At 68.1% G+C, this 57,671-nt stretch carries 47 protein-coding genes (2 of these 47 running past the window's edge); 22 read left to right on the top strand and 25 right to left on the bottom strand.

The genetic code is table 11. From position 1 onward, the window contains the following. From TF1_RS03715 to TF1_RS03680, 8 genes are all read left to right on the top strand, one after another. On the top strand, positions 1 to 653 hold the end of the coding sequence (locus tag TF1_RS03715) for a ribonuclease J (protein WP_011291239.1). Its footprint begins 1,033 nt before the window's first position; 653 of the gene's 1,686 nt are visible here — the last part of the coding sequence; the start codon falls outside the window, past its left edge; it ends in the stop codon at positions 651 to 653. Positions 654 to 727: 74 nt separating this feature from the next. Beyond that, the gene (locus TF1_RS03710) at positions 728 to 3,229 is read left to right on the top strand and encodes a DNA translocase FtsK (RefSeq protein WP_061783631.1); all 2,502 of its coding nucleotides are present in this window, start codon (positions 728 to 730) and stop codon (positions 3,227 to 3,229) included. A gap of 114 nt (positions 3,230 to 3,343) precedes the next feature. Further along, on the top strand, positions 3,344 to 4,084 hold the full coding sequence (locus tag TF1_RS03705; RefSeq protein ID WP_061783630.1) for a helix-turn-helix domain-containing protein: 741 nt from the start codon (positions 3,344 to 3,346) through the stop codon (positions 4,082 to 4,084). 86 nt (positions 4,085 to 4,170) lie between these two features. Beyond that, positions 4,171 to 5,622: a 30S ribosomal protein S12 methylthiotransferase RimO gene (gene rimO, locus TF1_RS03700; protein ID WP_011291242.1), complete on the top strand. Its 1,452-nt coding sequence runs from the start codon at positions 4,171 to 4,173 to the stop codon at positions 5,620 to 5,622. Further along, positions 5,619 to 6,233 carry a CDP-diacylglycerol--glycerol-3-phosphate 3-phosphatidyltransferase gene (gene pgsA / locus TF1_RS03695; RefSeq protein WP_011291243.1) on the top strand — a complete coding sequence of 205 codons (615 nt, stop codon included), beginning with the start codon at positions 5,619 to 5,621 and terminating at the stop codon, positions 6,231 to 6,233. The genes rimO and pgsA overlap by 4 nt, the downstream gene beginning before the upstream one ends. Positions 6,234 to 6,236: 3 nt before the next feature. Further along, entirely contained in the window at positions 6,237 to 6,743 is a 507-nt protein-coding gene (locus TF1_RS03690; RefSeq protein ID WP_011291244.1) for a CinA family protein, read from the top strand. A gap of 158 nt (positions 6,744 to 6,901) precedes the next feature. Then, the gene (locus tag TF1_RS03685) at positions 6,902 to 7,261 is read left to right on the top strand and encodes a helix-turn-helix domain-containing protein (RefSeq protein WP_011291245.1); all 360 of its coding nucleotides are present in this window, start codon (positions 6,902 to 6,904) and stop codon (positions 7,259 to 7,261) included. A gap of 153 nt (positions 7,262 to 7,414) precedes the next feature. Then, positions 7,415 to 7,882, top strand: a complete 468-nt coding sequence (locus tag TF1_RS03680; protein WP_011291246.1) for a Dps family protein — start codon at positions 7,415 to 7,417, stop codon at positions 7,880 to 7,882. Between the two features lie 64 nt (positions 7,883 to 7,946). Here TF1_RS03680 and TF1_RS03675 read toward each other — a convergent pair whose 3' ends face one another. Both TF1_RS03675 and TF1_RS03670 read right to left on the bottom strand, forming a co-directional pair. Then, a complete protein-coding gene (locus TF1_RS03675) occupies positions 7,947 to 8,399 on the bottom strand; it encodes an RrF2 family transcriptional regulator (RefSeq protein WP_011291247.1) in 453 nt (150 codons plus the stop codon). A gap of 186 nt (positions 8,400 to 8,585) precedes the next feature. After that, positions 8,586 to 9,101, bottom strand: a complete 516-nt coding sequence (locus TF1_RS03670) for a GNAT family N-acetyltransferase (RefSeq protein ID WP_011291248.1) — start codon at positions 9,099 to 9,101, stop codon at positions 8,586 to 8,588. A gap of 357 nt (positions 9,102 to 9,458) precedes the next feature. Between TF1_RS03670 and TF1_RS03665 the strand changes: the two genes are divergently transcribed. The 4 genes from TF1_RS03665 to rny all read left to right on the top strand — a co-directional run bounded on the left by TF1_RS03665 (position 9,459) and on the right by rny (position 15,592). Beyond that, complete coding sequence (locus TF1_RS03665; RefSeq protein ID WP_016188351.1) at positions 9,459 to 9,653, top strand: DUF3046 domain-containing protein; 195 nt, start codon at positions 9,459 to 9,461, stop codon at positions 9,651 to 9,653. Between the two features lie 155 nt (positions 9,654 to 9,808). Continuing rightward, on the top strand, positions 9,809 to 13,342 hold the full coding sequence (recA, locus tag TF1_RS03660) for an intein-containing recombinase RecA (protein ID WP_016188352.1): 3,534 nt from the start codon (positions 9,809 to 9,811) through the stop codon (positions 13,340 to 13,342). After that, positions 13,335 to 13,892, top strand: coding sequence for a recombination regulator RecX (gene recX / locus TF1_RS03655; protein WP_011291251.1), 558 nt, complete (start codon positions 13,335 to 13,337; stop codon positions 13,890 to 13,892). The genes recA and recX overlap by 8 nt, the downstream gene beginning before the upstream one ends. 194 nt (positions 13,893 to 14,086) lie before the next feature. Then, positions 14,087 to 15,592 carry a ribonuclease Y gene (rny, locus tag TF1_RS03650; protein ID WP_011291252.1) on the top strand — a complete coding sequence of 502 codons (1,506 nt, stop codon included), beginning with the start codon at positions 14,087 to 14,089 and terminating at the stop codon, positions 15,590 to 15,592. 42 nt (positions 15,593 to 15,634) lie between these two features. On the opposite strand, the gene TF1_RS03645 is transcribed toward rny, so the two are convergent. From TF1_RS03645 to TF1_RS03625, 5 genes are all read right to left on the bottom strand, one after another. Next, on the bottom strand, positions 15,635 to 17,620 hold the full coding sequence (locus TF1_RS03645) for a S9 family peptidase (protein ID WP_016188354.1): 1,986 nt from the start codon (positions 17,618 to 17,620) through the stop codon (positions 15,635 to 15,637). A gap of 133 nt (positions 17,621 to 17,753) precedes the next feature. After that, entirely contained in the window at positions 17,754 to 18,737 is a 984-nt protein-coding gene (locus tag TF1_RS03640) for an amino acid ABC transporter permease (RefSeq protein ID WP_011291254.1), read from the bottom strand. Beyond that, positions 18,734 to 19,408, bottom strand: a complete 675-nt coding sequence (locus tag TF1_RS03635; RefSeq protein WP_011291255.1) for an amino acid ABC transporter permease — start codon at positions 19,406 to 19,408, stop codon at positions 18,734 to 18,736. Before TF1_RS03635 ends, TF1_RS03640 begins: the two co-directional genes overlap by 4 nt. Positions 19,409 to 19,474: 66 nt before the next feature. After that, entirely contained in the window at positions 19,475 to 20,332 is an 858-nt protein-coding gene (locus TF1_RS03630) for a glutamate ABC transporter substrate-binding protein (RefSeq protein ID WP_011291256.1), read from the bottom strand. Positions 20,333 to 20,382: 50 nt separating this feature from the next. Beyond that, on the bottom strand, positions 20,383 to 21,126 hold the full coding sequence (locus TF1_RS03625) for an amino acid ABC transporter ATP-binding protein (RefSeq protein WP_011291257.1): 744 nt from the start codon (positions 21,124 to 21,126) through the stop codon (positions 20,383 to 20,385). 255 nt (positions 21,127 to 21,381) lie between these two features. Between TF1_RS03625 and miaB the strand changes: the two genes are divergently transcribed. After that, positions 21,382 to 22,842, top strand: a complete 1,461-nt coding sequence (gene miaB / locus TF1_RS03620; protein ID WP_016188355.1) for a tRNA (N6-isopentenyl adenosine(37)-C2)-methylthiotransferase MiaB — start codon at positions 21,382 to 21,384, stop codon at positions 22,840 to 22,842. Positions 22,843 to 22,904: 62 nt separating this feature from the next. Here miaB and TF1_RS03615 read toward each other — a convergent pair whose 3' ends face one another. The 4 genes from TF1_RS03615 to miaA form a co-directional block, all read right to left on the bottom strand. Next, entirely contained in the window at positions 22,905 to 23,534 is a 630-nt protein-coding gene (locus TF1_RS03615; RefSeq protein ID WP_011291259.1) for an ATP-binding cassette domain-containing protein, read from the bottom strand. A gap of 15 nt (positions 23,535 to 23,549) precedes the next feature. Next, positions 23,550 to 25,640: a bacteriocin-associated integral membrane family protein gene (locus TF1_RS03610; RefSeq protein ID WP_011291260.1), complete on the bottom strand. Its 2,091-nt coding sequence runs from the start codon at positions 25,638 to 25,640 to the stop codon at positions 23,550 to 23,552. An 83-nt stretch (positions 25,641 to 25,723) separates the two neighbouring features. Continuing rightward, a complete protein-coding gene (locus TF1_RS03605) occupies positions 25,724 to 26,014 on the bottom strand; it encodes a lactococcin 972 family bacteriocin (protein WP_011291261.1) in 291 nt (96 codons plus the stop codon). Positions 26,015 to 26,964: 950 nt separating this feature from the next. Beyond that, positions 26,965 to 27,924 carry a tRNA (adenosine(37)-N6)-dimethylallyltransferase MiaA gene (gene miaA, locus TF1_RS03600; protein WP_011291262.1) on the bottom strand — a complete coding sequence of 320 codons (960 nt, stop codon included), beginning with the start codon at positions 27,922 to 27,924 and terminating at the stop codon, positions 26,965 to 26,967. Positions 27,925 to 28,014: 90 nt separating this feature from the next. Between miaA and dapF the strand changes: the two genes are divergently transcribed. The 3 genes from dapF to TF1_RS03585 all read left to right on the top strand — a co-directional run bounded on the left by dapF (position 28,015) and on the right by TF1_RS03585 (position 31,716). Continuing rightward, positions 28,015 to 28,839: a diaminopimelate epimerase gene (gene dapF / locus TF1_RS03595; protein WP_011291263.1), complete on the top strand. Its 825-nt coding sequence runs from the start codon at positions 28,015 to 28,017 to the stop codon at positions 28,837 to 28,839. Further along, complete coding sequence (locus tag TF1_RS03590) at positions 28,836 to 29,846, top strand: ABC transporter permease (protein WP_061783629.1); 1,011 nt, start codon at positions 28,836 to 28,838, stop codon at positions 29,844 to 29,846. The genes dapF and TF1_RS03590 overlap by 4 nt, the downstream gene beginning before the upstream one ends. A 205-nt stretch (positions 29,847 to 30,051) precedes the next feature. Continuing rightward, positions 30,052 to 31,716: an ABC transporter family substrate-binding protein gene (locus tag TF1_RS03585; protein WP_255266134.1), complete on the top strand. Its 1,665-nt coding sequence runs from the start codon at positions 30,052 to 30,054 to the stop codon at positions 31,714 to 31,716. Positions 31,717 to 31,776: 60 nt separating this feature from the next. On the opposite strand, the gene aceB is transcribed toward TF1_RS03585, so the two are convergent. Further along, the gene (gene aceB / locus TF1_RS03580) at positions 31,777 to 33,375 is read right to left on the bottom strand and encodes a malate synthase A (protein ID WP_011291266.1); all 1,599 of its coding nucleotides are present in this window, start codon (positions 33,373 to 33,375) and stop codon (positions 31,777 to 31,779) included. Between the two features lie 303 nt (positions 33,376 to 33,678). On the opposite strand from aceB, the gene hflX reads away from it, so the two are divergent. Further along, a complete protein-coding gene (gene hflX, locus TF1_RS03575) occupies positions 33,679 to 35,154 on the top strand; it encodes a GTPase HflX (RefSeq protein WP_016188359.1) in 1,476 nt (491 codons plus the stop codon). A 274-nt stretch (positions 35,155 to 35,428) separates the two neighbouring features. Then, on the top strand, positions 35,429 to 36,634 hold the full coding sequence (locus TF1_RS03570; protein ID WP_011291268.1) for an imidazolonepropionase: 1,206 nt from the start codon (positions 35,429 to 35,431) through the stop codon (positions 36,632 to 36,634). 45 nt (positions 36,635 to 36,679) lie between these two features. Here TF1_RS03570 and TF1_RS03565 read toward each other — a convergent pair whose 3' ends face one another. From TF1_RS03565 to TF1_RS03535, 7 genes are all read right to left on the bottom strand, one after another. Then, positions 36,680 to 37,225, bottom strand: a complete 546-nt coding sequence (locus TF1_RS03565; protein ID WP_199850770.1) for a phosphotransferase — start codon at positions 37,223 to 37,225, stop codon at positions 36,680 to 36,682. A gap of 272 nt (positions 37,226 to 37,497) precedes the next feature. Then, positions 37,498 to 38,466, bottom strand: a complete 969-nt coding sequence (gene holA, locus TF1_RS03560; RefSeq protein WP_038043404.1) for a DNA polymerase III subunit delta — start codon at positions 38,464 to 38,466, stop codon at positions 37,498 to 37,500. Positions 38,467 to 38,534: 68 nt separating this feature from the next. Next, on the bottom strand, positions 38,535 to 39,380 hold the full coding sequence (locus tag TF1_RS03555; RefSeq protein ID WP_011291271.1) for an oxygenase MpaB family protein: 846 nt from the start codon (positions 39,378 to 39,380) through the stop codon (positions 38,535 to 38,537). A 54-nt stretch (positions 39,381 to 39,434) separates the two neighbouring features. Beyond that, complete coding sequence (locus TF1_RS03550) at positions 39,435 to 41,789, bottom strand: ComEC/Rec2 family competence protein (RefSeq protein ID WP_016188362.1); 2,355 nt, start codon at positions 41,787 to 41,789, stop codon at positions 39,435 to 39,437. Next, positions 41,786 to 42,853, bottom strand: a complete 1,068-nt coding sequence (locus TF1_RS15715; RefSeq protein ID WP_081638424.1) for a ComEA family DNA-binding protein — start codon at positions 42,851 to 42,853, stop codon at positions 41,786 to 41,788. The genes TF1_RS03550 and TF1_RS15715 overlap by 4 nt, the downstream gene beginning before the upstream one ends. A 187-nt stretch (positions 42,854 to 43,040) precedes the next feature. Next, entirely contained in the window at positions 43,041 to 43,319 is a 279-nt protein-coding gene (gene rpsT / locus TF1_RS03540) for a 30S ribosomal protein S20 (RefSeq protein ID WP_011291274.1), read from the bottom strand. 197 nt (positions 43,320 to 43,516) lie between these two features. After that, positions 43,517 to 44,488, bottom strand: a complete 972-nt coding sequence (locus TF1_RS03535; protein ID WP_061783628.1) for a hypothetical protein — start codon at positions 44,486 to 44,488, stop codon at positions 43,517 to 43,519. 179 nt (positions 44,489 to 44,667) lie between these two features. Between TF1_RS03535 and lepA the strand changes: the two genes are divergently transcribed. Further along, positions 44,668 to 46,512, top strand: coding sequence for a translation elongation factor 4 (lepA, locus tag TF1_RS03530; RefSeq protein ID WP_011291276.1), 1,845 nt, complete (start codon positions 44,668 to 44,670; stop codon positions 46,510 to 46,512). Between the two features lie 86 nt (positions 46,513 to 46,598). Here the strand turns inward: lepA and TF1_RS03525 are convergent, their stop codons facing one another. From TF1_RS03525 to TF1_RS03510, 4 genes are all read right to left on the bottom strand, one after another. Then, entirely contained in the window at positions 46,599 to 47,474 is an 876-nt protein-coding gene (locus tag TF1_RS03525) for a sugar ABC transporter permease (RefSeq protein WP_011291277.1), read from the bottom strand. Further along, a complete protein-coding gene (locus TF1_RS03520; RefSeq protein WP_011291278.1) occupies positions 47,471 to 49,081 on the bottom strand; it encodes an ABC transporter permease subunit in 1,611 nt (536 codons plus the stop codon). The genes TF1_RS03525 and TF1_RS03520 overlap by 4 nt, the downstream gene beginning before the upstream one ends. A 6-nt stretch (positions 49,082 to 49,087) precedes the next feature. Continuing rightward, positions 49,088 to 50,338, bottom strand: a complete 1,251-nt coding sequence (locus TF1_RS03515) for a sugar ABC transporter substrate-binding protein (RefSeq protein WP_061783627.1) — start codon at positions 50,336 to 50,338, stop codon at positions 49,088 to 49,090. Between the two features lie 229 nt (positions 50,339 to 50,567). After that, a complete protein-coding gene (locus tag TF1_RS03510; RefSeq protein WP_011291280.1) occupies positions 50,568 to 52,202 on the bottom strand; it encodes a glycoside hydrolase family 13 protein in 1,635 nt (544 codons plus the stop codon). Between the two features lie 104 nt (positions 52,203 to 52,306). Here TF1_RS03510 and TF1_RS03505 point away from each other — a divergent pair, with 104 nt between their 5' ends. After that, the gene (locus TF1_RS03505) at positions 52,307 to 53,350 is read left to right on the top strand and encodes a LacI family DNA-binding transcriptional regulator (protein ID WP_011291281.1); all 1,044 of its coding nucleotides are present in this window, start codon (positions 52,307 to 52,309) and stop codon (positions 53,348 to 53,350) included. Positions 53,351 to 53,492: 142 nt separating this feature from the next. Further along, a complete protein-coding gene (gene hemW, locus TF1_RS03500; protein WP_011291282.1) occupies positions 53,493 to 54,725 on the top strand; it encodes a radical SAM family heme chaperone HemW in 1,233 nt (410 codons plus the stop codon). Between the two features lie 60 nt (positions 54,726 to 54,785). Here the strand turns inward: hemW and TF1_RS03495 are convergent, their stop codons facing one another. After that, positions 54,786 to 55,304: a DUF4870 domain-containing protein gene (locus TF1_RS03495; protein ID WP_011291283.1), complete on the bottom strand. Its 519-nt coding sequence runs from the start codon at positions 55,302 to 55,304 to the stop codon at positions 54,786 to 54,788. A 181-nt stretch (positions 55,305 to 55,485) separates the two neighbouring features. Further along, positions 55,486 to 56,112: a DUF4870 domain-containing protein gene (locus TF1_RS16435; RefSeq protein WP_255266133.1), complete on the bottom strand. Its 627-nt coding sequence runs from the start codon at positions 56,110 to 56,112 to the stop codon at positions 55,486 to 55,488. Between the two features lie 557 nt (positions 56,113 to 56,669). On the opposite strand from TF1_RS16435, the gene hrcA reads away from it, so the two are divergent. Beyond that, positions 56,670 to 57,671, top strand: the 5' portion of a protein-coding gene (gene hrcA, locus TF1_RS03485; RefSeq protein WP_016188371.1) for a heat-inducible transcriptional repressor HrcA. 12 nt of this gene lie beyond the right edge of the window; the window shows 1,002 of its 1,014 coding nt (coding positions 1-1,002); the start codon lies at positions 56,670 to 56,672; the stop codon falls past the right edge of the window.

Genomic DNA, 57,671 nt, shown 5'->3' with positions numbered 1-57,671 from the left:
GAAACGAGAACTCCGTCAACCGGGTCATCAACGGCCTGACCCGCTGGGGCGCCAAAGTCGTCCACAAGGGCAACGCCCTGGTCCACGTCTCCGGGCACGCACCCGCGGGAGAGCTGCTGTACGTGCTCAACATGGTGCGGCCGCGGAACTTCATGCCGATCCACGGGGAATGGCGTCACCTGCGCGCCCATGCCCAGCTCGCCATGCTCAGCGGGATCCCCGAGGACCGGGTCGTCATCGCCGAGGACGGCGTCGTCGTCGACCTCCACGACGGCAAGGCCCGCATCAGCGGCGTGGTCCAGGCCGGCTACGTGTACGTGGACGGCACCTCGGTCGGCGACGTCACCGAGGCCGCGCTCAAGGACCGCCGCATCCTCGGGGAGGAAGGCTTCATCTCCGTGGTCATCGTGGTGGAGTCCACCACCGGCAAACTCATCGGGGAACCGCAGATCCACACCCGGGGCGCGGGGATCGACCTGGAAGCCTACGACGACGTCATCCCCAAGATCCAAGAAGTCTTGGAGCAGGCCGCAGCCGAGGGTGTCAACGACCCGGCGCAACTCCGGCAACTGGTCCGGCGCAGCATCGGCCGGTGGGTCAACGAAAGCTACCGGCGACGGCCCATGCTGGTCCCCGTCGTCATCGAGATCTGACCGCACAGGCACCGACCGCGACACACCCGGCCGGTGCCTGAAACCGTTCCGCCACCCTTAGTAGGCTGCTGGGCATGGCCACCCGTGCGCCCAAGTCCTCCCAGCGTTCGGGCGGTGGAACCGGCAGGAAGTCCCCGGCCCGCCGTCCTACCTCTGCGCAGTCTCGCCCCCGCCGCCCCACCGCGAAGCGGAGTCCTCGGCCGCACACTGCTTCCGAAGGGCCGATCGCACTGCTGTTCGTGTGGCTCGGACGCGCGCTGCTGCTGGTGTGGCGGCTGCTCGCGCACACGGTAGGGTTCCTGGTTCGCGCGGCCGGCCGCAGCGCACGCGACCTCGACCCGGACCTGCGCCGCGACGGGTTGGGCATGATCCTGCTCGCCGTGGGCCTCCTCATCGCCGCGGCCGTGTGGTGGGACAGTGAAGGCCCGCTGCTGGACCTCACCCGTACCGTCGTCGTCGGCGCTGTGGGCACCTTCTCCCCGGTCATCCCCCTGCTGTGCCTACCGTTCGCGTGGCGGCTCATGCGTACTCCCGCGGACCGGCCCACCGACAACGGCCGGATCGTCATCGGTTCGGCCGCGCTGCTGACCGGGCTTCTCGGCCTTATCCACATCAGCCACGGCATCCCCTGGCCGGCCGAGGGGATGGAGAAGGTCCAGAAAGCCGGCGGACTCGTCGGGTTCGCCGCTTCCGGTCCGCTCAGCCTGCTCATCACCCCCTGGCTCACCGGGGTCCTGCTGTTCCTCCTCATGGTGTTCGGCCTGCTCGTTGTCACCGCGACCCCGATCAGCCGCATCCCCGACCGGCTCCGGCAGCTCTGGGACAACGTCGTGGTCTCCGAGAACAGCCCGTCGGTCGGCCTCGACATCCTCGACCAGGCCGAGGAGAAGACCCCCCGCCCCAAGCGGCGCACCACCAAGCCCAAACCCAAGCCTGCCCCCGAACCCGAGCCCAAGACCACCCACGCAGGAGACCACGGACGCCCCTACGACACGCCGGTCGTGGACGCTGCGCCGCCGCCCGCAGCAGTCGAACCGGAGCCGGAGCCCGCTCCCGAGCCGGCCCCCACCCTCACCGTGGAGCAGTTGTCCATCCCCACTCGCGTGGTCGACGGCGACTACGAGCTGCCGCCTCCCACCCTCCTCAAACCCGGCACCCCGCCCAAGCAGCGCACCAAAGCCAACGAGGAAGTGGTGCAGGCGCTCACCGGCGTCCTCGACCAGTTCTCCGTGGACGCCCGGGTCACCGGGTTCACCCGCGGGCCCACAGTCACCCGCTACGAGATCGAACTCGGCCCTGCCGTCAAAGTGGAGAAGGTCACCGCACTGACCAAGAACATCTCCCTGGCCGTGAAAAGCGCCGACGTGCGCATCCTTTCGCCGATCCCCGGCAAGTCCGCGATCGGCGTGGAGATCCCTAACACGGACAAAGACCTGGTCAGCCTCGGTGACGTGCTGCGCTCCCCGGCCGCCACCTCAGACGACCACCCCATGCTGGTCGGCCTCGGCAAGGATGTGGAGGGGAACGACGTCGTCGCCAACCTCGCCCGCATGCCGCACGTCCTCATCGCCGGAGCCACCGGCGCGGGCAAGTCCACCTGCATCAACGGGCTCATCACGTCGATCATGATGCGGGCCCTGCCCGACGAGGTCCGCCTCATCCTCATCGACCCGAAACGGGTCGAGCTCACCATGTACGAGGGCATCCCGCACCTCATCACCCCCATCATCACCGACCCCAAGAAGGCCGCGGACGCCCTGCAGTGGGTCGTGGGGGAGATGGACCGCCGGTACGACGACCTGGCCGCCTCCGGGTTCCGGCACATTGACGACTTCAACGCTGCAGTGCGGTCCGGGGAGCTCACCGCGCCCCCGGGCAGCGACCGCAGCTACGAGCCCTACCCCTACCTGCTCGTCGTCGTCGACGAGCTCGCCGACCTCATGATGGTCGCTCCCCGCGACGTGGAGGACGCTATCGTCCGCATCACCCAACTGGCCCGCGCCGCCGGGATCCACCTGGTGCTGGCGACCCAGCGTCCCAGCGTGGACGTGGTCACCGGCCTCATCAAAGCCAACGTGCCCTCCCGGCTCGCTTTCGCCACGTCCAGCCTCTCCGACAGCCGGGTCATCCTCGACCAGCCCGGGGCGGAGAAACTGGTCGGCAAAGGGGACGCCCTGTTCCTGCCCATGGGCTCTTCCAAGCCCATCCGCCTGCAGAACGCGTGGGTGTCGGAGAAGGAGATCCGCGCCGTCGTCGACCACTGCAAGAAGCAGGCCAAGCCCGCCTACCGGGACGACGTGGGGGTGGCGGAAACCAAGAAGAAGCAGATCGACGAGGAGATCGGCGACGACCTCGACCTGCTCCTGCAAGCCGTCGAGCTCGTGGTCACCACCCAGTTCGGCTCCACGTCCATGCTGCAACGCAAGCTCCGCGTCGGCTTCGCTAAGGCGGGGCGTCTCATGGACCTCATGGAAAGTCGCGGCATCGTCGGGCCCAGCGAAGGCTCGAAAGCCCGCGAAGTCCTTGTCAAACCCGACGAGCTGCCCGAGGTCCTTGCCGCGCTGCGTGCCGCGTGAACCATGCCGGACACCCCCTTAAGGGGGCGAGCCACCGTTTTCTGACCTTTTCTTGACACCGGCACAGGCGCGTCTCCGCCCGGTGCGGGGCGCGGCAAGGTCACAGTAGGCAGAGTGCGACAGGAATGCTCCAACGAGGAACAGGACCAGTCGGCGGCCCCCGTCGGGCGGGAGCTCGCGGCCGCCCGGGCCCGCCGCGGTTACACCCTGCGCCAGCTCAGCGAGCTCACCCGCATCCCCGAAAGCGTGCTGCATGCCTGGGAGCACGGCGACACCGCGTGCGGACCTGCCGAGCGGTACCGGGCCCAGGTGCGGACCCTCTGCGCGGTGCTGGACCTCGACCCGGCCGCTCTGCTGTGCCGTGGAGACCCCGGTCAGGCCCCTGTACGGAGGAGAACCGCCCCCAGCCGTGGGGGACAGTGGGGGTGGGCGGCCGTGGTGATCGCTGCCGCCCTCACCCTGGCCGTCCTCGCGTGGCCGGGACGCCCGTTCACCCCCGACCATCCGGAAGCATTTCCCGCCGCCGGGCAGAGCCCTGCTGGCTCACCGAGTGCGCCCGACCCCGCCTCGTCCGCCGCCCCGGCCGTCCCGCCCACGGCCGGGCAGGTCACGCTCCGCGTCACCGCGCACCGCCCCACCTGGGTGAGTGTGACCGACGGCACGGACATGCTCTTCACCGGGGTCCTCGCCGCGGGCCAGACCCGTGATTGGACCGCTGACGAGGTGATCCACCTGCGGCTCGCCGACGCCGGCGGCGTCCACCTGTGGGTCAACGGCCACGCGTACGGCGTCCCCGGAGCAGACGGAGAAGTGACTCATCTCACCTACACTGCGCAGAGCGGTTCTCCGCACTGACCCGATGCCCGGGCCACCCCGGAGACGACCTACTCTGGGAGCGGACGAAACCACCGCACTCACAAATTCCCCTAACCTTGGAAGCTATGTCACCGCGCCGTACTGTCTCGCTGATCACCCTCGGGTGTGCGCGTAACGAGGTCGACTCCGAAGAGCTCGCCGGACGGCTCGCCGCCGACGGCTGGACCCTCGTCGACGCAGACGACGGAGAGAAAGCCGACGTCGTCATCGTCAACACGTGCGGCTTCATCCAAGCAGCCAAAGAGGACTCCATCGAGACCCTGCTGAACGCGGCCGAGGGCGGCGCCAGAGTGGTCGCTGCGGGCTGCCTCGCGGAACGGTACGGGGCGGAACTGGCCGAGGCTATGCCGGAAGCCCAGGTCATCAGCTTCGACGACTATGCGCACATCAGCGAGCGTCTCGAGGATGTTCTCGCGGGACGCCCCCTCACCCCGCACACCCCGCGGGACCGTCGCACCCTGCTGCCCATCACCCCGGTCGACCGCTCCCAAGCGGCCAAGAACCACGTGCCCGGACACCTCACCTTCGGGGAGGAGATCACCCCGCTGCCGGACGGGGTCGCCCCCGCTTCCGGGCCCACGATTCCGCGCCTGCGGCTCACCGGCGGTCCCGTCGCCAACCTCAAAATCGCCTCGGGGTGCGACCGCCGCTGCTCGTTCTGCGCCATCCCCTCCTTCCGGGGCGCCTACCTCTCCCGCAAGCCTGAGGACGTCCTCCGCGAAGCCGAATGGCTCGCTGGACAGGGCGTCCGCGAACTCTTCCTGGTCAGCGAAAACTCCACCTCCTACGGCAAGGACCTGGGTGATGTGCGGGCATTGGAGAAGCTCCTGCCCCGGCTCGCCGCAATCCCCGGGATCGAACGGGTCCGTGTCAGCTACCTGCAGCCCGCGGAAGTCCGCCCCGGACTCATCGACGTCCTCACCGGCACCCCCGGCGTGGTGCCCTACTTCGACTTGTCCTTCCAGCACGCCAGCGGCCCCCTGCTGCGCCGCATGCGCCGCTTCGGCGACCGCGAACGCTTCCTGGAGCTCGTGGCACGCATCCGCGCCAAAGCCCCCGAAGCGGGCATCCGTTCGAACTTCATCGTGGGATTCCCCGGCGAGACCGACGAGGACTTCGCGGAACTCGTCGCCTTCCTCGAACAGGCCCGCCTGGATGCCATCGGGATCTTCGGCTACTCCGACGAGGACGGCACCGAAGCCGCCGGATTCGATGGCAAACTCCCTGAAGAGACCATCAAGGAGCGGGTTGACCAGCTCAACCAGCTCGCCGAGGAGCTGATGGCCCAGCGGGCCGAAGAGCGCATCGGATCCACGATCGACGTCCTCGTCGAAGACGTGCTGGACGACGGCGCCTACGAAGGACGCGCCGCACACCAGGCTCCCGAAGTGGACGGCAGCACCATCCTCTACGCCGACACCGCGCTGCACGTGGGCGACATTGTGCCCGCTACGGTGCTGACTGCCATGGGAGTCGACCTCGTCGCCGAACACCAGGAAGACGCTGATACCACGTGAGCACCCCGGATCCTGCCGCACCCACCGGTTCCGTTCCGGTGCTGAACATCGCCAACATCCTGACGGTCAGCCGGATCGTCATGGTGCCCCTCTTCATCGTCCTGCTCCTCCAGGACGGCTTCTGGTGGCGCCTGGCGGCCTTCGCGGTCTTTGTCGGCGCCGCAATCACCGACCGGGTCGACGGGGAGCTGGCCCGCCGCCACAACCTCGTCACCGACTTCGGTAAGATCGCGGACCCTATCGCCGACAAGGCCCTGACCGGTGCTGCCCTCATTCTGCTGTCGTGGATCGGGGAACTGTGGTGGTGGGTCACCGCAGTCATCCTCATCCGCGAATGGGGGGTCACCGCGCTGCGGTTCGCCGTCATCAAGTACGGCGTGATCCCCGCCAGCCCGGGCGGCAAACTCAAAACCGCGTTGCAGATCGTGGCCATCTGCGTCTACCTGTTCCCGCTGCCGAGCGAGTGGTATCTGCAACTGCCCGCGCACACCATCATGGCGGCCGCGGTCGCCGTCACCCTGTGGACCGGGGTCGACTACGTGTTCAAAGCGTTCCGGCTCTACCAGCGGGCCCGGCACAAGCAGCCCAGCCGCGAAGGGGGGAGGGACTAGCGCGTGCCCAGTACTGCTGAGCTGGTAGCCCGCGTCCACGCGCTGCTCGCGGAGCGCGGTGCGACGCTCGCTGTGGCCGAGTCCCTCACCGGCGGCATGATCGGTGCTGCTTTCACCGCGCTGCCCGGGGCTTCCGCGGTTTTCCGCGGGGGAGCTGTCGCCTACGCCACAGAGACCAAAAACACGGTTCTGGGCGTTCCCCAGTCCCTGCTCGCCGAGCACGGGGCCGTCCATCCGGAAGTCGCCGTGGCGATGGCCCGCGGCGCCCGCCGGATTTTTGCGGCCACTTTCGGTCTCGCGGTCACCGGGGTCGCCGGACCCCGGCCGCAGGACGGACAGCCCGTCGGAACCGTCTACGCCGCTGTGTCCTGCCCGGAAAACCGTGATAACCTGCGAAAACTTCAGCTCGCGGGGGATCGGGCAGCGATTAGGGAGCAGACTGTCGCCGCGGCGGCGGCCCTCCTGCGCGATACCCTCGTAGACGACGTGGCACAAAACACCGTGAAATAACGTCCGAGGACCCGTTCAAGACCCCGGAGTCGGGGAACAAAACCTCACCAAGATCGTGTTATCCCTCCAGCGAACAAGGAAGCTATGAGGTGCGACGATCGGGCTTCGGGCGGGTACGGTGTTTTTATGAAGGTCGCTACCGGTAGGAGGGAGCGCGAATGATGGTCCTGCTTCGTCACCTGCTCGGTGACGTGCTACGGCAGCTTCGTCAGCGGCAGGGCCGCACTCTCCGCGAGGTGTCGGCCGATGCCCGAGTGTCGTTGGGGTACCTGTCAGAGGTCGAACGCGGACAGAAGGAGGCTTCCTCTGAACTGCTCGCCTCGATCTGTGGCGCGCTGGGAGTCCCCCTCTCCCAGGTTCTTCGAGAGGTTTCCGACCAGCTCGCTCTCGCTGAACTCCAGGAGGCGGCGCTCAGCGGTTCGGTCCCGGCGGATTCCGCTGCCGGTCCCGACAGGCTCGGCATCGACTCCACCATCCCCGATCGCGTTCCGGAGGTTGTCGACATGGTGGGGGTGTAGGCCCGCCCCCGCGAAGCCGAACGGGTCGACCGCGGTGCACACGGTCGACCCGTTCGCGCTCCCTCCCCGGAGTGCTTTTCCTGGGTTTTCCTCGGCAGATCTGGGGCAGTGGACTCCCCGTTGTCACTGCTATCGCACATCGGGGGTTGAACCATGGCCAAGATCCACAGCGCGCTGAGCGAAGAAGCCCGCAAGTCTGTCGGACAGACGCTCCAAGCCGCGATCGTCGATCTGATCGACCTCACGCTGCTGGGCAAGCAGGCGCACTGGAACGTGATCGGCCGCAACTTCCGTTCCATCCACCTGCAGCTCGACGAGCTCGTGGAAGCGGCACGCAAGCACACGGACACTCTCGCGGAGCGCGCCATCGCGCTCGGGGTGAACCCGGACGGGCGGGTGAGCCGGATCGCCCAGGACACCCGTCTTCCCCAGCTCGACCCCGGCTACATCCAGGACGACAAGGTGGTCGCGTTCGTGGTGGAAGCGCTCAGCGGCGCAGTCGACCGCTTCCGGGAGCACGTCAAAGCCACGGAGGAAACCGACCCGATCACGCAGGACCTGCTCATCGCGGCAGCCCAGGACCTTGAACAGCAGCACTGGATGTTCCAGGCCATGAGCTAGCCCTGGTCGGGCGGCGCTGACTTCCTGTGCTGCAGGGGCCGCAGCGCGGCCGGGGGATGAGGGGTCAGCTCGTCCAGGCCTCGGGGTTCTCGGCCAGTGAGCGGACGGATTCCGGAAGCTGCGAGGTGGCCACGTGCTCGAGGGTCACCGATTCGAGGATGGCCCGCTCACTGGCCCGCAGGGCGATCCACACCTGTTGCAGGCTGCGCGCCGCACCGTCGTATTCGAGGTGCTCGGGGCGTTCTCCACGCACGTTTGCCAGCGGGCCGTCCACGGCGCGGATGATGTCGGCCAGCGAGATCTCCGAGGCCGGGCGTGCCAGCCAGTATCCGCCGACCGGCCCACGCTGACTGCGCACCAGGCCGGCACGGCGCAGTTGCGTCAGGATGTTCTCCAGGAACTTGCCAGGAATGGCTTGGGCACGTGCGAGCTGCTCGGCCGTGACGGGACCGCCACCGACGGCCGCAAGTTCGGCAGCGGCACGGAGTGCGTAATCAACCCGGGCGGAAAGGCGCATGCTGCGATTATGCCTTGGAATCCGAAGAGGTCCGGCCAGTGGGGCGGCCGAGGAGCAGTCGAGGAATGCTGCCGTAGTGTCTCATCCGCTGGTTCTCCTCCAGGGACTGTCCGGTGGGCGCGCCTGCTCCCCGCTGCCGGGAAGTCCCGGCGGGCAAGGCCGCACGTCACACTTGTCCCTTCCAGGCTACCTACCGGTCGCGGTGGTGCGGTCCGGAGTGAGACGGCGCCGCATCACGACGCGGGGGAGGACCGCGATTCCGGCTGCAATCTCTTCGCGCCACTGCCGGGCTAACTGCGGTCCCCACTCCGGTTCCGGGAGCACCGTGAAACCGTGCCGTGCGTACCAGGGCGCGTTCCAGGGCAGGTCGCGGAAGGTCGTCAGGGTAATCCACGGGGAGCCGTGCTCTTGCGCGTACGCGCAGGCTGCCGTGAGCAGGGCGGTTCCGATGCCGCGGCGCCCGTAGTCGGGGTGGACGGAGAGCTGCTCCAGATGGGCGGCGCCGTCGAGGACGGTCAGCGCGGCGAAGCCTACGGGCGGCCTGCCGGCCACGAGCACGGCAGCAGCCTGGTCGAAGAGGTCGTCCGGGTCGTCGTCCGGCAGGTGCACTCCGGCGCGGGCGAACAGTGTGTCGGCGGCCCGGCTCACTTCGACGAGTCGCGGCCGGTCCGCTGCGGTCATGGGGCGTATCGTGTGGTCCATTGCTGTGGATGGGCGCGGTTCTCAGACGGGACGCCGGATGCGGCAGGTGTTCCGGGGCCGTGCGCCAACCTATCCGTTTCAGAAGCGTCGGTGTGCCCGGGGCAGTATCGGCTGGACGGTCTGGAGGATTGTGCAGCGCACCCGTCAGCATTGAATGTGATCTAGTTCATAGAAGCCGGGTGGTGGGGTGGATTCTTCCGGTACCGGGCGGGCGCCCCTGCCAGCACACTCCGCGGCCGTGCGGGGAGCGTTCGCCAGCGGGGCGCGCAGACCGCCCCGCGCCTCCCCGGAGCGCTGGGGGACATGCCGCGGCATGCCGGAGTGGCAGAGCGGAACGGGGCCGATACTGGAGGAGAGATGAGACTGTCCCACTTCTGGCAACGCATGGAAGAACACTTCGGCGCCGCCTACGCCGAAAGCCTCTCCCGCGACTACGTGTTCGAAGAACTCGGCTCCCGGACCATCCGCCAGGCCCTCGACGACGGGTTCGACGCCAAAGAGGTCTGGCACGCCGTCTGTCAGGCTTTCGACCTGCCCGCACACGTCTACTGAGGCGGGCCGCGAGCACCAGTCAATCGAACAAAGGTTCGGGTAGGATGGGGCGCGCCTGAGCCTAGAGTGGCTTCAGAGTGGCCCGCCTTTGGGCGCCGCAGCCGACCGGGGGACGGCCCGGAGGTTGTCCACAGCGGGGGAGCACACGTCGCGGGATGTCACTGGCGCGGCGTAGCGTCACCCCCATCATGAAGAAGAAGGCATCGACCCAACAGGGGTTTCCCGTGGCAGCTTCTGATCGAGACAAGGCTCTTGAAACCGCACTCGCGCAGATCGAGCGCCAGTTCGGCAAGGGCACCATCATGCGCCTCGGCGACGACAACCGCCCGCCCATCGAGTCGATCCCCACCGGGTCTATCTCCCTGGACGTGGCGTTGGGAATCGGGGGCATCCCACGCGGCCGGATCGTCGAGATCTACGGTCCGGAGTCGTCAGGGAAGTGCCTTACCGCAGACACCTACGTCTGGACCGACCGCGGTCTGGAGACGGTGGCCGAGGTCTTCGGCCGAGCCGGGCTGCCGCTCTCCAGCACCAGCCGTGTCACCGACGTCCGGGACCGGGACATCCGGGTCGTCAACGAGAAAGGCGAGCTCGAACAGGTCGCCGCGCTCACCCACAACGGCCGCCAGCCGGTGGTGCGGATCACGGTTGCTTCGGGACGCCAGGTCACGGTCACCCGCAACCACCCGCTGCGCGTCATGAACGACGACGGGTTCATCGTCTGGCGCGAAGCGGGACAGCTCCGCGAAGGAGACGTGCTCGTCTCTGCGGCGTTCGGCGCGGTGCAGGCCGCCAGTGGTGGGGGCCTCAGCGAGGATGAGGCCGTCCTCCTCGGCTACCTGACTGCGGCGGGCTCCCTCGACCCTGCGGGGCACGTCCGCTTCACCACCACCGACATCGAGACCGGTGCGGAGTTCGCTGCTCTCGCCGAATGGCTGCTCGACACCACGGTCACCGCTGTCCCCGGCGACGGCCAGGTTGCCTACGTGCTGTCCGACCCGGCGGCCCGGCACACCCTCGCCGAACGGTACGGCGTCGACTACGCCGCTGCCGCCCGGATCCCGCAGTGCGTGCGGACCGCGGGCGACAAGATGCAGCGTGCATTCCTCGCCGCCCTCTACACGGCCGCTGGCTGGACCGACACCTCGGCGGCTGTCGGACTGCGCACTGCCTCCGCGCCACTGGCCCGTGAAGTCCAGTACCTGCTCTACGGTTTGGGAATCCCCGCCGATCTCGACCGCAGCCACGGGAATGGGCAGCACCCGTGGGCCGTCACCATCAGCCCTGCCGCAGCACCCCGCTTCCACACCGAGGTCGGTTTCCGCACCGCCCAGCAGAGCCCCCAGACTGGGCTGCACGAGCCCACCCCGCAGGTGGAAGCCATCCCGAACCTCACCGGGCTGATCCACGCGCTGCGGGACAGCATCGGCGACCGCGCGGAGAGCACCGACGACCCGTTCCCCGCGGCCAGCGGCGGAGCCTACGACCGGGACCAGGTGCGCCGCGTCATCGACTGGGCGAAGCGCCGCACAGACGAGGCCCCGGCGACTGCCAACGCGATCCTCGGCTACCTCACACAACTGACGGACGCCCGCTACACCTACGAGCCGATCACCGCCGTCGAGGACGCGGGGCAGCAGCCCACCTTCGACCTCATGGTGCCGCGCACCCACAGCTTCCTCGCCAACGGCATCCTGTCGCACAACACCACGGTCGCCCTGCACGCCGTCGCCAACGCGCAGCGGGCCGGCGGGATCGCCGCCTTCATCGACGCCGAACACGCGCTCGACCCCTCGTATGCGGAGAAGATCGGCGTCAACATCGACGACTTGCTGCTGTCCCAGCCGGACACGGGAGAACAGGCGCTGGAGATCGTCGACATGCTCGTCCGCTCCGGCGCGATCTCCATCATCGTCATCGACTCGGTGGCCGCCCTCGTGCCGCGCGCCGAGATCGAAGGCGAGATGGGCGACAGCCACGTCGGCCTGCAGGCCCGCCTCATGTCCCAGGCCCTGCGCAAGATCGCCGGAGCCCTCAACCAGACGAAGACCACCGCGATCTTCATCAACCAGCTCCGCGAGAAGGTCGGCGTGATGTTCGGCTGCATGCACTACGACACCCTGGTCACACTGGCCGACGGTACACAGGAGAAGATCGGCACTATCGTCGACCGCAAACTGGACGTCGAAGTCCTCTCCTACGACCCGGAGACGGACCGGATCGTCCCCCGGCGGGTCGTCAACTGGTTCGACAACGGGGCCGCCGACCACTTCCTGCAGTTCACGGTCGGCCGATCCGGCAAGCCCGGCGGGGCGCAGTTCACGGCCACCCCCAACCACCTGATCCGCACCCCGGGAGGCTGGCGGGAAGCCGGTGAGCTGATCGCCGGGGACCGGGTCCTCGTGCACGAACCGCACTACCTGAACGAGCAGCAGCGCCAGGTGGTCTACGGCTCCCTGATGGGTCGCGGCACCCTCGTGCCGGACCGGCACGGCGGCCCTGGCGTGCACTTCTGCATGGCGCACACCGCCGAGCAGGCGGCCTACCTCGACTGGAAGGTCTCCCTGCTGGGGAACATCGCCCACTCCCGGACCGCCGAGGCGTCGGCCACGGTGGGCGTCGAGTTCACCCCGATGCCGGAACTGAGCGAACTGCACCGGGTCGTCGACTTCGGCGACGGGCACACCCACCTCACCTGGGAGTTCCTCAAGCAGCTCACCCCGCTGGCGCTGGCCGTGTGGTACCTGGACGCCGGCACTCTCACCATCCCGCAGTCCGGGACGGACGACGACGCCCGGGTCCAGATCGACGTTGAGACGCTCAGCCCCGGCTCCCGGCAGCGGCTGGTGGAGTACCTGCGCGACACCCACGAACTGGACGCTGCGGTGGTCCAGCAGGGCGCGGACGCGCGGAGCCTCCTCGAGTTCACGCCTGCGGCCACGGTGCGATTCCTGGAATTGGTCGCCCCCTACGTGCCCGAGTCCATGAGCAGCATGCTGCTCGCCCAGTTCCGCGGACGCTGCTCCGTCACCCCGGAGTACAGCGACCCGGTGCAGCGTCTCGTGGCCGCCCCGGTGCTGGACATCCAGGTCAAGCCCGGAAGCACGCGCAAGTTCGACATCGAAGTCGAGGGGAACCACAACTACTTTGTGGACGGGGTCATGGTGCACAACAGCCCGGAGACTACGTCGGGTGGCCGGGCGTTGAAGTTCTACGCCTCCGTCCGCATGGACGTGCGCCGGATCGAGACCTTGAAGGACGGCACGGAAGCCGTCGGAAACCGGACCCGGGTCAAGGTCGTCAAGAACAAGCTGGCTCCGCCGTTCAAGCAGGCCGAGTTCGACATCCTCTACGGGGTCGGCATCTCTCGGGAAGGCGGCCTGCTCGACCTCGGCGTGGAGCACGGGATCGTGCGCAAGTCGGGAGCCTGGTACACCTACGAAGGCACCCAGCTCGGCCAAGGCAAGGAGAACGCCCGGAACTTCCTGCGGGCCAACCCGGACATGGCCGACGAGATCGAAAAGCGCATCAAGCAGAAGCTGGGCATCCCCACGGGCGACGACAGCGCCCCCGCCGAGGAGGCTGCCAAGGACGAGGCGAAGGCCGCGTCCACGACCAAGCGCACCACCCGCAAGACCACGGCGTCGACCTCCGCGTCGAAGTCGGCGGCGCCGAGCACGGATGCCTGACCGCGCCGCAGACGGCAGGGACGGTCCTCCGGGCGGCTCCGCCGCCCCGGAGGACCTCTACGCCCGGGCCCGTGCCATCTGCTTGCGGCTGCTCACCCGTGCCCCGCGCACCCGGGCGCAGCTCACCGACGCGCTGCGGCGGCGGGAGATCCCCGACGAGGTCATCGAAGCGGTGCTGGACCGGTTCGGGGAAGTCGGGATCGTCGACGACGCGGTTTTCGCTGAAGCGTGGGTGGACTCCCGGCACGCGGGACGCGGGCTGGCGCGTCGGGCGCTCGCCGCGGAGCTCCGGCAGCGCGGCGTGGACGAGGACACGGTGCGCGCGGCGGTCGATGGGCTCAGCCCGGCACAGGAGGAGGCCACGGCACGCCAGTTGGTGCGCCGCAGACTCGCCGCGACCCGGGGGAAACCCACTGAGGTGCGGGTGCGGCGGCTCATGGGCATGCTGGCGCGCCGCGGATACTCCGCTGGTCTGGCCTATCGGCTCGTCCGCGAAGAGCTGGAAGCGGAAGGCGTCGAAGTGGACTTCCCGTCCCCTGAGGAGGGATGAGCCCGCTGCGACGCGTATCGGTGTGATGTCCCCAGGGTCACTGTTCTCTTTAATCTCGTTTGAGCAAGCATTAACCCGAGAGTCCGCGGGGTAACCCCTATCCCGACAGAGGACGCGCACGAGCGCGCGGCAGAACCGTCCAGCCAGCCACGCACAGTGGTCGGACCAGGGCGGAGTGCGGTGGGGGGAGCTCCATGGACGGAGTGGCCGACCTTGTGGTCATCGCACTTCTCGGAGCGTTGACGCTGCTGACCGCGGGTCATGTGCTTGCGCTCCGCTCGCGCAGCCGAGCCGTCGCCGCGCAGGCGCAGCAGTGGGCCGACCGCATCCGGGCCGACGCGGAGAACGCCGCCCGCAGCCACCAGGACCGCCTGCTCGCGGAAGCCGCCGCATACCGGGCAGAACTCGACCGGCGGGAGCAGCGGATCGCCGCCCAGGAGCAGCGCATCGAGAGGGAGCTGCGCCGGTTGGATGCGGCGCGCCGCCAGCTTGACGAGCGGACCGCCCAGCTCGACCAGCGCGCAGCCGAACTGGCCCGCCTAGCAGAAGAACGGCGGGCTGTTTTAGAGCAGGCTGCGGCGCTCACCGCGGAGGAGGCGAAAGCCGCGCTCGTTGCAGACATCGTGGACCAGGCGAAACGGGAAGCCGCTGTCCTCGTCCGCGCGATCGAGCGGGACGCCCGCACGAACGGGGAGGCCCGGGCCCGCAGAATCATCTCCCTGGCGATCCAGCGGCTGGCGGGCGAGCAGACCAGTGAATCGGTGGTCCGCGCCGTGCCCCTGCCCGAGGAGGCGATGAAGGGGCGAATCATCGGCAGGGAAGGGCGGAATATCCGGGCGTTCGAAACAGTGACGGGGGTCGATCTCATCGTCGACGACACCCCGGGGGTGGTGCTGCTGTCGTGCTTTCACCCGCTGCGGCGGGAAACAGCGCGGCTCACCTTGGAGAAACTCGTGGCCGACGGCCGGATCAACCCCCACCGGATCGAAGAAGCCTACGAAGCCAGCCGGCGCGAAGTGGAGCAGCAGTGCGTGCGCGCCGGAGAAGACGCCCTCCTTGAAGTGGGGATCTCCGACATGCACCCGGAGTTGGTGGCGCTGCTCGGACAGTTGCGGTACCGCACCTCGTATGGGCAGAACGTGCTCGCCCACCTTGTGGAAAGCGCCCACTTGGCGGGGATGATGGCCGCTGAACTGGGCGCGGACGTGCCTCTCGCGAAACGGTGCGCGCTCCTCCACGACATCGGCAAGGCGCTCACCCACGAAGTGGAGGGCAGCCACGCGGTGATCGGCGCGCAGCTCGCCCGCCGCTACGGGGAGTGCGAGGAAGTGGCGCACGCGATCGAAGCCCACCACAACGAGGTGGAAGCGCGCACGGTCGAAGCGGTGCTGACCCAGGCCGCGGACGCAATCAGCGGGGGACGGCCGGGGGCGCGGCGCGCCTCCATGGAGTCGTATGTGAAACGGCTGCAGCGGATGGAGGAGATCGCCTACGCCGTCAGTGACGGGGTGGAGAAGGTGTTCGTGATGCAGGCGGGGCGGGAGATCCGGGTGATGGTTCAACCGGAGGCGGTGGACGACGTGCAGGCCCAGGTGATCGCCCGGGACATCGCGAAACGGGTGGAGGAGGAGCTCACCTATCCGGGACAGGTCCGGGTGACGGTGATTCGGGAGTCCCGCGCGGTGGAAACCGCCCGCTGAACGAGGGCGGCCCCGGCCGTCGACCGGCCGGGGCCCGAGAGGCTATTCGGTGGGGGCGGACAGGTCGAGGTCGATCGGGGGCACCCCCGGCGGTGTGAACCCGAAGAACACTTTGCAGTAGAAGGCAAGCTCCTTCTCCAACGCGGTGGCGACAGTGTCGGGCTTGCGGAAACCGTGGCTTTCGTTCTCGAACTCCACGAGGACGTGGGGGACACCGCGTTCCTTGAGGACAGCGGCGAATTCCCGGGCCTGCTCCGGTGGGACGACAGGGTCGTCCGCGCCTTGCAGGAGCAGCACGGGAACGTTGATCTCCGCGACCCGGTTGATCGGGGAGCGCTCCTGGTAGGTGGCGCTGTAACCGGAGAGGACACCGATGAGGGTGTCGAGGTAGCGGGATTCGAAGTCGTGGGTTTCCTGCACGAGCCGAAGCAGGTCGGTGACGCCGTAGTAGGAGACGCCGCAGGCGAACACGTCTTGGGTGAGTGCGAGCAGAGTGGTGAACCCTCCTGCGCTTCCCCCGCGGATCGCCAGCCGGTCGGGGTCGGCGAGGCCCTGGTCGACGAGGCTCTGGGCTGCGGCGACCACGTCTTCCACGTCGACGACCCCCCACTGGCCGTCGAGGCGTTCCCGGTAGGCGCGGCCGTACCCGGTGGATCCGCCGTAGTTGACGTCGATGATGCCGATCCCGCGGCTGGTGAAGTAGGCCTTGTGCAGGTCGAGCCCGGTGGTGGCAGCTCCGGTGGGGCCGCCGTGCACCCAGACGACGTAGGGGGCGGGCCCTTCCCCTTCCATTTCGGGGTTGGTGGGCGGGTAGACGTTGGCGTGCACGGTGGTGCCGTAGCGGCCGGACAGGGACGTGGTACGGGGTTTGGGCAGGTACCCGATGGTGGGGGTTTCGGTGAGCGAGCGGCGGAGCACGGTCGTCGCCCCGTTCTCCGGGTTGAGCCGCACGAGACTGGTCGGCTCGGTGGGGGAGGCGGCGATACCGACCACGGTTTTCCCGTCACTGGCCAGGGTGTGCCAGCTTGTGAACGACGAAGCGAGCGGGGTGAGGTCGGCGGTGTGGGGATCGTAGCGGCCGACCCCCAGGTCCGCGTGGCCGTAGAGCGTGATGAGCTGCCCGTCGTCGAGCACGCAGTAGGGGGTGATCCCCAACTGCCATGGCGGCGGCGTGAACTCGGCTTCGTCCGGGAAGAGCGCCATCGCCTGCCCGTAGAGCCGCGTCTCGTACAGGTTCCACCAGCCGGACCAGTCGGACACGAAGTAGAGGGTCTCGTTGTCCCGCCACTGCGGGTGCAGCACGGACTCTTTCAACCCGCCGCGCAGCGGATGCGAAGTAGTGATCGGCCCGGTCTCCGGAATGTCGGCGACCCGCAACTGGGTGCCCTGCCACGGCATGCGTGGGTGGCTCCAGGAGATCCAGGCGAGTTTGGTCCCGTCCGGTGACGGCACCGGGGAGGCGAAGAAGTCGGCCCCGGTCACCAGGACGCGGACCGCCGACGGGTTGGTGGCGGCCCGCCCCGACAGGGGCACGGAGACGATGGCGCGGGTGACGGTGGTGCCGTCGTGGCTTTCCCGCACACAGATGAGGTGCTTGCGGTCGGGGGAGAGCACGAAGTCGGCGTAGCGGAGCGCACCCGGGCTCTCCGGTTCCGGGGTGAGCGGGCGGGGCTCGCGGGAGCCTTTCTCCAACAGGTAGAGGCGCTGGTCGGAGAAGTTGGCGAAGACGATGCCCCAGCGGGTGATCGCCTTGTCGTCGCGGCGGGGCACAGGCAGGTAGGAGCGGCCTCCATACTCGTGGACCCGGGTCCGCGCATTCCACGGGGCGGGCAGGAGTTCGGTAACGGTGCCGTCAGCAGCGCGGTGCATGACGGTGGTGCGGCCGCCTTCCTCGGGTCGGGATTCCTCCCACCACATCTCATCGGCGACGACAGAGGGGAAACCGAGACGGAGAGCACCTTTGGCGATGTCGGCCGCGGTGATGGGTGAGGACCAGCTCCCGTAGGGCAGGATCACGCGTTCGTTCATAATGCGCTTTCCCTGGCATTGAGTGGGGTGGTGAGGATCAAGAGAGACATTAGCCGCTGGTGAGACGGAATGGGGGAGCCTCACCGCCTGTGCCGGAAGGTGAGGCTCCCCCAGGGGAGTCATGCCAGGTGGGTTACGTGGTTGATCCGGGTGCCCCGAACGTGCCGGAGGCGGCCGTGGTGGGAAGGGCCGTGCCTTTGGTGCCGCCCTTGCTGCTGCGGGCGTTGCGCTTCTCCAGCCAGATCGCCAGACGGCTCAGGGAGATGTTGATGGCGATGTAGATGACCGCGCAGATGAGGGCCGCGGGAATGACGTTGCCGTAGCGGGTGCCGATCAGGGAGAAGCTGCGGAGCAGCTCGGGGAAGGCGATGATGTAGCCGAGCGCGGTGTCCTTGAGCAGGATCACGAGCTGGGCGACGATCGCGGGCATCATGGACCGGACCGCCTGGGGGATGAGGATCCACCACATGACCTGGACCTTGTTCATACCCAGCGAGTAGGCGGCTTCGGACTGGCCTTTGGGTACGGCGTTGATCCCGGCACGGAACACTTCAGCCAGCACCGAGCCGTTGTAGAGGGTGAGCCCGATGACAACGGCGGCGAGCGCGGAGACTTGGAAAGTGCCGGGCTGCAGCGGGGGCAGGCCGAGGAGCGGGCGCACCTGGTTGACGGCCAGCGGCAGCGCCATCGCGAAGAAGATCAGCATGAGCAGCGGGATGCCGCGGAAGAACTCGACGACTGCTCCCGCCGGGATGCGGATCCACGCGTGGTCGGAGAGCCGGGCGATCCCGAACACCAGGCCGAACACGAGGGCGAGCACGGCAGCCCACAGCGCTGCGGTCAGCGTGTTGAGCAGACCCGGGATGACGTAGTCGGTCCACGTGGCCGGGTCGATGAACGGCTGCCAGCGGACTGCCGCCCACTGGCCGTTGGGGTTGACCGCCCACGCCTCAGCGCTGAACAGGGGCGGCGCGCCCTCGCCGAGCGACCGGTTGAACCCCAGGTAGATGATGGCCAGGACGACGAAGAAGCCCACGAGGGTGAGCACAGTGTAGACGGCGTGGCGGATCCGGGCTTTGGGCCCGGGAATGTCGAAGAGAACCTGCTGTGCGCTCACCGGACCACCGCCATTCGCTTGCTCAGCCAGCTAAAGAAGTACCCCACCGGCAGGGTCAGGACGAGGAAACCGATCGCGAAGCCGACGAAGGTCGGCAGGACGGGAGCGATCCCCTGGTCGAACATGAGCTTCATCTGCCGGGATGCTTCTTGGACGCCGAGCCCGGCGACCGACGCGACCGTGGTGTTCTTGATCAGGGCGATGAGGACGCTGCCGAGCGGGCCGATGACGGTGCGCAGTGCCTGCGGGATGATGATGAGGCGCAGGATCTGGGTGAAGGTGAGTCCTAGGGAGCGGGCCGCTTCGGCCTGGCCGACGGGGATGGTGTTGATCCCGGAGCGCAGGGTTTCGGAGACGAAGCACGCCGTGTAGGCGGACAGGCCGATCACCGCCCACCAGAACACGTCCCAGGCCACGCTGTCCGCAAGGCTCAACCCGAGGGCGCTGTTGAGGCCCAGGCCGCAGAAGAGCAGTACCAGGGTGAGGGGGGAGTTGCGGACCGTCTCCACGTAGACGGTGGACACGCCGCGTAGCAGGCCGATGGGGGAGACCCGCATCGCGGTGAGGATGACGCCCAGGATGAAGGAGAACAGGGCGCTGAACAAGGCGAGCCGGACGGTCCAGGAGAAACCGTCGATGACCTTGTCGATGTTGGTGAAGAAGGCTTCCATCAGTCCCAGTCGATAGGAGTGGCCGACGGGGCGGGGCGCCCCGCCGGCCTTGGACGGGTAGCGGGGCTACGCGCAGCCTTCGAGCGGCGGCTGCTCCGTGGCGTACTCAAATCCGGTCTCACCGAAGGCCGCTTCGAGGAATTCGAGGGCCTTGCCCTCCTCCCACATCTTTGTGATGGCCTCGTTGACCTTCTCGCACATCTCCGTGGAGCCCTTCGGCAGGCCGACGCCGTACTTCTCTTCCCCGAAGGGGTTGTTCACCATCCGGTAGGCGTCGGGGTTCTGTGCGGCGAACCCGGCGAGGATGGTGTTGTCGGTGGTGACAGCGTCCACCGTGCCGTTGGCGAGCAGCTCCATGCATTCGGAGTAGTTGCCGGCTTCCCGGAGCTCCGCGCCGATGCCCAGGCCGCCGTTTTCTTCGCTGTCGACGATGTTGTTGGCGGAACGCGACCCGGAAGCAGAGCAGAGCACCTTGCCTTCGAGGTCTTCCGGACCTTGGATGTCCGTGTTGTCGGCGGAGACGATGATGTCCTGCTGGGCGATGTAGTAGGGGCCGGCGAAGTCGACGACGTTCTTGCGTTCGTCGGTGATGGAGTAGGTGGCGACGATCATGTCGACGGTGCCCTGCTGGAGGAACGTCTCCCGGTTGGCGGAGGCGGCTTCCGTCCACTCGATCTGGTCAGGCGAGTAGCCGAGTTCGCCGGCGATGTAGGTGGCGACGTCCACGTCGAAGCCGACCGGCTTGTTGCCTTCGAGGAGGCCGAGGCCGGGCTGGTCGTATTTGACCCCGATGGTGATGGTGTCACCGTTGCCGCTGTCCCCTCCGTTGCCTCCGCCGCCGACTTCGGCGGTACCGCAGGAGGCGAGAGTCAGGGCGAGTGCGGACGCCCCGGCCAGGGCGGCGCTGGTACGGCGGATGCGCATAGTAGTCAACCTTGTCCTCTCTCGTGGTGCGGAGAATCTGGGATGGTGGGTTAGTGGGTGAGGATCTTGGAGAGGAAGTCGCGGGCGCGGTCGGTGCGGGGGTTGGTGAAGAACTCGTTCGGGGTGTTCTCCTCGACGATCTGGCCGTCAGCCATGAACACGACCCTGTCGGCGGCGCGCCGCGCGAAGCCCATCTCGTGGGTGACCACGATCATGGTCATTCCCTCGCGCGCCAGGTCGGTCATGACGTCGAGGACTTCCTGCACCATCTCGGGGTCGAGGGCAGAGGTGGGCTCGTCGAAGAGGAGGACTTTGGGGTTCATCGCCAGGGCACGGGCGATGGCAACCCGCTGCTGCTGACCGCCGGAAAGCTGGGCCGGGTACTTGTGGGCCTGGTCGGCGATGCGGACGCGTTCCAGGAGTTCCAGGCCGCGCAGGGTGGCTTGGGCCCGCGGGATTTTGAGGACTTTGGTGGGCCCGAGCGTGATGTTCTCCAGCACGGTCATGTGGGAGAACAGGTTGAACGACTGGAACACCATGCCGACGTCGCTCCGCAGCCGGGCCAGGGCACGCCCTTCCGCGGGCAAGGGCTGGCCGTTGACCAGGATGCGGCCGCTGTCGATGGTCTCCAGCCGGTTGATCGTGCGGCACAGGGTGGATTTTCCTGATCCCGAGGGGCCGATGATGACGACCACCTCGCCGGCGTTGACGGAGAGGTTGATGTCGCGGAGGACGTGAAGCTCCCCGAAGTGCTTGTTGACGTTCTCCAGGACGACGAGTGGAGTGGCGGTCATGGGATCGGAAACTAGCTTGTGCCGGGGCGTTTGTCACCAGGGGTAGTGCCGTGAATCAGGCAAAGTGGCAGACTTGTTATTCCTAGATTTGTAGAATTGTTAAGTTTGAACCGGAAAAACTAGTCGCTCTGTCTCGTTGAGCGGGGGGTCGACCACCGAAGATGGCCGATTCTGGCCGTTGAGGGGAGAACCGCGGTTCAGAAGGGTAAGAGAAACGTTTAGCCTGGATGGGTGAGCCAGAGTCGTACCTACCAAGTGCGGACCTACGGCTGCCAGATGAACGTCCACGACTCCGAACGGCTCTCCGGACTGCTGGAGGCCGCGGGGTACCAGCGGGCAGCCGAAGGCACCACGCCGGATGTCGTTGTTTTCAACACCTGTGCGGTGCGTGAGAACGCGGATAACCGCCTCTACGGCAACCTAGGCCAGTTGCGGCCGGTCAAGGATGCCAACCCGGACATGCAGATCGCGGTGGGCGGGTGCCTGGCGCAGAAGGACCGCGGGGAGATCATTCGCCGCGCCCCCTGGGTCGACGTGGTCTTCGGGACGCACAACATCGGCTCGCTGCCCGCATTGCTGGAACGCGCCCGCGTGCAGCGGGAAGCCCAAGTGGAGATCGTCGAGTCGTTGGAGCGGTTCCCCTCCACGCTGCCCACCCGGCGCGAGTCGGTGTACGCGGCGTGGGTGGCGATCTCGGTGGGCTGCAACAACACGTGCACGTTCTGTATCGTTCCGGCGCTGCGCGGCAAGGAGAAGGACCGCCGCCCCGGCGACATTTTGGCGGAGATCCGCGCGGTCGTGGCCGAAGGGGCGATCGAGGTCACCCTGCTGGGGCAGAACGTCAACGCCTACGGTTCGGAGTTCGGCGACCGGCAGGCGTTCTCCAAACTGCTGCGGGCCTGCGGTGAGATCGAAGGATTGGAGCGGGTGCGGTTCACCTCCCCCCACCCGCGTGATTTCACCGACGACGTGATTGCAGCGATGGCGGAGACCCCCAATGTGATGCCGCAGTTGCACATGCCGCTGCAGTCGGGTTCTGACCGGATTCTGCGGGCGATGCGCCGCTCCTACCGGGCCGAGCGGTTCCTGCGGATCGTGGAGAAGGTGCGGGAAGCGATCCCGGACGCGGCGATCACCACCGACGTGATCGTCGGGTTCCCCGGGGAGACCGAGGAGGACTTCGCCGAGACCTTGCGGGTGATGGAGGAGGTGCGGTTCGCGCACGCCTTCACCTTCCAGTACTCCAAGCGCCCGGGCACTCCGGCGGCGTCGATGGACAACCAGGTGCCCCGAGAAGTGGTGAAAGAGCGCTACCAGCGGCTCTTGGAGCTGCAGGAGCGTATCTCCGAGGAGGAGAACGCCAAGTTCGTGGGCCGCGAAGTGGAGGTTCTGGTCGCCGAGGGCGAGGGCCGCAAGGACGATGTGCACCGTCGCATGTCGGGCCGGGCCCGTGACAACCGCCTCGTGCATTTCGCGGTGGACGAGGGTGTGACGGTACGCCCCGGCGACATGGTCACGGTGGAGGTGACGTACGCGGCGCCCCACCACCTGGTGGCGGATTCGGGGATTCGGAACCTGCGGCGCACCCGCGCCGGCGACGCGTGGGAGGCGCGCAACGCCCCAGAGCGGCGGCCTACCGGGGTGCTGCTGGGCATGCCGAAGGTGGGGGCGCCGGAGCCGCAGCCGAGCGTGGTGGGCGGCTGCTGCGATTCTTGACGCGGATTCGTTGTGTTGCGGGGACGGGCCCGGTGACGCCGGACCGTCCCCGTCTGCTTCGGTCACAGTTCCCGCTGTTCGTGGACGTCGAAGACGAGGTCGCAGGCGTCGCGCACACCGTCGTTGTGGGTGGCGATGACGACCGCGCAGCCTTGTTCGCTCATCTCACGGAGCACGTTCACCACCATTGCGCTGTTGGCGCTGTCTAGGGCCCCGGTGGGTTCGTCGGCTAGCACCAGGGTGGGCTGTTTGACCATGAGTCGGGCGAGAGCGACGCGCTGCTGTTCTCCACCGGATAGGTAGTGCACTTTCTCGTTTTCGCGTCCTGCGAGGCCGACGCGTTCGAGGATGCGCGCGTAGTCGGGGCGGGTGCCGCGTCTGCGAGCAACATCAAGGTTGGCTTTGACGGTGGCGTTGTCGATGAGCGCGTAGTCCTGGAAGAGGTAGCCGAGTTTGTCGCGGCGGAATCGGCGTCGTCCGCCGGGGCCGAGCCGGGTCAGGTCGGTGTTGTCGAACAGGATGTGGCCGCTGCTCGGCCGTTCGAGGAGGCCGATGCAGTTGAGCAGCGTGGTTTTTCCTGACCCGCTGGCGCCGACGAGGGCGAGCATCCGTCCTGCGGGGACGGTGAGGTTGAGGTTGCGCCAGAGGGTGCGTGTGCCGAAGGACTTGGTGAGGTTTTTGACGGTGATCATGGGCTTTCTGGGTGGTTAGGCCTGTGAGGCGCCTTCGCGGACGATTCGGCGGTGGAAAAGGGCCAGCGCTGCGACGGTGATGGCCAGGGAGGCGGCGGCGATCCCGAGAGCGTAGAACGGTTCGATGCCGCTGACCTCTGTTCTTCCCAGGGTTCCGAGAAGAGGATCGTTTTGGGCAGCCAATTGCATCTGCAAGGTGTCAAGGGTGTCCCAGGTGATCCAGCCGACGAACCCTGCGGCGATGGCGAGTTCGGCGGCGAGGAGGCGCCGGTGGGTGGCGAGGAAGGTCCAGCCGCTGATGTGGCGGGCGAAGATGGTTTGGGCCCGGGCTCGCGCATAGACCACGCAGGCGGCCACCGCGGTCAGTAGGAGCACAGCGCTCACACCGGCAAGGTTGAAGAGCTGACTGCGGAGAGCGATCAAGGTAGTTGCGTGGTCCTGTGCGGCATTCGCGGTAAGGGTTTCGACCATGGAGATATACCGCGCAGCTTCTGGATTGGTCTCGCGGAACGCGGTGACGACGTCCGGGTCAGGGAAGATCGTCGACCCTCTGGTCATGTAGGTGACATAGGCCCTTTCCGACAGGACTTTCCCGTTGGGGAGCACAACGACGATCGGCTCATACACCAAGGGGAGGTAGGAGGGGGCCGCAGAGTTCTGGACGCCGTAGGTGAACAGGGTCTGGCCATTGGCAGCAGGAAGCACTTCGACCGTCCCCTCCGCCTCGGGCGTCTGATGGGGTGCGAGCCACCGCTCCAATCCCGCGACGAGCCGGTCGGTGGAGATGCCGGAGGATTCCGGAACGATCACGCGAATGGTTTCATTCGGACCGTAGCGTTCCCCGCTGGGGGAGAGGAGTTCCTGCTCAGCGAGATAGGTGTCGTTGACGAGCAGGACGGAAGCGTCCTCAGCGGGCTGATCAGTGCCGGTGGACGGGTCGAAGAGGAGTTGGGAGAGAGGGATGTGGATTGTCAGCACCATGGAGCCTTCGGCATCCATCTGCTGCAGCCATGGACCGAGGAGGCTGTCGACGGCCTGTTCGTCTTCCTCTGTTGCCCAGCCGTAGTCGGAGCTCAACGAGATCAGTGAGGTATCGCCCTGCTGTTCGTACAACTGCAGGCCTACCTGCTGGTCCCGGGCCTCCTGGGCGTGGAGCACCACCGCGCTAAGGATCACGAAGGCCATCGCTAGGACGGGGATACGCACCAGGTAGATAGCGACAGTGGTGCTGCGCACCGGCAGCCGGCCTTTGAGTGCGGGCAGGATCTCGGTGGTGTGGACGAGGCCGAGGACCGCGGCGTGGGCGATGAGGCAGGAAAGCGCGAGGACCGCCAGGAATGTCAGTGCGAAGAGCGTGTAGTGGCCGAGCTGGTTCCACCCGTTGTAGAAGCCGAGGAACGCCAGGGTGACGCCAGCCACCGAGGGGAGGGCAATAGCCCAAAGCCGGACGACTTTGCCGAGGTCGCTGAGGAGGATGCGGGTATAGGAGTGCCCTTGCAGGCGCATGACGGCGTAGTCACGCGCGGACAGCAGGACCCCGGCACCGACCGCGGTGACGGTGGCGAGCAGGGAAACAGCGAGGAGATTGAAGAGGTGGCCACCCAGGAAGTAGTGCCAGATCTGAGAAACCTGCATCCCGGAGGATTCGTGCAGGCCGTGGTCGGCGAGCGCCTCGAGGAGAGCAGGACGGGCTTCCGGGGCGCCGAAGATGTGGTAAGAGCCGTTGGGGCCGACATCCCGGAATTCGGTGATGGGATGGGTTTCCAGGGTGTAATTGCGGCTGAAGGCAGGGTACCCGTCGGCTAACCAGCGGGCGTAGCGGGAATCTGGGTCAGAGACCGCCAGGTACATGTGGGCCCGTGTCCCGGGCTCGTGCACGTCGGGGACGGTGTAGCCGATCGCGGCATCGTAGTCGTCGGCAACCTGCTGCACCGTACGCGCGACTTCGTCAATGTCATGGATCCCCTCATTCTCGGTGATCCATACCAGTTCGAAGCTTTCGAGGGTGATAAAAGTCCGTTCGGCTGTGACCGCGAGGAGAAAAGCGATGAGCGCGGCAAGAGCAGCGCACGCGGTGTAGGCGAAGGAGAGTGTTCGGTTCGGCACCTGGTGGTCCTGTCAACAATGGCTGCGGCGGGCCCGCCGATGCAGGGTGTTCCGGCGGGCCCGCACGATGAAGAGAAGAGAGGTCAGCAGGTGGTCCGCCAGTACGCCTGGTTGTTGGCGATGGCGCGCGGAGCGTCCGCCAGAGACCAGTAGCCGGCAGGGGCGGAAGCGCGGACCGTCTTCGTGCCGACGGCGGTGGAGCCGTGGCAGACGGAGCCGTGGTAGTAGTCCGAGTAGACGATGCTGCTGGTGAGACCGTGGTCCCAGATGCCGCCCCCGACGTACTCCACTGCCGCCGCAGCGACGCCGACGGCTCCTGCGGTGAGACCAGCGGAGATGAGGAGGGTGGCGCAGGTGCGCTTGAGTGCGTTCATGGAAACTCCTCGTGACCGGAAATTGCGCGGTAGTGAATGGAAAGTCCATGGACCATGAGGTCCGTTCGGCGGCTATTTCCCTGATGCTCTGTACTAGGGATGCGGCATTTCGGGGAGATGCCGATGGTGCACGTGTCCCCAGGGGTGAAACCGTGGTGGAGGTTGTGCGGCTGCCGTCCGAGTGGCCGCGGACACTCGGAATCCCTCGATTCCGCCGGCCGCCGATCGTTCGATCACAACGGAAACGGTTTCTGCGGTCCGAATGTGAAACCAGAGGTGATCATTGAGGGAGTTTTAGTGTGGTTTCCCTATCCGATAATCCGTCCTCCTTGAAGGGGTTTTGGAAAGATTTCTTTGGATTGTGCGGCCACACAGTAGGCGAGACTAACAGCCCAGGTTTGGGGATTTCAATGGTTTTCTCTTGGTGATTTTTCGAATCTCATCCCCCTTGTGGATGGTTCCTGAGCTGGGGTTTCCCTGTGTGTGTCCGCGGTGTCGGTAAAAGTGTGCAGCTCAGAGCCGTGGATGCGCAATAAAGAAGGAATAGAGTGTGATGGATGACACATTTCGTGTGATGGGATAGTTCCTGTAGGGGAGAGTGTGAAGACTGAAACTGTGCTCATATTTTTAATTGACTGAAAGGTTGGCAATGTGTGGATTTGTCCCTAAAGTGGCAAATGGATGAAAGTTGAATTTTGTCGAAATAATGTGAAGGATAATTCTCTGTATTTCAGAAAAGAAGGCGTCCTGCTGTAGCGTCCGGGGCAGCGGTTCTCCGCCGATGCGGGAAGCAGGCGCCGCAGCTCAAGTCGCGGAGTGCAAGCGGCGGGTCGCGGGAATCCACGCCAGGCGTGCCCCGCGGGCCTGGTACGGGATCGCCTAGCCGCCGCCCGCCGAGGCCCGGCCACACTTGCGAGCGTGGAGAAAACGCGGGTGCCGGGAAGCTCGTCTCAGGACTGCTCGTCGCGCGTGGCTGACCGGAAGCAGAGGTCAGAGTGCTCGCAGACCAGCGCGAACGCCCGATCCACCAGGTCGGGGGCGTCGTAGGGCAGCCAGTGCACCCGCGGATCACGGCGGAACCACGATTCCTGGCGGCGGGCGAACCGCCGGGTAGCCCGTACGGTCTCCTCCTTGGCCTCCTCTTCCGTGCACTCCCCGGCCAGGAAGCGGAGAATCTGGGCGTAGCCCAGGGCCCGGGAGGCGGTGAACCCGTCGCGCAGCCCCGCCTTCTCCAGGGCACGCACCTCGTCCACCAGGCCCGCCTCCCACATGCGGTCCACGCGGAGTGCGATCCGCTCGTCCAGTTCCGGGCGGGGCGCAGTCAACCCGATCTGCACGCACGGGTAGCGGGAGACGTGGTCGGGCAAGGTCGCGGTGAACGGTCCCCCGGTGATCTCGATGACTTCCAGGGCGCGCACGATACGCCGTCCGTTGGTGGGCAGGATCGCCCGGGCCGCCTCAGGGTCGAGGCGCGCCAGCCGGGCATGCAGGGCGAGCGGCCCCTGTTCGGCGAGTTCAGCCTCCAAACGGGCCCGGACCTTCGGGTCGGTGCCGGGGAAGTCGAGTTCGTCCAAGGCGGCCCGCACGTACAGTCCAGAGCCGCCCACGAGGACGGGCACCCGGCCTGCGGCGTGGAGGTCGTCGATGACCGCGCGGGCCATGCGCTGGTAGTCGGCCACGTTCGCGGTCTGGGTCACCTCCCAGACGTCGAGCAAGTGGTGGGGGACGCCGCGCCGTTCCTCCGGGGTGAGCTTGGCCGTGCCGATGTCCATGCCCTGGTAGAGCTGCATGGAGTCGGCGTTGATGATTTCGGCGGGGAGGCCGTGCTCGGTCAGGCGCAGCGCCAGGGCGACGCTGAGGTCAGACTTGCCCACTGCGGTCGGTCCGACGACCGCGATCACTGTGCTCATGCCTTAAGTGTGGCAGTGGACGGCGTGTGGCGGGCGGGTTCGCAGCGGGAAACGCGGACGCGGCGTGAGCCAGGAATCTAGGATGAACCCATGCGTTTCGCCAAGGGCCACGGCACAGAGAACGATTTCGTCATTCTTCCCGACCCGGACGGGGAGCTCGACCTCGATGCAGCGACGGTTGCCGCACTGTGCGACCGGCGCGCCGGTCTGGGAGCGGACGGGGTGCTGCGAGTGGTCCGGACCAAAGCATTGGACGAGCCGTTGACGGGGGAGGCGGCGACCGCGCAGCGCTGCGAGTGGTTCATGGACTACCGCAACGCTGACGGCAGTGTGGCGGAGATGTGCGGCAACGGGGTGCGGGTGTTCGCCCGCTATCTTCAGGAGGCCGGCCTGGTCGGCGCCGCAGCCTTCGAAGTGGGCACGCGGGCCGGGGCACGCCACGTGGTGCTGGAGCCCGACGGGAACATCACCGTCGACATGGGGCCGGTGCGGATCCTGGGGCCGGGGAGTGCCCGGTTGGCCGACGGCCCGGTGCACGGGACGCGGATCTCGGTGGGGAACCCGCATTTGGCGTGCCGGGTGGCGCGGCCTGTCGCCGAAGTCGACTTGAGCGCTCCTCCGCTGCTGCGGGCTGAGGAGTTCCCGCAGGGCGCCAACGTGGAAGTGTTCCGCGAAGTCGCCTCGGGCGTATTGGAGATGCGCGTCTACGAGCGCGGGGCCGCTGAGACCCGGTCCTGCGGTACGGGGATTGTGGCTGCCGCGGCCGCCGCGACTCCCCCGGGCGAGGATGCCCGGTGGACGGTGCGGGTGCCGGGCGGGGAGTGCACGGTGGTGCTCGAGTCTGGAGCAGCTCGGCTGAGCGGCCCCGCGGTGATCGTCGCCGAGGGGGACGTCCGGCTGTCTGCGCTCCGGTGAGCGGTAGCGCGGTGGGCCGCCGGGTCGTGGTCCCGCTGCTGCGGCGGGTGCTGCGGCGGGCGGTGCTGCTGTTCACCGCGGTGAGCTGTGTCTACTTTCTGGCGGCCGCCACGCTGCATCCCCGGGAGAACTTCGAGGCGCAGCGGCCGCCCCCGCCTCCTGCCGCGGTGGATGCCGCTTTGGACGCCGCTAATCTCAACGACCGCACGCCCCTGTTCCAGCGGTATGCGGTGTGGATTTCGGGGATAGCGGTCGGCGACTTCGGACGCACGTGGGACGGGGCTTCGGTCAACGAGGAGCTGTCCCGGCGGATCGGGGTGAGTGTGCGGCTGCTGGCGGCCGGGGCCGTGCTCGGCTGTATCGGCGGGGTGGCGCTGGGCACGTGGACGGGCAGCCGGGTGCGGGGGAGCGCAGACCGGGCCGTGACTGCGCTGTCGCTGCTGGTGATCTCCGTGCCGGTAGTGGTGCTCGCCGTGGCGCTCCAGCACGTGGGGGTGTGGGCCAACCAGGTGGCGGGGATGGATCTGGTGCGGGTCACCGGGGAGGCTACGCCCGGGTTCTCCGGCGGGGTGGGGGAGCAGGCGCTCGACCGGCTGCGCCACCTGGTACTGCCGACACTGGCGGTGGCGCTCCCGCAGATCGCCTTGTACAGCCGGTACCAGCGTTCGCTGATCGCCGATCAGGTGGGCGCCGAGTATCTGCGCACGGCGCGGGCTAAGGGGATGACCCGGTCGCAGGCGGTGGTGCGGCACGCGCTGCGGGTCACGCTGATTCCGGCGGCCGCGTATTTCAGCTATTCCCTGGCTGTGCTGCTGACCAGTACGGTTTTCACCGAGCAAGTGTTCGGATGGCACGGGGTCGGCGAGTACCTGTTCGAAGCGGTAGGGCAGGGGGATGTGAACGCGGTTGCGGCGGTCTGCTGTTTCGGGGCGGTGTGCGTGACCGCGGCAGGAGTGGTCTCTGATCTGGTGCGTGCGGTGGTGGATCCGCGGAGCCAGGCGGGATAACGCCTGGGAAATACCGGGTTCCCCGTTCCCAAGCGGAGTACTATTTTCCCCAATTGTTCCATTGGTGCCTTTTGTCAAGGCGATCATGGCGCGTCGGCCCGGCGGAGCACCGGAGTCTGCCCCGGACTCCGCAGCGGAACGGCCCAGGGCATTTGGGGGACAAGTGCGAACAGGGAAACGGCGTGCGATTTCGGTGGGAGCATTCGTGCTCACCCTGACCGCCGCGCTGGCAGGCTGCCAGGCGGAAGTGGACCACAGGCAGGCAGCCCCGGAACCCGCAACAGCCGCAATCAACGCCGTAGACCGCGCGCTCGTAGCCGACGGCGGCACCTTGACCTGGGGGATCAACGAGTTCCCCACCCAGTGGAACCCCCACCATCAGGCCGGAAACCTCGCCGCCGTGCACACGGTCCTCGAAGCGCTGCTGCCCATCCCGTTCCGGGTCGATGAACGGGGTGAAGCCCACCCCAACCCCGACTATGTGATCGACGTGTCGGTCACCACCGAACCCGAACAGGTCGTCACCCTCACCCTCAACCCGGAGGCTGCCTGGTCCACCGGGGACCCCATCACCTGGCGCGACTACGCGGCCATGGCCGAAGCCTTGTCGGGAAGCAACCCGGAGTATCAGGCGCTCGGCACTGTCGGCTACGACCGGATCGCTGAAGTACGCAAGGGGAAGAACAAGTACCAGGTCGTCATCGTCTTCGAACAGCCGTTCTCCGAGTATCCGGCGCTGTTCTCGCCCCTGCTCCCCGAGGAGTACACCGCGGACCCGGAATCCTTCAACACCGGATACCTCGAGCAGATCCCGGTCACCGCGGGACCGTTCGACGTGGCGGAGCTCGACCTCGTCGCCCAGACCATCACCCTGGAGCGCAACGCGGACTGGTGGGGTGACCCGGCCCGGCTCGAGGCGATCATCTTCCGCACGCTGGCCCCCGACGCGCTGGACGCGGCCTTCCTCGACGGCAGCATCGACCTGTACGCGCTCTCCCTCGACTCCGGGTCCTATGAGCGGATCCGCTCCGCACCGGGCACGGAGATCCGGGCTGCACTGGGCGCCGACTACCGGCACATCACCCTCAACGGGCAGACCCCGATCCTCAAGGACGTGGACGTCCGCCACGCGATCTTCCTGGGGATCAACCGCGAAGTGCTCGCCACAGCGGCGCTGGGCACCCTGGGATGGGAGCCGCGGGTGCTCAACAACCGGTTCCTCATGCCCGAACAGCCCGGCTATGCCGACAACAGCGGCGAGTGGGGGAAGTACGACCCCGACCGGGCCGCGCAACTGCTGGAGGAAGCAGGCTGGACCGCGGCCCAGCCCGGCGAGGTGCGCACTCGTGACGGCAAGCCGCTGACGCTGCGGTTCATCGTCCCGCAGGGGTATGCGCCGGCGTGGGAGGAAGCCGAACTGGTGCAGTCGATGCTCGCCGAGATCGGGGTGGACATCAAGATCACGAGTGTGCCGGGCAACCAGTTGTTCAGCAAATACGTCCAGCCCGGCAACTACGACCTGGTCGCTTTCGTCAACAGCGGCAGGGGGTTCCCGGTCTTCGACTCGCTGCACCAGTGGCTCGACGCGGTCGACGACGCCGACGGGAAGCCGCAGTGGCGGACCAATGTCGGCCGGATCGGCTCCCCCGAGGTGGACCAGGCCCTGTACGGCGCGCTCGAGGCCCTCGACCGCGGCACCGCAATCGAACAGCTCAACAAAGCCGACCGGCTGCTGTGGGAGCTCGGCCACACCCTGCCCCTCTACCAGCGGCCGCAGATCTACGCGGTCCGCGACACCCTGGCCAATGTGGGGGCTCCCGGGCTGGGCACGCTGGACTACGCCGACATCGGCTACGTGGTGCAGGAATGAGCAGGCGCCCCTGCACCGCGGCCGAGCCGGGTGGGGGCGCCGAGGCGATGCGGCCGAGTGTTACGGCATCCGCTCGTAGGCCGGAAGCGTGAGGAACTCCGCGTAGTCCTCGGCCAGGGCGACCTCCTTGAACAGCGCAGTGGCGCGGTCCAGCAGGTCGGCGTCGAGGGACGTGGTCTCGCGGATCGTCGCCAGCTCCTCGGAGATGAGGCGCTCCACGAGCTCGGTGGTGACCTTGGCGCCGTCGTCCAAGGTGACGTCGTTGTGGAGCCACTGCCAGATCTGGGAGCGGGAGATCTCCGCGGTCGCGGCGTCCTCCATCAGGTTGTGGATGGCCACCGCGCCGCTGCCGCCCAGCCACGCGGCCAGGTACTGGATGGCGACGTTGATGTTGTTGCGCAGGCCCGCCTCGGTGATGCCGCCTTCGGCGCTGGAGATGTCCAGCAGGTCAGCGGCGGTCACCGACACGTCGTCGCGCTGCCGGTCGATCTGGTTGGGGCGGTCGCCCAGCACACCGTCGAAGACCTCCATAGCGACGGGGACCAGGTCGGGGTGGGCCACCCACGAGCCGTCGAAGCCGTCGTTGGCTTCGCGGGTCTTGTCGTCACGGACCTTGGCCAACGCCACCTTGTTGATCTCGGGGTCGCGCCGGTTGGGGATGAACGCGGACATGCCGCCGATAGCATGCGCGCCGCGCTTGTGGCAGGTCTTGACCAGCAGCTCGGTGTAGGCGCGCATGAACGGCGCGGTCATGGTCACCGCGTTGCGCTCAGGCATGAGGAACTGGCGGCCGCGCGTGCGGTGCGTCTTGATGATGCTGAACAGGTAGTCCCACCGGCCGGCATTGAGCCCTGCGGAGTGCTCCCGCAGCTCGTAGAGGATCTCCTCCATTTCGAAGGCGGCGGGGATGGTCTCGATGAGCACGGTGGCGCGGATGGTGCCCCGTTCGATGCCCAGCGCCTCCTGGGCCCGGATGAAGATGTCGTTCCACAGCCGGGCTTCCAGGTGGCTCTGCATCTTCGGCAGGTAGAAGTAGGGGCCTTTGCCCTTGGCGATCTGGCGGCGGGCGCAGTGGAAGAAGTACAGCGCGAAGTCGACGATGCCGCCGGAGGTGCGCTGTCCGTCGACGAGGATGTGCTTCTCGTCCAGGTGCCAGCCGCGCGGGCGGACCACGATGGTGGCCAGCTCGGAGTCGTCCTTGAGCGCGTAGCGCTTGCCTTCCGGGCTGGTGAAGTCGATGGTGCGGTCGAGGGCGTCCCGCAGGTTGAGCTGGCCTTCGATCATGTTCTCCCATAGGGGGGTGTTGGCGTCTTCAAAGTCGGCCAGCCACACTTTCGCACCCGAGTTGAGCGCGTTGATGGTCATCTTGCGGTCGGTGGGGCCAGTGATCTCGACACGGCGGTCGACCAGCCCCGGGGCAGGCGGGGCGACGCGCCAGTCCGGATCTTCGCGGATGGCCTTGGTCTCCGGCAGGAAGTCCAGGTTGGCGCCCGCGGAGATCTCTTCCTGACGGCGCTTGCGTGCGGCGAGGAGCTCCTGACGGCGCGGCTCGAACCGGCGGTGCAGGTCAGCGAGGAATTCGAGCGCTTCCGTGGTCAGGATCTCGTCGTACCTGTCCTTCATCGGACCGGTGATCTCGACTCCGTGGGGAGTACCCATGGCACCAAACCTTCCGCATGGCGAAACTTGCTTTTGTTATGTGGAATTGACGCTACTCTGCCCGTCCTGGCAGGTCAACGCAGTCTCCGTGCTACGAGGCGCAAATTTTTCGCTCATGCGGAAATATTGAAGTTTTTTCTGGGTTAAACATGGGTAAAGAACACCTGTTCTTTGCTTAAGGGGGATGTTCTGGGGCTGCTGGGACGGCGGAGCGCCTCAAAAACCACCTGACTTCTGGCGGTACCCGTGGGACGATCGGGGGAGGAACCACGGTGACGCCGTGTTAGCACTCACCAGATGGATATGACGCGTACTTCTCTCAACCTCAACGACCACACACTCCGCACCGGATCAAGCGTCGACACGGAAGACTCTGTGCCAGCCCATTTCGACGGAATCGACACGACCACCCCGGGAGAGGCCGAGCTGCAGGACCGCCTCGCGCTGCGCCGGGTCAACGGACTGTCCACCGAACTCCACGACATCACCGAAGTCGAGTACCGGTCGCTGCGGTTGGAGCGCGTGGTACTCATCGGCGTGTGGACCAGCGGCACTCAGGAGGATGCCGACAACTCCCTGTTCGAACTCAAACAGCTTGCGGAAACCGCGGGCGCCGTGGTTCTCGCCGGACTCACCCAGCGCCGGTCCAAACCGGACCCGGCTACCTACATCGGCAGCGGCAAGGCCGCTGAACTCCGCGACATCGTGGAGGCCACCGGAGCTGACACCGTCATCTGCGACGGGGAGCTCACCCCCGGCCAGCTGCGCCAACTGGAAGAAGCGGTCAAGGTCAAGGTGATCGACCGGACCGCGCTCATCCTCGACATCTTCGCCCAGCACGCCCGCAGCCGCGAAGGTAAAGCCCAAGTGGAACTGGCGCAGCTCACCTACCTGCTGCCGCGGCTCCGCGGATGGGGTGAGGCCCTGTCCCGCCAGACGGGCACGTCCGGCGGCGGCAACGGCGGAGTGGGGCTGCGCGGTCCCGGTGAGACCAAGCTGGAAACCGACCGGCGCCGCATCCACCGGCGGATGGCCAAGCTCCGTCGCGAACTGGCGCACATGGCGGTGGCCCGCGAAGTGAAACGCGACCGGCGCCGCAGCCGCAAAGTGCCTGCCGTCGCCATCGCCGGGTACACCAACGCGGGCAAGTCCAGCCTGCTCAACCGGATCACCGGTGCCGGGGTCCTCGTGGAGGACGCGCTGTTCGCCACCCTGGACCCGACCGTGCGCCGGGCACGCACCCCGGACGGTCGCCTCTTCACCCTGAGCGACACCGTCGGATTCGTGCGGCACCTGCCGCACCAGCTCGTGGAAGCGTTCCGCTCCACCTTGGAGGAGGTCACCGAAGCCGACCTCATCCTCCACGTCGTGGACGGCTCCCACCCTGACCCCGAGCAGCAGATCGCCTCGGTACGGCAGGTTTTCGCGGAGATCGACGCCACGGACATCCCCGAGCTGATCGTCATCAACAAGATCGACGCCGCCGACGAGACACAGCTCAGGCAGTTGCGCACCAAGTACCCCGGCATGGTCGAAGTCTCCGCACGCACCGGGGAAGGCATCGGCGAGCTGCTCCAAGCGATCGCCGAAGCCCTGCCCGAATCGGAGCACGAGGTCACCGTGCTGCTGCCCTACGAGCGGGGCGACCTGGTCTCCCGCATCCACCAGGAAGGCCGGATCCTTAGCGAGGAGCACACCGCCTCCGGCACGGTCCTCCACGCCTGGGTGTCCCCGGAACTCGCCGGTCAACTGGACCGATACGCCACCGTGGCCTCATAGCTAGAGCCTAACCGAACAAAAACGGCGGAACCTCTTGTGAGGTTCCGCCGTTTACTGTTCAGCCGCAAAGGTGTACATCTCAGCGCTCTATGAACTACGGTTGCCTTCACCCGAAGTTGACGGATGCTGCTGCCCGGCCTCGTTCCGGCCGCGTTGACCCCCCAGCTACGGCAAGGCATCGATATGAAGTCGTGTGAAGACTGTTCGTGTGACGTGGTCGTCTTCCGGGTCCGGGGGACGGCCGTGGCAGCGCGGACGGGCGAGCGGTGAAACAATGACGGTACGGCTGTTGACGAACATCGGACGACTATGGACCGGCGTCGAACTGATCAGCAACGCCGCCATCGTCATGCGCGATGGGATCATTGCCTGGGTTGGCCCAGCCGCCAGCCTGCCCCAGAGCATTCCCGGAGTGATTGACCACATCGCCGACGCCCAGATCGACAACGCGGGCGGCGCGCTCGTCACCCCCGGGCTCATCGACGCCCACGCCCACCCCGTCTACGCGGGGAACCGGTACGCCGAAATCTCCGCGCGCAGCGAGGGAGCCTCCCAGAGCGACATCGTCGCCGCGGGCGGCGGTGTCTCCTCCACCGTCACCGTGACCCGGGGCACCGACCCGTGGACCCTCTGCAACGACGTGCGAGACCGGCTCCGCCACTGGCTGCTGTGGGGCACCACCACCGTAGAAGCGAAAACCGGCTACCACCTGACCCGCGACGGGGAGCTCGCCGATGTGCGCCTGCTGCGCTCCCTCGAAGAAGAACCCGGAATGCCGCGGCTGCACGTCACCTTCTTCGCTGCGCACGCGATACCGCCCGAATACTTCGGCCGCCACCGCGACTACGTGCAGGCGGTCGGCTCCTGGCTGGGGGACGCCGCCCAGGCCGGGGCGGACGGGGTCGACGTCTACTGCGACAACCGCCAGTTCACCACAGAAGACGCGCGCTGGATCCTCACCCTAGGGCGCGCTGCCGGCCTCAAAACACGGATCCACGCCTGCTCCAAACCCCGGCACGGCGCGGTGCGCATGGCCGCGGAAATGCAGTGCAACTCGGTGGACCTGCTCCACGAGACCGACGAGGAAGACCTGGTGGCGCTCGCCCGGACGAAGACACCGGTCGTGGTCTGCCCCACCGCGTCCCTCAACGAGTGCCGCACCCCGCCGGTCCGCGCCCTCCTCGACCACGGAGTCCCTGTAGCACTGGGCACCGACCACAACCCGGCGCACTGCGGTACCACCATGATGTCGCTGGTCGTGTGCATGGCGATCGGGCTGTACGGGCTCAGCGTGCAAGAAGCCCTGCGCGCCGCCACCGTCGGCGGGGCCCAGGCACTGGGCACGCTGGACCGCGGCGTGATCGCCGTGGGGAAGGTCGCGGACGTCGTCCAGTGGGACGCCGAGCACGAAGGCGCTTTCGCCTGGTCCTACGGGCTCAAAGCGATGCGGGTGTGGCGCGGCGGAGAGCCCCTCCGCTGACCCTGCGGCACACGCCACGGTGCGGGCCGGAGCCGATGCCCACGATCAGCCCCGAAGCGCCGCGGCATGGGCGCGCAGGTAGGCGAGGTCCGTGCGGTAGATGGCGTCGTGCCCCTCGGCACAATGCCGGGCGAACGCTGCATCCCCTGCCGCTGCCCGCTCCCTCATGAACTCCACCAAGGCCACCAAGCGTTCCTGAGCGACTGCGAGGAGCATCGCACGGTCCGCCGCGCTCGTGAGCCCGTAGGCGGCCGTGAACAGTTCCAACCGCCGTGCCTGCTCCGCCACAGGCACGTCCTCACCGATCGTGCCGGGCGCGCTCAACGGCACGAACCGGTAGGCGGCCAACGCGAGATCCCAGAGACGCGGCCCCGGATGCGCCGCGTCGAAGTCGATGAACGCCACCGGCAGCCCGGTGCGGAACACGGTGTTGTAGGGCGCCACGTCACCGTGGCAGATCACCTCGCGGGGAGCGCGTTCCGGCAACTGCCACACCGCGTCGCGCGGCGGAACGAACCCCACGGTCGCGTCGTGGTAGCGTCGCAGCAGCCAGCCGCCCCGCAGCGGCCAGGGCCGCATCCCGGCGCGCATACGCGGGCACCGGATCGGTGGCCACTGCCCCCGCCACAAAGTCGAGAATCTCCCGCCCCTGATCGTCGACACCGTGCACGCGGGGCGCCCCGGAAAACCCTGCCGCCGCCACATGCCGCAGCAGTGCGTGCACCGCAGGAGTCCACGGGCCGGTAGGGCGGAGTACGACGGCCCCGACCCGGACCACCTGGTTGACCCCGCCGCGGAATACCTCGCTGTCCACAGGACGACGACCCTAAGCCACCCGCGGCACGGCCGCCGCTCCGGACCGTCTACCGCCGGCCACGGGCCGCCACGATTTCGATCACCGCCCGCTCCAGGGCATAGGCCGGGTCCCGGCCCGCGCCTTTCACGAGGGCGTCGGTTTCCGCCACCACCCGCATCGCCTGCGCCACCCCCCGCGGAGTCCAGCCGCGCGCCTGCTGGCGAAGCGTACGCAGCTTCCACGGCGGCACCTTGGCCTGTTTCGCGAGTTCCGACTCGGACAGGCCGCGCGAGGACTGCACCACCACCGCGAGACCGCGCACCGCGCTCGCCAACGCGCTGGTGATCAGCACCGGTGCCATGCCCACCGCCAACGACCAGCGCAACTGCTCCAACGCTTCAGCGAGCCGCCCCTCCACGGCACGGTCCGCCACGGTGAACCCGGACGCTTCCGCCTTCCCCCGGTGGTAGCGGGCCACCGCCTCGGCGTCGACCCGACCCTCGGTGTCGGCGATGAGCTGGGTGCAGGCCGCCGCGATCTCCCGCAGGTCCGTGCCGACCGCGTCCAAGAGCGCCTGCGCGGCGTCCGCGGTGATCTTCCGTCCCGCGCGGTCGAACTCGCCTTTGATGAACGCGATCCGCTCCGACGCCTTCGTTGGCTTGGCGCAGTCGATCCGGTGGGCTCCGGCCTGCAGCGCAGCCTGCAGCAGCGCCTTGCCTTTCGCGCCGCCCGCATGGACGAGCACCAGCACCACGTCGTCGACGGGATCTTTCACGTAGTCGGTGATCACCCCGGCGGGCTCCTTGGTGAGGTCCTGCGCTGAGCGCAACACCACCACCCGGCGGTCCCCGAACAGCGACGGCGAGGTGACTTCGACCAATTTCCCGGCGCTCACCTGGGACGGCATCAGGTCGTGCACGTCGACTTCCGGATCGGTGGCGCGCACCGCGGCCACCACTTCAGCGACGGCGCGGTCGACGAGCAGCTCCTCGTCGCCGACGATGACGGTCAGCGGCGGAACGGAGGTGGAGTCCATGGACGTCAGCATGCCATGCTGCGGTGACCTCCGGGCCTCCCCTGCGGGTGGGCCCGGAGGGGAGGCCGTCAAGAACGCTGCCGGGCCCGCGCCGCGGCGGCAGGCCGCCGCCCGCGGGGACGGTGGTACAACCGGTTCTGCGCCGCCCGGCGGCGGATATCCCACAGGAAACCGTCCCGCACCGCGGTGCGGAGCCGGAGCGGAAGCCGCGGATACACCGCCCGCACCACCGTGCACAACCGGTGGAAGCGGCGGTGGCGGCGCGCATCCCAGGCCAGGCCGAACTCGTCGCGCAGTCGGGACGGCAGCAGCCCGGCAGCCACAAACCCTTGGAAGCGGGCCGCGGGACGCAGCAGACGAGCAGAAGGGTGCAGCAGGTCGCGGGCCACGGCCCGGGCTGCTGGGGTGACCCGCAGCGTAGCGAGCGTCTCCTCCCAGTAGCGGGCGAACTCGGCGCGGGAGGCCGGCCAGTACTCCTCCGGACATCCCAAGGCCGTGGCGAACACTGCCGAACGCGCATACACCTCGTCTTTCTCCGCGTCCGTGAGGTTCCCCACGAACCGCTCGTAGGCGGTCTCCGCGGACTGGTACAAGGTGGCGGCCACCCAGCGGAGCAGTTCCGGGTCGAGCGCCCGGTATCCGGGACCGGTGACCTTGGTGTGCATTGCGCGCACGATCGCGCTGATCCGCTCCGCTTCGTCCGGGGAGCCGAACATGACCCCGTAGACGAAGGTGAGAGTGCCGTGGAGCCGACTGAGCGGCCGGTGCGCGAAATCGCTGTAGTCGTGCACGCCCTGCCCCACCGCGGGGTGGGCGATCTGCAGCAGGATCGCGTACCCGGCCCCGGCCAGCAGGGCAGCCTCGCGGAAGACACGGTCGAGGACAGGAGCATCAGAGGGGGAGGAGGGGACCATAACTTTCAGCTTACGTTCCGGCTGGACCGAGGGCTGGGGCCGTCGGTCCTGGGATTAGCGCACGTCAGGGCCGCGCCAGTACACCACGGGGCCGTCCCCGGTCGGCACCACCGCCACATCGCCGTGCTGGTCTGTGCGGTACGAGGCGGAGGTCAGCGCGGTCAACTGCGCCCACGTGTCCGCAGCCGGGTGCCCGTAGGGGTTGCCGGCGCCCACCGAGGTGAGCGTCACCCGGGGCCGGGTGGCTTCGAGGAACACGGCCTCCTGCGTGCCCGCCCCATGGTGCGGGGTCTTGAGCACGTCAACACCGCGGATCCCCGGATGGGTGAGGAGAGCGCGCTGGGCCGACTCTTCGATATCCCCGGTGAGCAGCACCGACAACCCGCCTTCGGCGGGCGGGGCAGCGGACCGGTGGGCGAGCACGACCACGCTGCCCTCATTGGCGTCCCCGCCCGCGAAGTCGGCGGGCGGCCACAGCACGGACAGTCGCCAGCGTCCCACAGCCAGCTCCTCCCCGGCATGCACGGTGCGCAGCCGCGCCCCGGCCCGCTCCAAGGCTGCGGCAGCGTCCGGTGCGTCGAACCCCGGAGGCACCACCGCCTCCGCCACGGTCCGGCCCCGCAGCACCCCGCTTGTGCCGCCCGCATGGTCCAGGTCGTGGTGGGTGAGCACCAGCAGCGCAACCCGGCGCACCCGCAGCCGGTCCAAGCAGCGGTCCACTGCCCCTGGACGCGGCCCGGTGTCGACCACCACCGCCTCCCCGCGGTCCACCGCCAACACGAGCGCGTCCCCTTGGCCGACGTCGCAGGCGACCACCGCCCACCCCGGCGGGGGCCAGCTAGGAGCCAGGCAGGCGAGAGCCAGCGCCGCCACCGCGGACGCGGCAATCCCCGCAGCCACCACCCTCCGTGCCCAGCCCCGCAGCACCAGCAGCGCGGCGAGCAGGACAGCCAGCAGCAACGCCCCCACCACGTCGGACCGCCACGGCACCGCGCCGTGCGGCACGCGGGCACCCCATTCCGCGATGCGGTGGATCCAGGCCACGGCGACCCCCGGAACCCACACCGCCACCTGTGCCGCGGGAGGCGCCACCAGTCCCAGGGCGGCGACCACGAAACCGCCGACGGTGGCGACCGGCACGAACGGCCCAGCCGCCACGTTCGTCGGCACGGACACCCAACTGACCTCGGCGGACAGCACCACGAGCAGCGGCGCACACGCCACTTGGGCGGCGAGCGTGACCGCGACCGGCTCCGCCAGCCACGCCGGCACCCGGCGTGCCCATGCGTCCCGCCACGGGGGCGCGAGTACCATGATGCCGCCGGTAGCCAGCACGGACAGGGCGAACCCGAACGAGGCAGCCAGCGCCGGATGGAACAGCAGCAGCCCGATCACTGCGGCAGCTAGCGCTGCCACCCCGATCCGGGGACGCCCCACGACCAGGGAGACGAGGGCGACCGCGCCCATGAAAGCCGCACGCAGCACACTCGGTTCCGGCCGTGCCAACAGCACAAACCCGGCGATTGTGGCCGCACCGGTGAGTGCGGAAGCCCACACAGGCAGCCGGAGCCAGCGGGTGACCGCCAGCACCGCGCCGGTCATCACCGCGAGATTCGCCCCGGAGACGGTCAACAGGTGCGTCATGCCGGTGGCGCGGAAGATCTCCGCGGTCTCCGCGTCCAACAGGGACGTGTCCCCCACGACCAGCGCGGGCAGCAGACCCCGCTCCGGCTGGGGCAGGACCGCGCACGCCCGCCGCAGCCCGCCGCGGACCCGGTCCGCCCACGCATGGGCGGCCGACGGCGGGCCCACGTGACGGGGCGGACCGCGGACCAAGAGCAGCGCAGCATCCAGGCGGGTGCCCGCGGGCACCGCGGTGCCCGCTACGCGCACCGGCTGGCTGGGCACCAGGTGCCGCCACTGTTCGCCGTGGACGAGGAGGACCACCGGGACCCGGCTCCGGACCCGGGTCCCGTCCGGCAGCGTCACCCACTCGGTGTGGGCCGTCACCACGAACTCGGCCCGCCCCGGGACCGCGGGGTTCTCCCGAGGCCGCGGGTCCAAGGCGAGCACCACGCTCGCCTCCGTGAACTGCTGGGCCGCGGCCAGCTCAGCCATCGGACTGGCCGCTACCGCGGCGGTGCGCCCGGCCACCGCCACCGCCCCGCCCGCAGCGCAGACCAGGGTCGCACCGCACAGGGCGGCTACGGTCCCCCAGCGCGGGTGGCGCAGCAGGAGCAGCCCTGCCCACGCGGCCGTGCCGAGCACCGCCGCGGTGAGGAACGCGGTGCGTGGCGCAGCGTGGAGCAGTGCGAGGACCGTCAGCCACAGTCCCACGGCCGGGACCGCCAGGCTCACGTCGAGCCGGACACCTGCCCCGGGCAGGGGACCGGAACCTGCCGCAGTCACGGGGCACCGCCGACGTAGACCAGGTCGCGCAGCTCCGCGAACCGGCGGTCCCCGATACCGGTGACGTCGTGGAGCTGCTCCACCGAGGTGAAACCGCCGATGGACGCGCGGTGGTCGATGATGCGCTGGGCCAGCACCGGGCCGATTCCCGGCAGGGTCTGCAACTGGTCGGCGGTAGCGGTGTTGAGGTCGATCCGCCCGTCCCCGGCGGGCAGGCCCGGACCCTCGCCTTCCCCGGCCATGGGCGACGGGGTGACCCCAACGAGGATCTGCTCGCCGTCGACGAGGGGACGGGCCAGGTTGAGGAACCCTAGATCCGCATCCGGGCGCGGGCCGCCCGCCGCGTCGAGAGCATCGGCCACCCGGGACCCGGCGGGCAGGGTCACGATCCCCGGGGAGACCACGTCACCGCCCACGTGGACCACGACCGTGCCGGCAGGACTCGCTTCCGCCGCCGGGGACGGATGAGGACCGGACGGGACGGCCTCCTGCGGCGGCGCGGGCGCGGACTCGGGACGGGCGTTGAGCATGAACCAGCCGGTGACCCCCGCGGCCAGCAGGCACACGAGGGCGAGCGCCGCCACCCCGGACAGGGTCACGCGGGGCCGCAGCTCCACTGAGACACCCCTCCAGCGGTCCACAAGGGCCGCCAGCGGGGCAGGCAGCCGCCGCTCCGCCGGGTCGGGGAGCGGCGGGATGCGCACATACCCGGGCGGGGGAGCGGGAGCCGAACCGTCGTTCCGACCCGTGCCGCGGTCCGGCTGAGGTGCGGCGGGCGGGGCCGGACGGGCACCGCGGCCCGCCCGGGCAGGGCGCTCTGCCGCATCCTCGTCCCTCCCCACCTCGGGAGCCGGGGGACGCCGTGGCGCGGGAAGCACGGGCACCGGGGAGCGGACCGTGTCGGCTACGGCATAGGGCGGGGGAGGAACAGTGAAGTCCAGTGGGGTCGGGTCCCCGTCGTCCGCTGCCCGCCACTCGGCAGGCAAGGCGGCCTCAGACGACGGCAGGGGAGACGGCTGCTGCGCTGCCGGGGCAGCGGGCTCAGGAGCAGTGTGTCGTGCCATACCGGGGACGGTAGGTCCCCGCCACGGGAGCGCTAGAGAGGAAGGTTCCGCCTGTGGACAACTGCGCGGAGCGCTCACCGGTACGGCCCGCAACCGGCAGCGGACCGGCCCCGACAACGCGAAAGGCCAGACACCGTCACGATGCCTGGCCGTGGGCGCGTGTCAGGAACGAACCTGCTGCAGACGCTTAGGCAGCCTGAGACTGCTGCAGCTGGTGGAGCCGCTTGGCGATCGCGCTCTTGCGGTTCGCAGCCTGGTTCTTGTGGATCACGCCCTTGCTGACGGCCTTGTCCAGCTGGCGTGCCGCGGCGCGCTGGAGAATGATGGCCTCTTCGACGTTCCCGGCCTCGGCAGCTTCACGGAACTTGCGGATAGCGGTCTTCAGCGACGACTTGACCGCCTTGTTGCGCAGACGAGCCTTCTCGTTCTGCCGGATGCGCTTCTTCTGCGACTTGATGTTCGCCATGCGAAACCCTGCTCCAGTTACGTCAGGATGTGCGTCGTCACCACCCGGACCGCGCCTGTGGGCAGCCGCGCCACGAGGAGATCCGCGGAGATCGACGCGAGGATTGAGACCAAGGGCTCAAAAGTGAACGTGGAACGTCTGAGACACGGACTTCCATTATGCCCTGGGAAGGGGAATGCTCGCACCGCGGCACCGCTTTACCGCTGGATGTGCAGCCAATCTTCCTCGAGCTCCGTCCACGCGTCGTCGGCCAGCTCCTCCGGGGCGTGGACCGCGATCCCGAAACTGTCCCGCTGGCCGTGCGCGGTCAACGCGATCCGCACCGCCTCCACCGCGGTCGCTGCCGCGGCAGGGTCGTCCGCCGCCGGCGGCACCCCGATCCGCAGCCCGATCGTCTCCGGCACGGTCCGCAGCGCCAGCGTCGTCTGCCGGGCCATGAAACCGCCGTACAGGGAGCCGCTGGGCATCCCCGTGCCGCTGCCGGACACGACGACCACGTCCGACAGTTCCGCGACCCGGAGGAGGAAATTGGTCGACCAGTAGCGTTCGCCCCCCTGGACGGCGAACACGGGAAGCCGCACCCCGGGAAGCGGCTCGAGGGGGAGGGCGAGTACGGACAGCACGGCCTCCGCGCCGATCGCGTCGCGAGTACGCTCCAGCAGGTCCACGAAGCCCGGGTCGTTCACGGTGACCGGGGTGATGGCGTAGTGCACGCCGTCGAACCCCGCGTCCACGACAGCGCTGGCCGCCTCCACCAGGCGGGCTCGCGCCTCCTTGGGCACGCGGTCCTCCAGCAGCGAAGAACTCTCCGCGGTGCTGCTGAGCCACCCCACCACTGCCACGTCCGGAAGCTCGCGGCCCATCCAGTCGAGGAAGGCGTTCGCTGCCGCGTACCCGGCGGGGTCAACCGTGCCGTCCTCCGCGATCTCCCCCACGTGCACATACACTTCGGTGAAGGCGCGCAGCCGGGGCAGCGCCGCGGCGAAGTCGGACTCGTCTTTGCTCCCGTCCACCCACGACCCGTCCAGCCACGCCGCGTCTGCGCCGGTCGAGGCCGCCCACTCCGCTTTCTCCCCGGAGAACTGTGCGGCTAGCACCACGCCCGCGCCTACCGCTACTACCAGTACTGCGGCCAGGCCCGCGAGAAGGCGTGTGAGAAGCCAGCGCACGTTGCTCTCCCGGTTCTGTCCGTCGCATAGCCTGATAGGGATCGTGTGCCCCATTGTGGCCCGCGGTACCGCCCGCTGTCGCGTCCGTGGGACCATGGGGGCACTGCCCGATCACGGCCGCGTGTGCGCTCCCGCCACGCAGTGCCCTATCCGACCTCGACGAATGTGAACGGACCACGGTGCCACAGCCAACTCGGACCGATCCCGCGCTGATTCGGAACTTCTGCATCATCGCGCACATCGACCATGGCAAGTCGACACTGGCCGACCGCATGCTGCAACTGACCGGCGTGGTTGAGGAACGCCAGATGCGGGCCCAGTACCTCGACCGCATGGACATCGAACGCGAGCGTGGCATCACCATCAAGTCGCAGGCGGTGCGACTGCCTTTTACCGCGCTCGACGATGTGACCTACATCCTCAACCTCATCGACACCCCGGGGCACGTGGACTTCAGCTATGAGGTCTCCCGGTCGCTGGCGGCCTGTGAAGGCGCGATCCTGCTGGTCGATGCGGCCCAGGGCATCGAGGCCCAGACTCTGGCCAACCTGTACATGGCGCTGGAGCACGATCTCACGATCATCCCGGTCCTCAACAAGATCGACCTGCCCGCGGCCCAGCCGGAGAAGTACGCCGCGGAGCTCGCCGGGATCATCGGCTGCGAGCCGTCGGACGTGCTGCGGGTGAGCGCCAAGACCGGTGAGGGTGTCGAGGAGCTGCTCAACGAGATCGTGGCTCGCATCCCCCCGCCGGTGGGCAATGCGGACGGGCCCGCCCGCGCGCTGATCTTCGACTCCGTCTACGACACCTACCGGGGTGTGGTCACCTACGTGCGGGTGGTCGACGGGCAGATCACCAACCGGGAACGCATCCAGATGATGTCGACCGGGGCCACCCACGAAATGCTGGAGGTCGGGGTGATCTCCCCCGAGCCCACCAAGGTGGACTCCCTCGGGGTGGGCGAGGTCGGCTACCTCATCACCGGGGTGAAGGATGTGCGCCAGTCCCGGGTCGGGGACACGATCACGTCGGCGGCCGCTCCCGCCGCGGAGGTCCTGCCCGGCTACCGCGACCCCAAGCCGATGGTGTTCTCCGGGCTGTACCCGATCGACGGCACCGACTACCCTGTGCTGCGGGACGCGTTGGAGAAGCTCCAGCTCAACGACGCCGCGCTGGTGTTCGAACCGGAGACGTCCGCCGCGCTCGGCTTCGGGTTCCGCTGCGGTTTCCTGGGGCTGCTGCACTTGGAGATCACCCGGGACCGGTTGGAGCGGGAGTTCGATCTGGCGCTCATCTCGACCGCCCCCAACGTGGTCTACCGCGTCCGTATGGAGGACGGCACCGAGCACACGGTGACCAACCCCAGCGAGTTCCCGTCGGGCAAGATCGCGGAGATCCGCGAGCCGGTGGTGAAGGCGACCGTGCTGACCCCCTCCGACTATGTCGGCCCGATCATGGAGCTGTGCCAGGGGCGGCGCGGCGTCTTGGACGGGATGGAGTACCTGTCCGAGGACCGGGTGGAGATGCGGTACACGCTGCCGCTCGCCGAGATCGTCTTCGACTTCTTCGACCAGCTCAAGTCCCGCACCAAGGGGTACGCCTCCTTGGACTACGAGCCGTCCGGGGAGCAGGCCGCCGACCTGGTGAAGGTGGACATCCTGCTGCAGGGGCAGGTGGTGGACGCGTTCTCCGCGATCGTGCACCGCGACAACGCCTACTCCTACGGTGCGGAGATGACGAAGAAGCTGCGGGAACTCATCCCCCGGCAGCAGTTCGAGGTGCCGATCCAGGCCGCGATCGGTTCCCGGGTCATCGCCCGGGAGAATATCCGCGCGCTTCGCAAGGACGTGCTCGCCAAGTGCTACGGCGGTGACATCAGCCGGAAGCGCAAGCTGCTGGAGAAGCAGAAGGAAGGCAAGAAGCGCATGAAGATGGTGGGCCGCGTCGAAGTGCCGCAGGAGGCGTTCATTTCGGCACTGTCCACCGAGAGCAGCGGCGAAGGCAAGGACGGCAAGAAGAAGTAAAGCGCTTCCCGGCCCGCACGCCGGGAAGCGCGTGGGAAGGGGCCGGTGCGGTCTGGGGAGGGGCCGCCGCACCGGCCCGATGGCTTTCAGCCTTTGACCGCCCCCGAGGTCAGCCCTTCGACGATGTAGCGCTGCAGGAACCAGAAGACCGCCATGGTCGGCAGGGCGATCAGCAGCGTGCCCACCGCGAACAGGCCGAAGTTCGCGTTGCGTTCGTCGGCGACCAGCGAGTACAGGCCGAGCGCCACCGTCTTAGCCTCCGGGTCGCGCAGGAACACGGTGGCGAGCAGGAACTCGTTGATGGTGTTGATGAACACCAGCAGGCCGACGATCGCCAGCACCGGGGTGACCAGAGGCAGCATGATGCGGAAGAACGCCTGGGCGTGGGTGGCGCCGTCGACTTTGGCGGATTCGTCGAGCTCCATGGGGATGGTGTCGAAGAACCCTTTCATCAGCCAGGTGTTCACGCTCAGCGCCCCGCCCAGGTAGACCAACAGCAGGCCCCAGCGGGTGTCGAAGCCGATCGGGGGCCAGTAGTCGGTGACCGTGGCGAACATCAGGTAGATCGCCACGATCGCCAGGAACTGCGGGAACATCTGGATCAGCAGGATGCCGAGCAGGCCGATGCGGCGCCCAGTGAACCGGAACCGGCTGAAAGCGTAGGCGGCTAGCGCGGACAGGAACACGGTCACTGCGGCGTTGCACACCGCCAGCACGATCGAGTTGACGTACCACGCACCGAACGGGGTGGTGGCGAACAGTTCCCGGGCGTTGTCCAGGCTGGCCCCGGTCGGCACCAGGTGGCTGGAGCTGAGCGTGCCCAGCGGGTTGAGCGCGGCCGAGATGACGAACAGGATCGGGAACAGGGCGAAGGCCACCGCACACCACAGCAGCAGGTGCCGCCAGGAGTTGTCGCGCAGCCAGCGGAGGAAGGGGCGGTCGCGGTAGACGGGGGCGGTCACCGGTTCACCTCCTCCAGGGAACGGCTCTGTCTGAGGCTGATCAGCGACAGCAGGGCCACGATCAGGAAGATCAGCACGGAGACCGCTGAGGCGAACCCGTACTGGGCGCCTTGGCCGCCGAACGCCAACCGGAAGGTGTAGGTGATCAGCAGGTCGGTGGCTCCGGCCAGCGGGTTGTCCGGGCTGAACGGGCCGCCTGCCGTGGTCAGCCAGATCGCGTTGAAGTTGTTGAAGTTGAACGCGAAGGTCGAGACCAGGATGGGGGTCATCGCGATCATCAGCAGCGGCAGGGTGACGTGGCGGAACGCCTGCCAGGCGCCCGCGCCGTCGATTCGGGCTGCTTGTTCCAGTTCCCGGGGGATGGACTGGAGGGCTCCCGTGGCGACGAGGAACATGTAGGGGAAGCCGAGCCAGGTGTTGACCAGCAGGATCGAGCCGCGCGCGGTCCACGCGTTGCCCAACCAGTTCACGTCCAGTCCCAGCACCCGGTTGATCAGCCCGAAGTCGGTGTTGAACATGTCCCGCCACAGCAGCAGCATCGCGAAGGACGGCATGGCGTACGGTAGGACCAAGAGGATCCGGTACAGGGTGCGGCCGCGCAGCGGGGTGCGGGTGTGCATGAGCAGCGCCAGGCCCAGGCCGACCACGAAGACCAGCAGGGTGGTGCCGGCAGCGAATCCGATGTTCCAGGCGAGGATGGACAGGAAGGACGCGCCGGTGGCCGGGTCGGTCACGAACCGGAGGAAGTTGTCGAAGCCGACGTTGACCCGCCAGCCTTGGAGGAGCCGCTGCCCGTCGTCGGAGACGAAGGAGCCGTTGACGTTGTCGGCGGTGTACGTCACCCCGGTGACGGAGTCCACGATGCAGTCGCAGTCCTCCTGGTAGGTCCGGGTGGCTTGGCCTTCGTAGGCCATGGACAGGCCGCTGGAGCGGATCCCGGTCCCGTCGCCGGTGGGCACCGCGAAGTCGGCGATCTCGTCGCTGCGCTCGTTGATCTGGGCGGTGGTGAGCACGGTGTACCCCTCGGCGTCGACGATCTTCCCGGAAGCCTCTCGGGTGAGGTCGTCGGGGTCGAGGGGGGTGAGGCCGTCGGCGTCGCCGGCGTAGACGGTGCCGTCGGCCGCGGTGAGCAGGAAGACGAGGTCGCCGGTGTCCGGGGCGCCGTCGGCGGCGACGGTGAGGGTGTACTGGGGGGAGTCGGGGGTGCGCACCACGGAGTAGGCCTCGATCGCGGCGATGGCCTGCTCCTTGTCCCCGCGGTGCCCGTCGCCGAAGTTGGTGACCGAGGTGCTGACGGTGTACAGCACCGGCAGGATCTGGAAGGCGATGAGCAGCAGCGTCCCGGGCAGCAGGTATTTCAGCGGGACGTGGCGGGGGGACAGGTAGACGTAGAAGATCAGGGCGGTGACTGCGGCGACGATGCCGACCCCGACCCAGTTGGCCGCTTCGATGAGCGGGAACGCGGCCCAGACTGCTAGGGCAGCGGCCAGCCCCAGCGCACCGATTTTGACGACCAGTCCGAGCAGTGAGGTCGTGGGCTCACCGCGGACGTGGGATGTGGGGGCGGGCGCCCCCGAGCGGGCGCCCGTGACGGTGTTGCGAGCCACCGTGGATCAACCGCCGATCTGCTCGGAGATGGCCTCACCCGCGGCCTTGACGGCCTCGGCGACGTCCTCACCGGCGATCACCGCGGCCTCGGCCTGCCCGAACGGGCCCCAGATCGCGGCCATTTCGGGGATGGCGGGCAGCGGGTCGCCGTTGGCGCCGGCCTCGACGATCTTGAGCAGGTCGGGGTCGTCGGCGGAGACCTTTTCCAGGGCGGCGGTCAGCGCCGGGGGACGGGGGTCGGCCTCGTACAGGGCGACGGCCAGTTCGGTCTCGGTCACGAAGTTGGTGGCGAACTCCTGGGCGAAGACCTTGTTGGCGCCGCCGGAAGCCACGAAGAACGCTTGGACGCCGATGAACGGGCGCGCTTCGTCTCCGTTCGCGAAGCCGGGAACCGGGCTGATCTCGTAGGGGATGCCCGCTTCCTTCATGTCTGCGATCGCCCACGGGCCGGAGATGAGGAAGGCGGTCTTCGCTTCGTTGAACAGGGGGCCGGCGTTCTGGCTGTCGATGGAGCGCTTGAGCGCGCCTTCGCCCTTCTCGCCGAGTTCCGCGATCTTCTCGAACGCCTTGATGGAGGATTCCGAGCCCACACCCATGTCGGAGGGGTCGAGGTTGCCTTCGTCGTCCTTGCCGAACAGGTAGCCGCCCGCGGAGGTGTACAGCGGGTAGATGTGGTAGGCGTCGCCTTCCGAGCCCACCTGGAGGCTCATGATCTCTTCGACCTTGCCGCTCTCTTTGAGCTTCTTGCCTTCCTTGATGAGCTCTTCAATGGTGTCGGGGGCTTCGGGGACAAGGTCGGTGTTGCGGAAGAGCACCAGGTTCTCCATGGCGTAGGGCACGCCGTAGAGCTGGCCTTCGAACGTCACCGCGTCGAGGGCGACTTGTTCGAATCCGTCGGCAACCTCCTGGGGGAGCTGGACGGGGTCGATGGCGCCGTTGCGGACGAGGTTGCCGGTCCAGTCGTGGGCGCCCACGACCAGGTCGGGCGGGGATCCTGCCTGGTGTGCGGTGACGAAGTTGTCTTGGAGGTCTTCGTTCGGGATGGATTCGACTTTCACGGTGATGCCGTGGGCCTCACCGAATCGTTCCGCGTAGGGGATCAGCACATCGGTGCGGTTGGGGTCAGCCCAGATGACCATGGCACCGTCGGTGGACTGCTCGGAGGACGCGCTGTCGTCGCCTCCGCCGCCACACGCGGTGGCAAGCAGTGTCAGGACTGCTATGCCCGACAACACGCTGAAGCTACGGAACTTCATGGATTCTCCTTCGAGTAGGCCGCGGCAGCGTCCCCCTGCACGGCGCGGCTTCCGGGTGCGGTGGCGTGGACGTTAGCAACTTTTTGCAAAAGTTGGAAGAGTTTTCTCTTTCTTGCAACGAAATGAGTAATCCAAGTGAAATCTCCGGTTGACATAGAGGGGTCCGAACGCCCCCGAAAAGTCCGGACCCCTCTGTCGGTGTCAGCGCGCCACGCGCCGACTCACCCCGCTACTGCCGCAGCCACACCGCGGTGTCCCCAGGCAGCACGAGGTGCGTGCCGTCCTGCTCCACCGGACCGCTGGACAGCACCACTTCGCCCTCGAACGGCAGCGTGACCGGGTCAGCGCCGAAGTTCACCGCGCAGGTGAAACCCGGTTCCCGGCGGAAAGCCAGCACGTTCTGCGGGGCGTCCGCCCAGTGCAGCGCGTCCTCTGCGGGGAGCAGCAGTTCGCGGCGGAGCCGCAGCGCCTTCTTGTACAGCGACAGGGTCGAGTCCGGGTCGCGCTCCTGGACCTCCCGGGTCAGCGACCGCCACTCCGCGGGCACCGGCAGCCAACTGCGCTCCGCCGAGCAGCCGAAGCCGAACGGGGGCTCGTCGCCTTCCCAAGGCAGCGGCACCCGGCATCCGTCGCGGCCCCGCTCGGTGTATCCGGAGCGCTTCCACGTGGGGTCCTGCAGGGCCTCCTCCGGCAGATCGGTGACCTCGGGAAGTCCCAGCTCCTCACCCTGGTAGAGGTAGACCGATCCCGGCAGGGCCAGCATCAGCAGGAGCGCGGCGCGTGCCCGCGCCAGCCCTTGCGCGCCCCCGCCGAACCGGGTGACGTGCCGGGTGACGTCGTGGTTGGAGAGCACCCATGTGGTCGGCGCCCCCACCGCGTTGTTCGCGGCCAGGGAGCGGTCCACCACGGCGCGCAGCGTTGCAGCGTCCCAGTCTGCGGTGAGGTACTCGAAGTTGAACGCCTGGTGCAGCTCGTCGGGGCGGAGGTAGCGGGCCACGCGTTCCGCGTTCTCCACCCACGCCTCGGCCACCAGCGCGCGCTCCCCGGGGTAGCTGTCGACGATGGCGCGCCACTCCCGGTAGATCTCGTGGACCCCGTCCTGGTCGAAGTAGGGCAGCCGCGTGTGGCCGTCGAGCATGTCCGCCTTCTGGCCTTCGGCGATGTCGGGCAGCGCGGGGTCCTTGATCATGCCGTGGGCCACGTCGATGCGGAAGCCGTCCACCCCGCGGTCCAGCCAGAACCGCAGAATGTCGGCGAATTCGGCCCGGACCTCCGGGTTCTCCCAGTTCAGGTCGGGCTGCTCTACGTCGAACAGGTGCAGGTACCACTCGCCGGGCGTCCCGTCCGGCTCCGTCACCCGGGTCCAGGCGGGCCCGCCGAAGATCGACTGCCAGTTGTTCGGCGGCAGCTCCCCGTTCTCCCCGCGCCCCGGGCGGAAGACGTACCGGTCGCGCTCCGGGCTGCCCGGTCCGGCGGCCAGCGCGTCGCGGAACCAGCGGTGGGCGGAGGAGGTGTGGTTGGGAACGATGTCGATGATGACCCGGAGGCCCAGGTCGTGGGCGGTGGCCAGGAGGGCGTCGAAGTCGGCCAGCGTTCCGAACCGCGGGTCGACGTCACGGTAGTCGGCGACGTCGTAGCCGCCGTCGGCGAGGGGGGAGACGTAGAAGGGGGTCAGCCAGATCGCGTCCACGCCGAGCGAGACCAGGGCGGGCAGGCGCTCCCGGATGCCGTTGAGGTCGCCTTCGCCGTCGCCGTTGGAGTCCGCGAAGCTGCGGACGTAGATCTGGTAGATGACCGCGTGGCGCCACCAGTGGGTATGGGCGGTGGGCGCGGTCAAGTGAACGCTGTCGGGAACTTGCTGCATGGATGCGTCTCCATCGCACGAGTGGAACCCACGATTGCAATTACTTGCGCAAGATTACCTACTTCTTGCGTACATGGAAGAGGGGTTTTCGATAGAGTTCTGCCATGGGTCCACCACGATTGGCCGACATCGCCCGCCACGCGGGCGTAAGCGAGGCGACAGTTTCCCGGGTACTCAACGACAAGCCAGGGGTCGGCCCAGCCACGCGCGAAGCTGTACTGACCGCCTTGGACGTGCTCGGATACGAGCGTCCAGCCCGGCTGCGGCAGCGCTCCGCCGGGCTGGTCGGCATGGTCGTCCCGGAGCTAGAGAATCCGATATTCCCGATGTTCGCCCAGGCCGCAGAGCGGGTGCTCGCCCAGCACGGCTACACCCCGGTGCTGTGCACCCAGACCCCTGGCGGGATCGTGGAGGACGAGTACGTGGAGATGCTGCTGGAACGTAACGTCTCCGGCATCATCTTCGTTTCCGGCCTGCACGCCGACACCACCGCCAACCACGACCGCTACCGGGCGCTCCTCCAGCGCCGCCTGCCTATCGTCCTGGTCAACGGCTACGTCGAAGGACTGCCCGCGACCTTTATCTCCCCGGACGACCGGGCAGCGGCCCGACTCGCGGTCAACCACCTCGCGGCTCTCGGCCACACCCGGATCGGGTTCGCCAGCGGCCCCCACCGCTACGTGCCCGTCCAGCGCAAGCTGGACGGCTTCAAGGCCGCGATGCTGGAGAACGGCCTCGACTTCCACGACGACCTGGTCGAACTCTCCCTGTTCGGGGTGGAAGGCGGCCACGCGGCGGCCAGCAGACTGCTGGACCGCGGGGTCACCGCCATCGTCTGCGGCTCCGACCTCATGGCGTTGGGGGCGATCCGCGCGGCCCGCCAGCGGAACCTCACCGTCCCCGGTGACCTGTCAGTGGTCGGCTACGACGACTCCCCGCTCATCGCGTTCACCGACCCGCCACTGACCACGGTCCGCCAGCCGATACAGGCCATGGCACTCGCCGCGGTCCGCGCGCTCTGCGACGAGATCTCCGGGCATGCCCCGGCACGCACCGAGTACATGTTCGAACCGGAGCTCGTCGTGCGCGGCTCCACCGGCGTGCACCGGGCCTCCCTGGGAGAACAGGTCGCTCCGGCCGGGAACTAGCCGACGTTGTGCTCCGCGGACCGCACGGTCCCACCAGGCCAGCCCACTCGCCCCCACCGAGTGGGCAGGGCCGCGGCACGGCAGCCATGCTGGCCCGCGGCGGCCGGAGCGAGGACTGCCTCGCATCGCCGACACTGAAGACATGCCTTCAGCTCCACTCGACGGTACGCCTGTTCCCCCGGACGGCTCCCTGCCTGCCGATGCGCTCGCCGAGCTCGGCACCCGGCCGTTCGGGTTCTACGTGCACGTGCCGTTCTGCGCGACCCGCTGCGGCTACTGCGACTTCAACACCTACACCGCCGCGGAGCTGCGCTCGCGGGACGGAACAGCAGTCGCCTCCCCGCGCACCTACGCGGACCAGGCGATCGCTGAAATAGCGCTCGCCCGGCGGGTGCTCGGCGACCGCGAACTCCCGGTGCGTACCGTCTTCATGGGCGGCGGCACCCCCACCCTGCTCTCCCCGGAGGAACTCGGCCGCATCCTCGACGCGATCGACGCGCAGTTCGGGCTCGCCCCCGACGCCGAGATCACCACCGAAGCCAACCCGGAAACCGTGGACGCGGGCATCCTCGCCCGGTTGCGCGAAGCAGGGTTCACCCGGATCTCCTTCGGGATGCAGAGCGCCAAAGCGCACGTGCTCGCGGTCTTGGAACGCACCCACACCCCGGGACGGCCCGAACAGTGCGTGGCCTGGGCCCGCCAGGCCGGGTTCGCGCACGTCAACCTGGACCTCATCTACGGGACCCCCGGGGAGAGCGACGCCGACTGGAAAGAGTCCCTCACCGCCGCGATCGCGGCCGGCCCGGACCACATCTCCGCCTACTCGCTCATCGTGGAAGAAGGCACCCGGCTCGCCGCCCGGGTGCGCCGCGGCGAGCTGACCCCGTTCGACGACGACGTGCTGGCCGACCGCTACATCATGGCCGACGAACTGCTCTCCGCCGCGGGACTGCAGTGGTACGAGGTGTCGAACTGGGCAGCCGACCCTACCGCGCGCAGCGCGCACAACCTGCTGTACTGGACCGGCGGCCACTGGTGGGGGGTCGGCCCCGGTGCGCACAGCCACATCGGCGGGGTGCGGTGGTGGAACGTCAAACACCCCGCTGCCTACGCGGCCCGCCTGGCCGCGGGCCGCACCCCGGCGCACGCCCGGGAGATCCTCTCCGCAGCGGACCGCCGTTTCGAACGGATCCTCTTGGAGCTGCGGATCGCCCAAGGCTGCCCCCTCGACCTGCTCGACGACGCGGGGCGTGCCGCGGCTGCCCGCGCCGTCGCCGACGGGCTGCTGGACGCCGCCGCCCACGCGCGGGGACGCGCCGTCCTCACCCTGCGCGGCCGGCTGCTCGCCGATGCGCTGGTGCTCGACCTTGCCTGAGCAGGAGCCCGACAAAGTTCAGGGGGATCCCGGTGGGATCCCCCGTGCCGCAGGCCGAGACTACTTGACCATGCGGATGCTGATCGGGTAGCGGTACCACTCGCCCCGGTTCGCGGCGACCGCGGCGAGGATGGCGAAGATGATCCCGCAGACCAGGGCGGCTATCCAGGTGAGCGCGCCGATGACGATGAAGGTCAGGAACCAGGACACCACGTAGGCGATGAGGAGCGTGAGCTGGAAGTTCAGCGCTTCCGTCAAGTGGTGCCGCAGGTAAGGGGAGGCCGTGTCCTTCTGGATCAAGAACAGGATGAGCGGCCCCACGAACCCGGTGAGCAGACCGAGCACGTGGGTAAGCACGCTGAACGTCTTCTCGTCAGAGTTGCTCGGTCCCGGCTGCCCGTAGCCGTACTGCCCGTAGCCGGGGTGCGGGACGGGGGCGCCGTAGCCGGGGGGAGGTGTGGGCGCGCCGTAGCCGGGCGGAGTCCCGTAGCCGGGCTGGCCTCCCATAGCGGAAGGATCGGGGCTGTAACCGCCGGTGCCGTACTCCTCAGGACCGGGGGGCGGATAGGGGTTATTCATGCGTCGTCCTCAGTAGTTCGTCAATCGAGGATGGGGGAGATGGATGCTCCGCAGTAGCGATGCAGTGGCACCGCAACGGTTCGCTGCAGCCCTAGCCGTGCGGTCGTGAACAGCCGGGGCGTCCTCGGCGGCAGCGGCCGTCCACCAATCTTTAGATGGCTTCACCGTAGAGGAGGTTCCGCTACTTGACCAGATGGATGGCGATCGGGTAGCGGTACCAGGCATCCCGGGCCGCGGCCATCGCGGCCATAGTCCCGAACACGAGGCAGTCCAGCCACACGACGACGATGACTACCGCGCCGATCCACGCCAAATCCGGGGTGAAGAACCCGAATCCCACAAAAAGCCCGGCTCCCACCACGTAGGGAATGAACAGGGTCAACTGGAAGTTCAACGCTTCAGCGGCGTGATGCCGGGTCCACGGAGAACGGTTTTTCACTGCCAGGTAGACGAGGAGCGCGGGCAGCCACCCGACACAGGCGAACACGATACCTACCAGGTGCGCGATCATCGCCCACGTACTGCCGTCCGGTGCGGGCGGCCAGGCGGCGGGGGGAACCCCCGGAGCGGTCCCGTACGGGCCGGGGGGAGGATAGCTGCCTTCCTGGTGGGGCTGCGGTGCGGGATACGCGGGATAAGGTCCTGCCCCGGGTGCGGGGGGAGTCGGCGGGGCGAACTGCGGAGGATGGTGCGGCGGGTGCGGGCCGGACTGGGGAGCGGCCCCAGAAGGTCCGGACCCCGGCTGCGCCCCCGGAGAAGGGACAGCCGGGTCGTGGTCGGGGGAGGGAGAAGACGGTGTCTCGTGCATATCTTCCCTTGGCTGGCTGGGGCACTGCCGTGGATACGCATCGCGGATCCACACAGGCAGCTTAATCAGGACGGGCTGCGGAGCGATTACAAGGAGCTTTCAGTCGTCGACCGATTCCAGCCGAGCCGCAGCAGGCCGCGACTGAAGATTTCGAGTCTGGTTGGCCCTGTGCCAGGCGCGGCCCCGCGGCGGCTTTCCGCCCTTGGGCGGAGAACGCCTCATCTGCACACCTGTGCCGCGACGCGCCACGGGTGTGCCGGGACGCCCGGCCTGCAGCCGACGCGGATAGCCTCATGCCCCGCTCCTGTTCCCACGGGCAGCGGCGGTGGGAATGGTGCTGCGGACGAGGCTGGCGGGAACAGGGCGACCGGCCCCGAAACGGCAGGGCCTGCGGCGTGGGAAATCTGGTGATGGGGAGTGAATACAGGTCCGAAGCGGGGCAAAATTCGGTTGATACCGTGCTTGGACAGACATAACGCCGCTCGGCGCCGCCGCATAGAATTAGCACTTAAGACCACGGAGTGCCAGGAGGTGAGCGCGTGCTCGACGACCGTAACGTGCTCGACGACCGTAAACTCGCGGTGCTGCGTGCCATCGTCGAAGACTACGTGTCCACGAATGAGCCCGTGGGGTCGAAAGCACTGGCCGAGCGGCACAAGCTGGGGGTTTCTCCGGCGACTATCCGCAACGACATGGTTGCGCTGGAGGAGCTGGGGTACATCGCCCAGCCGCACACCAGCGCGGGCCGGGTGCCGACGGACAAGGGCTACCGTCTGTTCGTGGACCGGCTCTCCAAGGTCAAGCCTCTGTCCAAGGCTGAGCGTCGGGCTATCGAGACGTTTCTGAGCGGGGCGCTCGACCTCGACGAGATCGTCTCCCGCACGGTGCGGCTGTTGGCGCACCTGACCCGGCAAGTGGCGATCATGCAGTACCCGTCCCTCACCCGGTCGAGCGTGCAGCACCTGGAGCTCGTGCCGCTGGGACCGCAGCGTCTTATGCTGGTGCTGATCACCAACACCGGTCGTGTCGAGCAGCGCGTCATCGACGGTCTTGCAGAGGTCTCCGACGACGTGGTCGAGAACCTGCGCGGGGCGCTGAACCGGGCTCTCGTGGGCAAGTGGCTGACCGAGGCACCGAAGGAGTTCCCGACGGTCCTCGCCCAGCTTCCGCTGGAGGAGCGGCCGATCGCCGAGTCGGTGATGTCGGTCTTGACGGAGAGCCTCGTCGAGAAGCACGAGGGGAAGGTCGTCTTCGGGGGGACCGCGAACCTCGCGGCGATGGGGTTCTCTGCCGGGCTTCGAGACGTCCTTGAAGCGCTGGAAGAAAACGTCGTCCTCATCCGTTTGCTGGGTGAGATGGGCGACGCATCGATGCTGACCGTGCGTATCGGTGCGGAGAACAACCACGAGGGCCTGCAGTCCACCTCGATTGTCGCCGCAGGGTACGGGATCGGCGATCAAACGTTGGCCAAGCTCGGGGTCGTCGGTCCAACCCGGATGGACTACCCAGGAACGATGGGAGCGGTGCGCGCAGTGGCAAGGTACGTCGGTCAGATCTTG

Source organism: Thermobifida fusca NBRC 14071 = JCM 3263 (assembly GCF_001592045.1).
In the GTDB taxonomy this organism is placed as follows: Bacteria; Actinomycetota; Actinomycetes; order Streptosporangiales; family Streptosporangiaceae; genus Thermobifida; species Thermobifida fusca.
Note: the sequence above shows the minus strand (reverse complement) of the source record. Positions and strands in the feature narration are given on the sequence as shown.

Bases quoted from the DNA above. Each gene is read 5' to 3' on its own strand.
- TF1_RS16435 (WP_255266133.1), bottom strand. From the start codon at position 56,112: ATGCACGAGACACCGTCTTCTCCCTCCCCCGACCACGACCCGGCTGTC.
- TF1_RS03710 (WP_061783631.1), top strand. From the start codon at position 728: ATGGCCACCCGTGCGCCCAAGTCCTCCCAGCGTTCGGGCGGTGGAACC.
- TF1_RS03625 (WP_011291257.1), bottom strand. From the start codon at position 21,126: ATGACCGCCACTCCACTCGTCGTCCTGGAGAACGTCAACAAGCACTTC.
- rpsT (WP_011291274.1), bottom strand. From the start codon at position 43,319: ATGGCGAACATCAAGTCGCAGAAGAAGCGCATCCGGCAGAACGAGAAG.
- TF1_RS03505 (WP_011291281.1), top strand. From the start codon at position 52,307: ATGGGTCCACCACGATTGGCCGACATCGCCCGCCACGCGGGCGTAAGC.
- TF1_RS03675 (WP_011291247.1), bottom strand. From the start codon at position 8,399: ATGCGCCTTTCCGCCCGGGTTGATTACGCACTCCGTGCCGCTGCCGAA.
- TF1_RS03635 (WP_011291255.1), bottom strand. From the start codon at position 19,408: ATGGAAGCCTTCTTCACCAACATCGACAAGGTCATCGACGGTTTCTCC.
- holA (WP_038043404.1), bottom strand. From the start codon at position 38,466: ATGGACTCCACCTCCGTTCCGCCGCTGACCGTCATCGTCGGCGACGAG.
- TF1_RS03680 (WP_011291246.1), top strand. From the start codon at position 7,415: ATGGCCAAGATCCACAGCGCGCTGAGCGAAGAAGCCCGCAAGTCTGTC.
- TF1_RS03570 (WP_011291268.1), top strand. From the start codon at position 35,429: ATGACGGTACGGCTGTTGACGAACATCGGACGACTATGGACCGGCGTC.
- TF1_RS03565 (WP_199850770.1), bottom strand. From the start codon at position 37,225: ATGCGCGCCGGGATGCGGCCCTGGCCGCTGCGGGGCGGCTGGCTGCTG.
- dapF (WP_011291263.1), top strand. From the start codon at position 28,015: ATGCGTTTCGCCAAGGGCCACGGCACAGAGAACGATTTCGTCATTCTT.
- rny (WP_011291252.1), top strand. From the start codon at position 14,087: ATGGACGGAGTGGCCGACCTTGTGGTCATCGCACTTCTCGGAGCGTTG.
- hflX (WP_016188359.1), top strand. From the start codon at position 33,679: ATGACGCGTACTTCTCTCAACCTCAACGACCACACACTCCGCACCGGA.
- TF1_RS03510 (WP_011291280.1), bottom strand. From the start codon at position 52,202: ATGCAGCAAGTTCCCGACAGCGTTCACTTGACCGCGCCCACCGCCCAT.
- recX (WP_011291251.1), top strand. From the start codon at position 13,335: ATGCCTGACCGCGCCGCAGACGGCAGGGACGGTCCTCCGGGCGGCTCC.
- miaA (WP_011291262.1), bottom strand. From the start codon at position 27,924: ATGAGCACAGTGATCGCGGTCGTCGGACCGACCGCAGTGGGCAAGTCT.
- TF1_RS03495 (WP_011291283.1), bottom strand. From the start codon at position 55,304: ATGAATAACCCCTATCCGCCCCCCGGTCCTGAGGAGTACGGCACCGGC.
- TF1_RS03685 (WP_011291245.1), top strand. From the start codon at position 6,902: ATGATGGTCCTGCTTCGTCACCTGCTCGGTGACGTGCTACGGCAGCTT.
- aceB (WP_011291266.1), bottom strand. From the start codon at position 33,375: ATGGGTACTCCCCACGGAGTCGAGATCACCGGTCCGATGAAGGACAGG.
- TF1_RS03605 (WP_011291261.1), bottom strand. From the start codon at position 26,014: ATGAACGCACTCAAGCGCACCTGCGCCACCCTCCTCATCTCCGCTGGT.
- TF1_RS03630 (WP_011291256.1), bottom strand. From the start codon at position 20,332: ATGCGCATCCGCCGTACCAGCGCCGCCCTGGCCGGGGCGTCCGCACTC.
- recA (WP_016188352.1), top strand. From the start codon at position 9,809: ATGTCACTGGCGCGGCGTAGCGTCACCCCCATCATGAAGAAGAAGGCA.
- TF1_RS15715 (WP_081638424.1), bottom strand. From the start codon at position 42,853: ATGGCACGACACACTGCTCCTGAGCCCGCTGCCCCGGCAGCGCAGCAG.
- TF1_RS03665 (WP_016188351.1), top strand. From the start codon at position 9,459: ATGAGACTGTCCCACTTCTGGCAACGCATGGAAGAACACTTCGGCGCC.
- TF1_RS03615 (WP_011291259.1), bottom strand. From the start codon at position 23,534: ATGATCACCGTCAAAAACCTCACCAAGTCCTTCGGCACACGCACCCTC.
- TF1_RS03515 (WP_061783627.1), bottom strand. From the start codon at position 50,338: ATGAAGTTCCGTAGCTTCAGCGTGTTGTCGGGCATAGCAGTCCTGACA.
- TF1_RS03645 (WP_016188354.1), bottom strand. From the start codon at position 17,620: ATGAACGAACGCGTGATCCTGCCCTACGGGAGCTGGTCCTCACCCATC.
- TF1_RS03555 (WP_011291271.1), bottom strand. From the start codon at position 39,380: ATGGTCCCCTCCTCCCCCTCTGATGCTCCTGTCCTCGACCGTGTCTTC.
- rimO (WP_011291242.1), top strand. From the start codon at position 4,171: ATGTCACCGCGCCGTACTGTCTCGCTGATCACCCTCGGGTGTGCGCGT.
- TF1_RS03670 (WP_011291248.1), bottom strand. From the start codon at position 9,101: ATGGACCACACGATACGCCCCATGACCGCAGCGGACCGGCCGCGACTC.
- hemW (WP_011291282.1), top strand. From the start codon at position 53,493: ATGCCTTCAGCTCCACTCGACGGTACGCCTGTTCCCCCGGACGGCTCC.